This window comes from Altericroceibacterium spongiae, from assembly GCF_003610805.1.
Taxonomy (GTDB): Bacteria; Pseudomonadota; Alphaproteobacteria; order Sphingomonadales; family Sphingomonadaceae; genus Altericroceibacterium; species Altericroceibacterium spongiae.
On the sequence record NZ_RAPF01000002.1, the window covers coordinates 458,687 to 514,766 of the forward strand.

Here is a 56,080-nt window from a genome sequence, read left to right on the forward strand (position 1 = left end):
GGCACGTTATCGCCGCGGGGGGACGTGTCGGGCGCGACGAAGATAATCCCGTGCTTGGCGCAATAGCGGCGATATTCGCCCTTTTCCATCACATTGGCATGGGTGCAGGTAAGGCCCGAGAGATACCACAGGACCGGCATGGTAAAGCCTTCCGGATGATCGGGCACATAGACCGCGAAGGTCATTTCGGTGCCCGTTTCCGAGGATGTGTGCTTATAGACACCCTGCGTGCCGTTATAGCTCTTATTTTCGCTGAGCGTTTCCATGGTCATGCTTCTCTCGCTCCCGTTATCATTGTGTGGCGGGATCAGTCTCTGGGGCCGGTATTGGGCGCATAGGCGCAGATCTTGTGCCCGGTCGGATCGTAAAGATAGGCGCCATACATATTCCCCGGTGAACTGGCGCGGAAGCCCGGTGCGCCGGCATCCGTTCCGCCATTGTCGAGGCCGGCCTTGTGGAACGCCTCGACCGTATCGTAATCCGCAGCCTTCAGGCCCAGAGTGAAACCATTATAGGCCGGGGCCGGTTCCCCGTTTGCCGGGGGCGCTACGATGAATGTGCCGCCTTCGCTGGCATAGACGATACCGCCATTAGGCAGGTCGATCGGGGCATCCTGACCGAGAACGCCCATGATCGCGTCGTAGAATTTGCGGGCGGCTGCCATATCGTTGGCACCGATATACAGATGGTTGAACAAGAGGCCTCTCCAGTGTCGGATGGGAAACAGGGATAAGGATGCGCGCTCAGTACTCCGACGCATCGTAGACGGCGCAAATCTTGTGGCCCGTCGGGTCGCGCAGATAAGCGAGATAGAGTTCCTTGCCGGTCGAAGGCGAAATGCGCAGGCCAGGCGGGTCTTCGCAGGCTGTGCCGCCCTGTTCGAGCCCGATCCGGTGCCAGCTATCGACAGCGTCGGCAGAAGGTGCACGAAAGCCAAGCGTGCCGCCATTGGCATAGGTGGAAGCCTGACCGTCGATCGGCCGGCCAATCACGAAATTCGTGCCGCTCTGGCTGTAGAAGAGCCGCCCCTTGCTGTCGGTCACCGCTTCGGCAATGCCCAGCGGCGCCAGAATTGCATCGTAGAAGCGGCGTGCTTCTTCGATATCATCCGCACCGATTACAATATGTCTGAACATAGTGGCTTCTCTCCCAGAGGCACGTCTCTCAACGGACAGATCCGCCCGGTGCAGAGGGCAACCGGGCGGATATTGTCAGACCGGTCAATAAACGACGACCGACCGGATGCTCTTGCCTTCATGCATGAGATCGAAACCCTTATTGATCTCATCGAGGCTCAGCACATGGGTAATCATCGGATCGATCTGGATTTTGTCGTTCATATACCAGTCGACGATCTTGGGGACATCGGTCCGGCCCTTGGCGCCGCCAAAGGCACTGCCGCGCCAGTTGCGACCGGTGACGAGCTGGAACGGACGGGTCGAGATTTCTGCCCCGGCTTCGGCCACGCCGATCACGATCGAGGTGCCCCAGCCCTTGTGGCAGCATTCCAGTGCCTGCCGCATCACGGTGGTGTTGCCGGTGCAGTCGAAGGAATAATCCGCCCCGCCGTCGAGCATATTGACCAGATATTCGACAACATTGCCGACATCCCTGGGGTTCACGAAATCGGTCATGCCGAATTTGCGGCCCCATTCTTCCTTGTCGGGATTGAGGTCGACGCCCACGATCCGGTCGGCACCGGCCATTTTGGCGCCCTGAATCACATTGAGACCGATCCCGCCGAGGCCGAAGACGACCACATTATCGCCGGGTTTGACCTTGGCGGTGTTCACCACTGCGCCCACCCCGGTGGTTACGCCGCAGCCGACATAGCAGCTCGTTTTGAACGGAGCGTCTTCGCGAATCTTAGCGACCGCGATTTCGGGCAGCACGGTGAAATTGGAGAAGGTCGAGCAGCCCATATAGTGGTAAATGGTCTCGCCCTTATAGGAAAAGCGGCTGGTGCCGTCGGGCATCAGGCCTTTGCCCTGCGTTTCGCGAATCGCCGAACACAGATTGGTCTTGCCCGAGAGGCACATTTTGCACTGGCGGCATTCGGGCGTGTAAAGCGGGATCACGTGATCGTCCGGCTTTACCGAGGTCACACCGGGGCCGATTTCACGGATGATGCCGGCGCCTTCATGGCCGAGAACGGACGGAAACAGGCCTTCCGAATCGAGCCCGTCCAGCGTGTAGGCGTCAGTATGGCAGATGCCGGTCGCCATGATTTCGACCAGCACTTCGCCCTGTTTCGGACCTTCGAGATCCAGTTCGACGATTTCCAGCGGCTTCTTCGCTTCAAAAGCTACGGCTGCGCGGGTTTTCATGGGGTGCGTCTCTCTTCTTGTATCGTTCCACTATTGCTCAGTCTCATGGACTTTCTTGCTCTCCGGCGCCACCCCGGAATTGGTTCCGATGCGGCGCCGGGAGGGCGGTTCCGGTCCAGACGAGGTCCTCGCGCTGGCTCAGACGGGTACGTTGGGATCGGTCGGTTTATCTCCCACATCGGCATCAGCATCGCGCAAGGGCAGCAGCAGGAACAGAATAAGCGCAGCGACCGAACCCATCGCCATGATCGCCGAGACGGGCAGCAACTGATCGTTGCCCAGTGCATCGAACAGCAGGCCCGCAATGATTGGCGAACTGGCTGCGCCAAGCCGTCCGATACCCAGCACGAAACCGGTGCCGGTGGCCCGGGCATAGGCGGGGAAGCCGAGTGCGAAAGCCGAATAGAAACCGACAATCGCCGCATTGGTTGTGAACATGGCGAAGAAAGCAGTCATCCGCCAGCCCCACAAACTATCCTGCCCGAAACCGAAAGCGGTCACGGCGACAGCGCCCAGAGCCAGCATGGCAACGGTCGGTGCCCGAATATGCCAGCGTTTCATCAGGAAGCCGAACAGCAGACCGCCGATTGCCCCGCCAATATTGGCATAAGTCAGCGTGCTGGCGGCATCGGGTTGCGAAAAGCCCGAATCGGCCACGATCTTCACCGCCCATTTGAGAATGAAATAGAAGGTGATCGTGTGGAACATATAGCCGAAAGCCAGCATCAGAGTGACCGGGCGCAGGCGCGGATTGGTCAGAATATCCGATACTTTGGGTTTAGCGGCCGTCGGAGAAATCTCAGGCAATTGCGCAATCAGCTGCTTGCCGAAAATGCGCAGGGCATGATTGATCTTTTCGACTGCATTGGCCGGACGCCGGGCTGCATAATAGGCCGGGGTTTCCGGCATCAAAAGCGCGACCAGCGGAATCATGACCGCAGTAACGACCGCACCGAACAGGAATACGGCGCGCCAGTCATACACTTCGAGCAGCCACATCTGTGCAGCAAAGCCGCCGATTACACCGCCCAGCGGATAGCCGATCACATATAAGGCCATGGCAATGGAACGGCTGGATTTGCTGGTGGTCTCGGCCACCACGGCATTGGTCGCCGCCAACATACCGCCGATACCGATGCCGGTGAGCAGGCGCCAGACGGTGAGCGTGGCCACACCGCCGGCCGAATGGGCGAAATACATGCCCACTGCCATCACCAGAAGGCAGCCGAGCATGCTCAGCTTGCGGCCGAACCGGTCGGCCATGCCGCCCAGCAATACGGAGCCGACTCCCATACCGACCAGTTCGGCAGACAGAACGACACCCAGCTCACTGCGCGGAATACCCCATTCGGCAGAGATGCCGGGGGCGGCAAAGGCGCTCGACAAGACGTCGAACCCGTCCAGTGCATTGAGCATAATCATCAGGATAACGACAATCCATTGCCTGACATTCATCGGATTGTCGTCGATTATGCTGCGCGGATCCTGAAGCGCAGCGTCACTTGTAGCCATGAGTCATCCTCTTTCTCTGGCGCCTTCATTCGTGGATTCGGCTGAGCATTTCCACTAGTTTTTCGACTTCGCCCGATTTCAAACGGCGTTTAAGCCATGATTCATGCTGAGCGATACATAATTTGGCGGCATCCAGCGCCGCTTTGCCATCATCGGTGAGAAACAGCGCCTGCTTGCGTCCGTCTGTGGTGCTGCGCTCACGCCGTAAATAGCCGCGTTCCTGCATCCGGTTGACGATGGTCATGGTGGTAGCCCGGTCCATTTGCAATTCGCGCCCCATATCGATTTGCGAAATGCCGGGATTGTCGTCCGTCAGCCACAGGACGGAAACCTGCTTCTGAGTCAGGTCGAGATCGGCAAAAGTTTCGGTAAAATGCCGGTTAACCGCACCATGGGCGAGCCGAATATGGAAACCGAGAATATCGTTCAGCCCGCTGATCGTGCCGGTTTCCTTCAAGACCTCACTATCCTGCACCAATGAACCTCGCCCCTTTTCTTTAAACTTGCCAATTTGTTAGTGAAGCATACAATCTGGCGCAAGGAGAGGATAAAAAATGAGCCATTTTCCAGACACACCGAATTTCACCGGTTTTAACACGCCATCGCGTATCGAGGCGGATATTCGCGATCTTGCGCATGAGGGCGAAATTCCGCGCGAAATCGACGGGGCGTTCTATCGCGTCCAGCCCGATCCGCAATTTCCGCCGCGTCTGGGGGACGATATTGCCTTCAATGGTGACGGGATGGTCACCCGGTTTCATATTCATGACGGGCAATGCGATTTCAAGCAGCGCTGGGCCCATACGGATAAGTGGAAGGCCGAGCGCAAGGCGGGCAAGGGCCTGTTCGGCGCCTATCGCAATCCGCTGACCGACGATCCTTCCACTAAGGGTATGTATCGTTCCACCGCCAATACCAATGCCTGGATCTATGCAGGCAAATTATGGGCGATGAAGGAAGACAGCCCGGCGCTGATTATGGACCCGGTCACCATGGAGACCGAGGGTTTCGAGAAATTCGGTGGCAAGATGACGGGCGAAACTTTTACCGCTCATCCCAAGATCGACCCCGACACCGGCAATATGGTAGCCATCGGCTATGCTGCGAGCGGGCTGTGCACCGATGATGTGACCTATTACGAGGTCAACCCGCAGGGCGAGCTGATCCGCGAAGTATGGTTCAAGGTGCCTTATTATTGCATGATGCACGATTTTGCGATCACGCCGGATTATCTGGTGCTGCATATCGTGCCGTCGATCGGTAGCTGGGAGCGGCTGGAAAAAGGTCTGCCGCATTTCGGTTTCGACACCACCATGCCGGTCTATCTTGGCATCATTCCGCGTCGCGACGATGTGAAGCAGGAGGATATTCGCTGGTTCAAACGCGATAATTGCTTTGCCAGCCATGTGCTCAATGCCTGGCAGGAAGGAACCAAGGTTCATTTCGTTACGCCCGAAGCGAAGAACAATATGTTCCCCTTCTTTCCCGATGTGCATGGCGAACCCTTTAACGGGCTTGAAGCGATGAGCAGGCTAACCCGCTGGACGGTGGATATGGCTTCCAACGGGGAGGATTTCGATTCGATCACCACACTGACCGAAACCGCATCCGAATTTCCGCGGATCGATGACCGTTTTACCGGCAAGAAGAATCGCTATGGCTGGGGCCTGGAAATGGATATGCAACGCCCGGTCGAACTGAAAGGCGGCAGTGCCGGCGGCTTGCTGATGAACTGTCTGTTCCTCAAGGATCTCGAAACCGGGGATGAGCAGCACTGGTGGTGCGGCCCCGTCAGCTCCTTGCAGGAACCCTGCTTCATTCCGCGCAATGCCGATGCGCCCGAAGGCGATGGCTGGATCGTGATGATCTGCAACCGGCTGGAAGAGCATCGCTCCGACCTGCTGATTTTCGATGCGCTCGATATCGAGAAGGGGCCGGTGGCGACCATCAATGTGCCGATCCGTCTGCGCTTCGGCCTGCATGGCAATTTCGTGCGCTCCGAAGAGATCGGGCTGAAGGAAGACGCCCTCGTCTGATCCGGGCGGGCCAGTTCAAAACATAAGGTCCAAACAAAAAGAGCCGCTCCGGCATCCCGGAGCGGCTCTTTTTGTATAGTGTTCAGACCGGGCGATCAGGCCATGGCGGTTTCGCGGGCATCCTGCAAAATCATGTCGGCGCCTTTTTCACCGATCATGATGGTCGGGGCATTGGTGTTGCCCGAAATGATTTTCGGCATCACCGAAGCGTCGATCACGCGCAGACCCTCGACCCCGCGCAATTTGAGATCGGGGGAAAGCGGCGCGCGCTCATCTGGGCCCATGGCGACGGTGCCGACCGGGTGATAGAGCGTGCCGCCCGCGATCTTGGCATATTCCAGCATCTGATCGTCCGTATCGCCGAAGGGATCGCCGGGTGCCTTGAGATAGGGTTGCAGCGAAGGCTGCTGCCAGATCTTACGGATCAGCTTGAGCTGCGCCACAGCCGATTCCTTATCCAGAGGGTCCGACAGATAATTCGGCACGATCCTGGGATGAAGGGTGCCGTCGGGTGATTTCGCATGGATCGAGCCGCGCGATTCGGGGCGGAGCTGGCAGGGATTGGACGCCAGGCCCGGTTCCTTTTCGAGCTGCAGTGCCTGTGTGGCATTGAGCGCTTCGATATCCATACTCGCGGCCATCACGTGGATCTGGACGTCCGGCGTTTCGAGTTCGGGGCGGGTCTTGGCGAAGGCGGTGCCATGGGCCACGGCATAAGAGAGCAGACCCTTGCGGACGATCCCGTATTTGGCGACTTCCTTGGCGAGATTGAGCCCGGTGGACAGGTAATTGACCGAGTGCCAGTCTTCGCGCAGGCGCGCCTGACAGCCGATCATGAAATGGTCCTGCATATTCTCGCCAACCATGGGCGATTCATGCACCACGGGTATGCCGAGCTGCTGCAACAGAGCGCCTTGCCCGACGCCCGAAATTTCGAGCAGCTTGGGGCTTTCCACCGAACCGGCGGCGAGAATGACCTCGCGCCCGACCATCACCTTGCGCGTTTCACCGCGCTGGCTGAATTCGACGCCGACCGCTTTCTTGCCTTCGAACAGAATCCGCGTGGTCATGGCGCGGGTTTCGACCTGCAGATTGGGGCGCTGCATTGCGGGGTGGAGATAGGCGACTGCGGCCGAATGGCGGCGGCCCTTCTTCCAGGTCAGCTGGAACCAGCTTACGCCTTCCTGATCGCCGGTATTGATATCGTCGCGATAGGGGATGCCCGCTTCCACACAGGCTTCGATCAGCGCCCCGCTGACCGGATGCTGATGCGGGAAATCGGCGACATTGAGCGGTCCGCCCACGCCATGCACATCGCTTTCGCCGCGCTCCTGATTCTGCGCCTTGCGGAAATAGGGGAGCACATCGTCATAGCTCCAGCCGCGCGCGCCCATTTGCGACCAGCCGTCATAATCGGCGGACTGGCCACGAATATAGAGCATGCCGTTGATCGAGCTGGAGCCGCCCAGCACCTTGCCCTTGGGCCATTTATGCGTGCGATTGCCCGAGCCTTCGTCCGCTTCGGTTTCGTAGAGCCAGTTGACCTTCGGATCGTTCAGCGTCTTGCCAAAACCGATCGGCGTGTGGATCATCATATTCGACATGAACTGGCTGGGTTCCTTGAGCGGACGATCATCTCCCCCCGCTTCGAGCAGAACCACTTTATATTTGCCGTTTTCAGTCAGACGATTGGCCAGTACGCAGCCGGCACTACCGGCTCCGACAATGACATAGTCCGCATAAAGGTCCGCAGCCATCCAAAACTCCTCTCATCGTTTTTTCGGCGCAACTGCACGATTCACCTGCCTGACACGCCGGGGTTATTCGTTGTCTTGTTCTCTAACACTCTTCGGGAGAAATGCCAGATGATCAAGCCTGAACTTGAGTTTGTCTATGAAGCCGGCGGCGGACTGGGTGCGCCGCGCCAGATCGGCAAAACGATGGACGGCACACGCCGGATCATTCCGATCGACGATGGCGGTTATGTCAAAGGTCCGAAAATCAGTGGCCGGCTGATGGGTAATTCGGCGGACTGGCAACTGACCCGCCATGACGGGGTGACCGTGGCCGACGCGCTCTATGCGATCGAGACCGATGACGGCACGCTGATCCAGATCCGCAATCGCGGCCTGCGCCACGGCCCGCCCGATGTCATGGCGCGGCTGGCGGCGGGCGAGGAAGTGGATCCGGCGGACTATTATTTCCGCACCGTGCCCGAATTCATCGCCCCCGAAGGCCCCTATGACTGGCTGAACAAATCGATCTTCGTGTGCTCGGGTGCGCGTTATGAATTCGGCATCCGGCTGTGGGTCTGGCGGGTTACGTAATCCGCAAATCGAGGAGGGACGGGCCGTCCTGCGCAAAGCTCCATTCGAGTGCCGCATCGAGATCGCCCGTTTCCTCCACCTTGCGTGCCGCCACGCCCTGCGCCTGAGCGAGCTGCACGAAATCGATCCCGGTGAGATCGGTGCCGGGCACCGAATTCATGCCGAAATGGCTCGCGAAACCCTGCAAGGCGGCATAGGCCGAATTGTTGAGAATCAGGAAGCTGATATCGGTCTGATGCAGCCGGGCCGAATACAGACCCTGGATCGTGTACATCGCCCCGCCATCGCCCAGCACGGCGAGCACTTTATCGTTCTGCCCCAGGGCGGCCCCTATCGCTGCAGGCAGGCCATAGCCGAGCCCGCCGCTGGCGCAGGTAAAAAAGCCGCCTTCGCGCAGGATCGGCAGATTGTCATGCATCGGCCCGCGCGCGGTCGGGGCTTCTTCCACCACCACCGCATTGGCCGGCCGCAAAGCGGCGATGCGCGAGAGGACATAGCTGTCGGTCATCCGCGCTTCGGGCGCGGCAAGCGCATGTGCGCTGCCCGCAAAAGCGCGCGGCTGCACTTTTTCGGCCAGTGCCGCGAGCGCCGGTGCGACACTGCCGAGCACGCCCAGAGCATCGCCGGGCAGGGCAGCGAGATGGCTTTCCGTATCGCTGAGCGCGGCGAGCGTGGCATGGGGCGGCCAGTGCGGCCCTTCGCCTTCGACATGATAGGTGAAGACCGGCGCCCCGGCCACGAGGATCATGTCATGCCCGTCCAGCAGGCGGACGATATCTTCGCGCATGGCCGGCAGGAAACCGGCGAATTGCGGATGATCTTCGGGGAACACATCGCGCGCGGCGAAAGGGGCCACCCAGACCGAGGCGCCGCTGCGTTCGGCAAGGGCTATCGCGCTGTCCCATGAATGGCTGTCCGCGCTGCCCGTGCCCAGCACCAGCGCCGGATGCGAAGCGCGGTTGAAGCGCCGGGCCAGCAGATCGATATTATGCGGCGCGGCGAGTGTCTCCATATGCAGTTCGGGCAGGCCGGGCCGGTCGCATTCGCGGTCCCAGTCATCGACCGGAATCGAGACGAAAACCGGCCCCATGGGCGGGGTCAGCGCAATATGGAAGGCACGCAGAAGCGCTTGCGGCACATCTTCGGGCCGCGCGGGTTCGCAGGCCCATTTGACATAAGGCTGGGGAAATTCCGTCGGCCTTTCGGCAAACAGGAAGGGATCGTAAGGCAGGATCGAACGCGCCTGCTGCCCTGCCGTCACCACGATCGGCGCATGATTGCGGAAAGCGGTGAACAGATTGCCCAGCGCATGGCCCGTCCCGGCGGAAGAATGGAGATTGACCAGTGCCGGTTTCCCGCTGGAGCGGGCATAGCCATCGGCCATACCCACCACCACCGCTTCATTGAGGCCCAGCACATAGTCGAAACCTTCGGGCATCGCTTTGAGCATTGGCAATTCGGTCGAACCGGGATTGCCGAAAAGGCGGTCCACACCGAAATGCTGAAAGATTTCGAAGGACACTTCACGAACAGTGGGGCGGGAGTTTGGCATCAGACAGGTTCTCCGGCAGCGCGTGCCCGGTCGAGAATGCTCGCTTCATCGCGGTTCACGCGGATCATGACAATTACAAGCATGACAACGATGAGCGGGGCCACAAGGTTCACCGACAGGATTGCCGAAGCCAGATCGCCGCCATTGGCATCGCTTATCATGCCCACCGCATAAGGGCCGATGCCGAGGCCGAAAAGGGTGGAGACCATAATATAGATCGAAGATGTGATCCCGCGCATACGCGGCAGTACCAAATCGTACATCATCGAATAAAGCGGCGGCATCCACATGGTGAGAATAAGGCTGTACAGCGTGAAGCGCAGATAGAAGCTGCCCGCTGTCGGCGCGTGATAGACCCAGATGGCGATCAGCGGCGAGACACCGAGCGAAAAGAGGGCAAGGCCCACCCGGCCGGGGCCGGCCAGCCGCTTATTGACGATATCGGTCAGCGGCCCGGCAATCACCGGCCCCATAATGCCCAATACTGCCGAAAGCAGGCCGAATTGCAGGCCGGTTTCCCCGGCGGACAGGCCGTAAGAACGCATCAGGAAGCTGGGCGTAAAACCCATGACGCCGTAATTGATCGCATATTGCAGGCTGCCCGCGCCCACCAGCAGCATCAGCGAGGGAGACAGGATAACGGCCGCGGTTGGCGGATCGGACAATTTGAAGGACTGGAACAGGTTGAGCACCACGAACAGGCCGAAACCGACCACCACCCATTGCAGCACATGCGGATTGAGCGGGAAGCCGCCAATATCGAGTGCGGGACGCGGCGAGAAACCCTGCGCCCAGCTTATCATGCCCAAGGTGAACAGGATGATGACTGCCAGACCGGCCAGATTGGTGATCCATTGTTTGCGCCCGGCATTGCGTTTCCAGAGCGAAATCCAGTTGAGCCCCGGTGTAACCGAACCCAGAAGCGCCGCGCTCGATTTGAAAGGATGGGCATCTTTGGCAGTTTCGATCCCTTCGATGGCGCCGCGACGCGGTTCTTTCATCCGGTAGAGCATGATCGCGAGCAGAAAGCCGGGCAGGGAAGCGACGATAAAGGCGAATTGCCAGCCGGCAAAGCCGAGCGGGGCATTGCCATTGGCATAGGTCGTATCCCACCAGTCCGCAGCTACGCCGCCCAGCATCATGGACAGGCCAAGGCCCAGCGCCACGGCAATCGCCATGGCAGCGGTGGCGATCCCGCGTTTCGCCTTGGGAAATTCATCGAAAATCAGGCTGTATCCGGCGGGCTGCGCCGCCGCTTCGCCAATCCCCACACCGAGGCGTGAAAGAGCGAGGAGCGTAAATCCGCTGGCAAAAGCCGCAAGTCCGGCCGAAAAAGACCAGATGGTGATACAGATGGCGAGCAATTTGCCGCGCAGCCAGCCATCGGCGAGCCGCCCGAGCGGCAATGAAAACAACGCGTAGAACAACGCGAAGACCGTGCCGTAAAGCAGGCCCAGTTCAGCATCGCCGATATGCAGATCTTCGCGAATATTGGTCGCCAGAATCGACAGGATCTGCCGGTCGAGCAGGCTCATCGCCTGGGTAAGCGAAACCAGCGTCAGGGCATACCAGCCCGCTTTGCTGACCTTGGTCGAAGCGGGCATACTCTGACCCGCATTGTCATGTGTCGCCATGGGCATCCTCTGCAATATTCGGCCCATACCTGACAGAGCGGGCCGTATGGCCCCGCCGCCTTATATTCTGTGCGATGGCGGCAGGGTGTGGAATGAAAGACGGGCGCCGGCTTTATGTCCCGAGCGCTTCGGCAATGGTTTTGCTGATCGGCGTGGTCGGGCGGCCGATCAGTTTGCTCAGCGTATGACTGTCATTGAACAGCGCATCCTTGCTGGTGCTGTAATTCGAATTGGCGACCACGCGGGCCACAAAATCGGGCAGGCCTGCCTGAATGAGCGACTGGGTGAAGTCCTCCTCGCTCATATCGACATATTTCACGTCCTTGCCCGACTGGCGGGAGACTTCGGCGGCGAAATCGTCCATCGTCCAGGCTTCGTCACCGGCCAGTTCGTAGATATCGCCGCCTTTGCCTTCGACCAGCACGGCGGCCGCACCCGCGGCATAATCGGCGCGCGAAGCCGAAGAGATCCGGCCCTTGCCGGCCGCACCGGCAATTTCACCGGCTTCGACCTGTGGCGCCAGCGTGCCGACATAATTTTCATTATACCAGCCATTGCGTAGCAGATCGTATGTCAGCCCGCTCTCGCTCAGCAGTTCTTCGGTCGCGCGGTGTTCTTCGCCCAGTTTAATCGGTGTGTTCGGGGCATCGAGAATCGAGGTATAGGCCATATAGCCGACCCCGGCATCCCGGGCCGCCTCGATCACCGCCCGATGCTGGCGCGGGCGTTCGCCCAGCGCATTGCCCGAAATCAGCAAGAGACGATCCACACCGGTAAAAGCCGGTTTCAGAGTCTCGGGCTTGTCGTAATCGGCAGCGCGCACATCCACCCCTTTGGCAGCGTAATCGGCCAGTTTGGCCGGATCGCGGGCAAAGGCGACGATATCGCTCGCCGCCACTTTCTCCAGCAGGGAATCGAGCACGAAATGGCCGAGATGGCCGGTGGCACCGGTAACGCCATAAGTCGTCATAAGTCTCTCCTCATTTCCTCCCTCATGGGGCGCGCTCCGGCTGTGTGCAAGAGCGCGCGGCGCTTACAGTTTGAACCAGCGCTCGGCATTGGTCTGCATCAGCTTCTTCTTCTGGCTGTCAGGGATGTCGAGATTATCCATGATGCGCACTTCATCGGCGACATATTCATAAGGATAATCCATCGCATACATCACCCGGTCCTCACCCATGACCTCGATCATCAGCTTGATCGCCGGTTCGAAAGGCAGGCCGCTGGTGGTACCGAGCATGTTGTTGCGCATATAGTGAAACAGGTCATGCTTCAGCGGCTTCATTCGTTCATAGCGGTTGGAGCGCACACCGGCCTGATGCATGTAATTGGTGCGATAGAGCCAGTAGGGCAGTGCTTCGCAGCCGTGACCGGCCATGATCTGCAGGCTCGGATATTTGTCGAAAATGCCGACCGTCAGCAGGCGCAGCAGATGATAGCTCGTTTCTACACCGAAGCCGAATACCGCGCCGTCCAGTCCGGTCTCGACCATATCGCCGATCAGCTTGTCGGGCGGCCCTTGCGGGTGGATATAAAGCGGCAGGTCGTTTTCGACGCAGGCCTTCACGATCGGATCGAACTGCGCCTCATCCAGATAATGCCCCTGCGTATGGCTGTTCACCATCACCGCATGGAAGCCCAGTTCCTCCTTGCCGCGGCGGATTTCTTCGGCTGACCATTCCGGGTCCTGCGGAACCACGGCCACCGTTCCGTAAAAGCGATCGGGATGGGCTTCGCAGCGTTCCTTCAGATAGTCATTGGCGCGCCGCACCATGCCTTTGGCCTGCTCGACATCGAAAAGCGGCTGCACACCGGGCGAAGTGAGCGAGAGAACCGCTTTGTCGATTCCCGTCCGGTCCATATCGGCCAGCCGCTTGGTATCGAGATCGTACAGGCTCTCCATGATCCATTGCGCGCGTTCGGACGGGCTGACCGCATAGAAGCCCCACAGGCTTTCGGTTCCCTTATCGGCCTTGCCGTCTTTCACGAGCTGCATGATCGCCTCGATCTGCTCGCGTGTGGCGAAAGCTTCTTCGGTGGCGATGCGCAGATAGCCGCGTCCGCCTCCGGTTTGCAGTTCGCCCCCGGTTTTCGTTTGGTTTGTCATTGCCGGCATCCTCTCCTGTCTGTGTGTTGTCTGTTAAACGCCCGGCCGCGCCGCTTATGGCCCCGCCAGGCGTCTTTCTGGCCCCGTTCGGTGCCTGTCTGGCCCTCTTATCCTTCGTGCACTGCCTTGGTGACGAGGCAGGCGCGCACACCTTCGGGGCCATCCTCGCTGCCATGGCCGGACCATTTCACCCCGCCGAAAGGCGAGTCCGATCCACCGATCATGTGGCTGTTAATCCCCACCATGCCGGCCTCGATCTGGTCAGCAAGTCTTTGTTGACGCTTGTAATTTTCGGTCCAGGCATAAGCGGCCAGCCCGAAGGGCAAGCGATTGGCTTCGGCGATCATATCCTCTTCCGATGCAAAAGGATTGATGAGCGCCACCGGCCCGAAGGGTTCTTCATTCATAATATCTGCGTCCAGAGGGATTTCCGACAGAACGGTGGGCGAATAGAAAAATCCTTGATTTCCAATACGTTCACCACCCGTATGCAGCGTCGCACCCTTCTCTTTGGCATTGCCGATAAGTGCATCCATTGCTTCTGGCCGACGGGGATTTGCCATCGGACCCATCTGCGTTTCAGCTTCCAGACCATTGCCGATTTTCAGCGCCTTCGCTCGCTCGACAAAGCCGTCGCGGAATTTTTCAAAGACATTTTCCTGCACGATAAAACGGGTCGGAGAAACGCAGACTTGCCCGCAATTCCGGTACTTTCCGGCTACTGCCGTATCCAGCACCCGGTCCACATCCACGTCATCGAACACCAGCACCGGGCCATGCCCGCCCAGTTCCATGGTGGTACGCTGCATATTCTCCGTGGCGAGCCGCGCGAGATGCTTGCCCACCACTGTCGATCCGGTGAAGGACAATTTGCGAATGATGGGCGAACCCAGCAGGTGCCGGCTCACCTCGTCGGGAACACCGAAAACCGCCTGAGCCACTTCTTTGGGCAATCCTGCATCGAGCAGGCATTGCAGCACACCCAGTGCGGAAGCCGGGGTTTCTTCAGCGGATTTGAGGATAACCGAACAGCCCGCTGCAATAGGTGCGCCCAGCTTTCGCCCCGGATTGCCGAGCGGGAAGTTCCACGGAGCGAAAGCGGCAACAGGGCCTACAGGCTCATGACGGACCGTGGAGCGCATCCCCTCAGGGCGCACCAGTTCCCGGCCGTAGAGGCGGAAAACTTCGCCGGCATAGAAATTGAACAGGCCGACATTCATCATCACTTCGATGCGCGCTTCAGCGAGCGGTTTACCCTGTTCCATGGTCGCGACGCGGGCAAGATCTTCCTTGCGTTCCAGCATCAGCCGGGCAGCGCCCTGCAAGACATGAGCCCTTTCCTGAGGTGTGGATTTGCGCCAGATTCTGAAGCCCTTTTCCGCGACTTCCAGAGCCCGGTCGAGATCAGCGGCATCGGCCATTGGGAGCGCGCCTATCGTCTCTCCGGTAGCCGGATTGACGACGTCAAAATTGCGCCGGTCACCACCTGACACTTTTTCGCCATCGATCATCATGTAGAGGGCGGGATAGTTGCTCATTTGCATTTTCTCCTTCGCACCGGTGCCTGGCCGATGCTGTTTATTGTTGTCACGCCGTATCCCGCCTGACCGGGCCACGGCGCATTACGGGTTAAAGGCCTTGCGCTTCAAGATATTCGACTTCCCTGCGATACGGCTTGATGCCGCGATACATGAAGAAAGTCGCTGCCGGCATGAAGATCGCAGCGGTAATCAGAATGGCTTCCCACAAAGCGCCGGTGGCACCGGGAAGATGGTTTATGATGTCGGAAACGAAGCCGATCACGAAGCTGCCCATGGCCCCGAAAAAGGTGAACATGAACAGGTAAACCGCCGTAACCTGACCGCGCATCTCATTGGGCGCGATCCGCTGGATTGCGGCATTCTGCGGGACGGCACCGGCCAGACCGAACATGGCCGCCACGGCCATGCAGCCGAGCGCGAGTTCCGCTGTCGGCATGAGAGGGGCGGCAATCGAGACGATCGTCGTGCCGGTGAAAAGAATGGCGGCAGCCCGAATATTCGCATCCTTGTGGCGTTTGCTCAGCCAGGTGACGAAAGTACCGCCAAAGGCTATACCGAGGAGCATGGCAGCCAGCAGCATCGGTGCGAGAATATTGCCGATTTCGGCTTCGCTCCAGCCATAAGTGCGCAGGATGAATGGCACCCGCCATGCGCTGATTCCCTGACTTTCCACTGCGGACAAGGCCAGTGCAATGAACAGCGGGTAATAGGCTTTGCCACGCATATTGATCGCGCGGATCGCGTCAATACCGGTGAAAGAGAGAATCTTACGCCCAAGAGAGGCATCTTCCGGCACGATCTGTTCGGCATTGGGCTTCGTACGGCGGGGCGGTTCCGGGACCAGCATGAACAATATTGCGATGACAAGCCCCGGCGCGCCGATCATGAGGAGGATATATTGCCAGTTGAAGATGGTAAGACCGAGAAAGACGCTCGTTTCGGGCCATGTTGCCGTCCAGCCGATGAGCTGACCTCCACCCCATGTGCCGACTGTCTGACCAAGGATGAAACCAAGCTGCATCAGCGCGAAGACCAATGGAATGCGTAAGGGACGGAAATAGTCGGCCAGCATGGAATAGGAGCCCGGCCCATGGGCGGATCCACTGGCACCGACAAACAGGCGTGTGCCGATAAATTGCACGAAATTCTGCGCAAGACCACCAAGAGCGGTAATCGTTCCAATTACAGCGATGCCTCCACCGAGCACATATTTACGCGGGAAAATGTCTACCAGACGGGCAAGGGGGATGCCGACAAAGACATAGGCCAGAACCGTCGCCGGGCCCAGCAGGAAGCCAAGCGCAGTATCGCTGAGGCCGAAGCTCACCTTGATTCGTTCTGCCAGCATCGCAAAAACGGTCTGATCGAAGAATGACAGGAAGGTCGCAAATACGATTACAAAGAGGGCGAAGAAGCCGGCCTTTTCCGAAGGCCACGGCATAGCATCCTTAGCTCCTTGTTTTTCTTCCGTTTCGGAACTCACCTGTGGTGTGCTTGGCGCTATCGCCATGTCCGCAATCCTCTCCAAATTCGGCTTCTCTTTTCGGAAGCCTTTGTGATTCCTCTTGGCCAAATTGTATGTGGTGAATACAAAAAGGCGAAGCAAAAATTGATTAGGTCCGCAACCGGGCCTATGCACACCGGCATAAGGGAGAGTGAGAAACATGCAAGAACTGAAGGGCAAAACAGCCTTCATTACTGGCGGTGCCAGCGGAATTGGCCTTGGAATTGCCAAAGCTCTGCTTGGTGAAGGAATGAAAGTCGCAATTGCCGATATCCGGGATGACCATTTGGAAGAGGCCGTGGCCGAACTGAATGGTGGAGACGATGTCCTGCCACTGAAACTCGATGTTACCGATCGGGACGCCTATGCGAAGGCAGCGGATGAGGCCGAAGCCAAATTCGGCAAGATTCACATTCTCGTCAATAATGCCGGAGTTGCTGCTCTGGGGCCCGTTGAGCTGGCTTCCTACGGTGACTGGGACTGGACGCTGGGAGTTAATCTGGGCGGGACGATCAATGGAATTGTGACTATTTTGCCGCGTATTCTTGCTCACGGGGAAGGCGGCCATATCGTTTCGACCGCTTCCATGTCGGGTATGATGCCTCATGGCGGCGCAGCGACCTATACGACAGGCAAAGCGGCCATTGTCGCTCTTATGGAAACTATGCGCAGTGAACTGGAAGGGCGCGGAGTTGTCTGTTCCGCTTTTTGTCCCGGTGCAGTTCAGTCTAATATTGCCGAAGCGGGTAAGACGCGACCGGAAAAATTTGCCGATACCGGCTATGCACAGACTGATAAGGGTCGCCAGAGTGCCGGCGATTTCATGCATTTGTTCCAGACAAAAGAAGAAGTCGGTCAGCGTGTATTGCAGGGCATTTTGAATGATGAATTGTTCATTCTTACGCATGCTGAATTTTATGAGGGCGTGAAGGATCGCGCTGAAGCGATGATTGCCTCTGTACCCAGGCATCTTCCGGAAAATCCGGAATATAAGGAGACTTTTTCCGTTCTGTTCCGCAATCCGGTCCATGCTGAAGAAAAGGCGCGGCAGGAAAAGCTGCACCCATGAGAGCGCTTTTTCATTTCGCTCTTACCACTCTGTTTCTTTCGGGAGTTTTTATCATGCCCGCTCATGCGGAAAAGCAGTCCTACACTGCTGCTTATGCACAGGATCGTGCTGAAATTGAAGATCTTATGGCGCGTTATCTGTTCGCGCTGGACTGGAACGATCTCGATACATTTATCGATATGTTCACTGAGGATGCCGAATTCGAATATGCGCGCGGCACGGCTGTTGGGAAAGCGGATATTCTTGCAACGGTAACGGCTTTTAAGAAGGCAATTGGCGAACGCTACAAGGATGACGATGGCAACCCGGCGATTTTGCGGCATGTTTTGGGACAGACCGCGATCAGGATCGAGGGAGATAAAGCCTGGACCCGTGCGTTCTGGTACGAAATGGCGAATAACGGGCCTGGAAAAACGCTCAAGATGGGCACGTTCGGCTTGTATGAAGATGAATTGGTGAAAGTTGATGGAGAATGGAAATTCTCCAAACGCCGCATCCTCAACGAATTTCTGCCGGGTCGGGAATCTTCGACTGAAAATCCGGTTCTCGCAATGGATCGGGTAGCTGTAGAAGCGAGCAAATAAGGATAGGATGATGAAGGATTTTTCGGGCCGCACGGCCTTTGTGACCGGCGGTGCCAACGGCGTTGGCTTGGGAATCGTCCGCAACCTTCTCAATGAAGGTGTGAAAGTGGCTATCGCCGATATCCGACAGGACGCCATTGATGAAGCGCTTGCCACACTCGACAATCGTGAAGTGATGGGCGTTCAGCTCGACGTATCCGATCGTGCCAGCTTCAAGGAAGCGGCCGACAGGGTGGAGGCAGAATTTGGGCCAGTCTCACTGGTCTTCAACAATGCTGGCATCAATCTATTTCAGACAATTGAAGACAGTTCCTATGATGATTGGGACTGGGTGCTTGGTGTCAATCTTGATGGTGTTATCAATGGTGTGATGACTTTTGCGCCGCGTATGAAAGAGCGGGCGCTGTCTGGTGAAGTGCATGGCGGTCAGATCGTCAACACGGCTTCTATGGCGGCTTTTATCGCCGGGCCGATTCCGGGTATCTACAATACAGCTAAATTCGCAGTGCGTGGATTATCCTATTCGCTGCGCTATTCGATGGCGGAATATGGCATTGGCGTATCGATGGTCTGTCCTGGCCTGGTCAAAAGCCACATCTATGCCAGTGATGAAATACGCCCCGATGCGCTCAAAGGAGAAATGCAGCCTGTCAATGAAAATGCGGTGCAGCAGCTTGCAGGGGTCCATGAATTCGGCATGGAACCGGATGTGATTGGGGAACGTATTCTGGAAGGTATTCGCAACAACCAAATGCACATTTTCCCGCATCCTGAACATAAGGATGAGGTCCGGGAGCTGGGAGAAGAAGTGCTGGAGGATTTCCGCGATTATCCGCAGGATCCCGGCTACGAACAGCGCATCGGTTTCGAAAATATGCGTCGTGAACGTTTTGCTGAAACACGCCGCAAGGCACGTGAACTGAAATAGAGCTGGATGGTTTCGTAAAGGTCGGTGCTTCGTGCACCGGCCTTTACGAATGCCCTGCGTAAGGAAATGTCTGGAAGTCAGTAATGAGCCAGTGATTGTTCACGACGCGCTCACCTGTTGGTGCTAGAGCTGCGGCATGATGAGACACTTTATCGCTCTTGGGATTTCGGCCTTTGCATTTGTCGCTTTGCCAGCAGCCGCACAGGGAAGTGATCCGGCGAGCAAACTCACGGCAGAGCATGAAACCATACTGCGTTGCTCTGCGGCTTTCGCGATGGTGGCCGGGCAGCAGGACGAAGGCAATGCCGAGGCTAACAAATATCCGCCTATGGACGAACGCGGACGGGAATATTTTGTGCAGGGCATGGCCCAGATCATGGATGATACCGGGATGGATCGAACGGCCATTATCGAACAATTGCGGACCCAGTTGATCGATCTTGCGCAGCCGGGCAAGCTTGATGAAGCAATGCCGCCCTGCCTCCTGTCGCTGGAAAGCTCAGATCTATAAATTGCTATGTAAGGCAGGAGTGGACGCCGCTCCTGCCTTGCGGCAATACATTGAACCATGTGGCAACTTTATCACTTCCCTCTATGTCCGTTCAGTCGCAAGGTCCGGTTGGCGCTGGGTGAGAAGGGCGTTCCTTATGATCTTATTAGGGAAAACCCTTGGGAAGGTCGTGATGAGTTTTTTGCGTTGAATCCCGCCGGGCGAACACCGGTTTTGCGTTATGTCGAAAAAAAGCTAGTATTGATCGACAGTCAGGCAATTTGCGAATATTTCGAGGAAACGGTCGACAAGTCGCCGCTGATCCTCGGTACTGCCGCTAATCGTGCAGAAATCCGGCGGCTGACGGCTTTGTTCGATGAAAGTTTCTTCACCGATGTCACATATCCGATTCTTCAGGAAAAGATGAAGAAACGGATTCTTTATCGAGCGCCGCCGGATTCGCGTCTGCTGCGCGAGACTATGCGATTGTTGCATGAACATCTCGATTATATCGACTGGTTGATAGATAATCGTCGATGGCTGGCGGGTGCCCAGCTCAGCCTGGCCGACTTCGCGGCGGCGGCGCAGCTTTCGGTGATCGATTATCTTGGCGGCGTGGACTGGAGCGGACATGACGGGGCACATGGCTGGTACCGGGTCATGAAAAGCCGCCCCAGCTTCCGTCCGCTTCTGGCAGACAAGATGGAAAGTTTGCCGCCCCCGCGTCATTATTCGGACGTCAATGCTTGAGGCTTTATGTGTTTTTCTTCCTCTGGCTCAGATGCAATTTCTTCCCATATGGCAGGTTGAAGGAGATCATGAATGGCAGATAAGCTTTCACTCAGTCAGGAAGAATGGCGCGAGCGCCTTGACCCGCAGCAATTTCATGTGTTGCGCGAAGGAGGAACGGAACGCGCTTTTACAGGAAAATACGAATCCAATAAGGCGGCAGGCGAATATGTCTGCGCCGGTTGCGGCCAACCGCTTTTCGAGTCCGATGACAAATATGATAGTGGATCGGGATGGCCGAGTTTCGTGCGTCCGGCGCAGAATGGCGCAGTGGAAGAGAAACGCGACTTCAGTCACGGAATGATGCGGACCGAAGTGCGTTGTGCCCGATGCGCCGGCCATCTCGGCCATGTTTTCCCTGATGGTCCCGCGCCAACTGGCTTGCGTTATTGCATCAACAGTGCATCTCTGGATTTTCAGCCCGAGGACGAGTGAAGTCGACCTTTTTCCCGTTAACGCTGGGTTACATTTCCCCTATGCACATAGGATAGACAGATGGGGCCACGTTATGCGCCCGGGTTACAAGGTTGAATAGGCCATATGGCAGGAAGTCGGCGGGGTTCTCGCTCTTCGAAAAAGACAGCGGATCGCAAGGATAAGAACAGTCTTCTTGGCAGATGGCTGCGGCGGTTGATTGTTGCGGGTGTTGTGGTGGGTTTGCTGGGAGCACTGGCTCTCGGCACGGCGGTCTATTTCGCCGAGCGTAGCCTGCCTAGCTATTCTGCTTTGATGAATAGCGAGAACGGGCAGACAATTGTCATGCGCGCACGCGATGGAACGGAAATTGTCTCTCTAGGCCCCAGTTATGGCGAGTGGCTTTATTCCGACGAAATCCCCCAAGTAATGAAAGATGCAATGGTTTCTGTGGAAGACCGTCGCTTCTATTCACACATCGGGGTCGACCCGCTTGGGTTGCTGCGCGCGGTTTGGGTAGCGGTCCGCGACGACCAGCGAGCAGAAGCCACGTCTACCATTACACAGCAGCTTGCCCGTAATATCTTTCTCAACTCAAACCGCACCATGGATCGAAAACTGCGTGAAGCAGTGCTTGCGATGGCGCTGGAATGGAAGTTTTCAAAGGATCAGATCCTCGAACTTTATCTGAACAAAGTGTATTTCGGTGGTGGTGCTTATGGCATCGATAGCGCAAGCCGCAAATTCTTCAGCCATTCCGCGCGCCAGCTCTCAACCGGAGAAGCAGCTATCATAGCTGGGCTGGTCAAAGCACCATCGCGCTATGCACCGTCTGCCGATGTTAATGCCGCGGTGGCCCGTGCCAATGTTGTGCTGTCGCAAATGCGGAAATATGGCGCCCTGAGAGCGGATGAAGCTGCTTCGGTCGATGTGTCGGCCGTCAAGCTCAAGAAGGAAAGTGGCGGCAACTCGATTCGGTATTTTACCGATTGGGCGCTTCCGCAACTCGATACGCTTCTGGCCGACAGCGATTCACGAGAACCGATTCAAGTCTGGACAACGATTGATATCGCCAAGCAAAAATCTGCAACCGCGGCAATCAAGGCGAATGCTCCCAAAGGTGCGCAGGGAGCACTGGTAAGTTTGGATCGCGATGGCGCTGTGCTCGCTATGGTAGGCGGCACGGACTATGTGGAAAGCAATTATAACCGAGCGGTAAGCGCTGTTCGTCAACCGGGGTCTGCCTGGAAATTATTTGTTTATCTTGCCGCGCTGGAAGCTGGCTATACGCCTGATGATCGTGTCGTCGATGAACCGACGACGATTGGTAACTGGAGCCCGCATAATTCCGGTGGATCTTATGCCGGTGAGATCGATGTTCGTTCGGCCTTCGCCTATTCGAAAAACACGGTGGCGGCCCAGCTTGGTAATGATGTCGGTTTTGGAACAGTAGCATCTATGGCGCGGCGCATGGGGATCACCACCCCGATCTCCACTTATCCCTCGATGGTGCTGGGAACATCGGAAGTCCGCGTGATCGATATGGCCCGGGCATTTGGAGAAATTTCGGCAGGCGGTGAATCTGTCGAGCCTTACGGCATCACCAAGGTTGAGACCGCTAAGGGGCGCGTCCTGTATCGCCGGGAACCGCAGCGTGGTCATCAGCTTGTACCGGATTATGTCGCTGCCGGGATCACCGACCTGTTGCAGACCGCGGTTGCAACCGGAACCGGGCGTGCGGCACAAATCGGCCGTCCAGTGGCAGGTAAAACGGGAACGACCAATTCGAGTAAGGATGGCTGGTTTGTCGGCTTTTCCAGTGGGATAACCACTGCTGTGTGGATGGGGCGCGACGATGCCAAGCCGGTGGCTGGCCTCTATGGCGGTACAGCCCCAGCCCGCGCTTTTGCCTCCTACATGCGTTATGCTGTAAAGGACCGCCCGGTCGAGCAGTTCGATACCGATCTGCAATTGCCGCAGTGGCAGCTCGAACCTGATGATGAATATTTCTACGGTGACCCGAACGATTATTATTTCATCGATGAACAGGGAAATCTCGTTGAACCGAGCGGTGGCGCGGATAATGGGACTAAATCGCCGTTTCCGCCAGAACGACAAGAACAATCTCCTGCAGATCAGCCTCGCAGGCCATCACGTGACAATGAAACGGATGATTCAGCGCCGAGTGCAGCCAGTGACGATTTTCTTGAACGGGCGATCGGTGGGAGTCTTGAGAATGGATCCACTCGCTCAAACCGTCCGCAACAGCGATCGCCTTCATCAGAATCCGAGATGGATACGGGGCGGAGCTGGCGAAGCAATCCGCCTGAAGGAATTATTGAGCGTCCGGATTGAGAGAAGAGGTTTATTGGTCCTCCGGGTTTTATTTGGATTGATGGAGGCAATTGAGCCTCGGTTTTTCAGAGAAGCACTAACCAATAACCATTCAGTGGTTATCCATAAAAAAGCCGGCAGAAACTCAGTTCCTGCCGGCTTTTTTATAAGTTTGTCTGACGTCAGTCAGACTCTTTAAGCCGGATCGGTACGAACTGAGCAGGGCGACCGCGACGCTGTACTCGCAACAGGACAGCTTCACGATCCTGATCTTGTGCCGTTTTCACGACATTCTCGAGGTCCTCAACACTGGTGAGGCGCTGATAATTAGCGGTCAGGAGAATATCGCCCCGCTGTAAACCTTTCTGACCTGCATCTGAGCTGGGATCGACTGCTGTAATGACGACGCCTTGCGTGTCACTGCTGACTCCAAGCTGGCGGGTGATCTGAGGGTTGAGAGGAATGACATGCAGCCCCAGCGCATCTTCCAGCACCCCCTGACCTGAAGATGGTGCCTGGGGCGGCCCGAGATCGTCTGAGTCGGGATCAAATGTCTGCTGTGCCAATTCTTCTTCGCTGGGGCGCTCACCCACAGAGATATTGAGCGTCTGACGCTTGCCGTCGCGAATAACTTGGACCGGAACACGTGTACCGGGCTCGATATTGGCCACTAGAAAAGACAGAGTCTGGTCCGGTGTTACATCCTTACCGTCCACTTTCATCACCACGTCACCGGGCTGGATACCAGCTTTGTCAGCCGGGCCATTGGCAGTGACCGACTGAATGAATTCACCGTGATTTTCCGGAATATCCAGTGCCTCGGCCATATCTTCAGAAACAGGGCCGATGAGCACGCCGAGATAGCCACGCTTGATTTCTTCACCAGCCATCAGTTTCTTGACAATCGGCGAAGCGGTTTCTGCCGGAATGGCGAAACCAATGCCGACACTGCCCCCGGAAGGTGAGAAAATAGCGTTGTTAATGCCGATCACATTGCCCTGCATGTCGAAGAGCGGCCCGCCAGAGTTGCCTCGATTAATGCTAGCATCGGTCTGGATGTAACGGTCATAGGCCCCGGCAGAACCGGTATTGCGATAAACGGCGGAGATGATCCCGGCAGTCACAGTTCCACCCAGGCCAAAGGGGTTGCCAATGGCAATAACCCAATCGCCTACCCGGGCTTGCGAGGAATCGCCGAACTTCACGAATGGGAATGGCTTGTCGCGTGAAATTTTAAGTACGGCAAGGTCGGATGCCGCATCGCGACCGACGAGTTCGGCCGGATATTCGGTGCCGTCCGGTGTACTGACAGTGATTTCCTCGACTTCAGCATGGCCTTCCGCAGCGATCACATGGTTGTTGGTTACAACATAGCCATCTGCCGAAACGATAAAGCCTGACCCCAGGGACTGAGCTTCACGAGTGGTTGGACGACCGCGATTGCCGAACAACTCGGCAAAGGGGGTCCCGGAGAAAGGATTGTTGTTGACGGTGACACGCTGTCGAGTGGCGATGTTTACAACGGCAGGCTGCAGCTGTTCCGTCAGATCGGCAAAACTGGAAGGTGCTCCCGCTCGAGGAGTAATCTGCTGCATATGCTGCGCATCGTTTTGCGCAACCTGCGCACCAGCTGGATAGCCGGTGATGAGTGAGATGGCGGCTCCGCCTGCAAGCAGAGCCGATGTGATGCCATAAGAATAACGCACGGGCTTCACGTCCTTTATCTTCCTTCTCGGCTGAGGCGTTGTAAGCGCCTATTCAGGTACGAATCTATTGCAGCCGATATGGGCTGAATACGATTTGAATGGTCAGCGTTTTTCGCCGCGAAACTGGCGTAAATATTCATTATCGGGTGAGAGAATGATCTGGCTATCCCCGCTGCCAGAGCCGAATGTGGTCGTATAGCTTTGCATAGCGCGATAGAAATCATAGAAATCGGGGTCCTGCCCAAAGCTCTTTGCATAGGTGGCCGCTGCATTGGCTTCGGCTTCGGCACGTATGATCTGAGCATTTTTTCGGCCTTGCGCTCGAATCGTCGCGGCTTCCTCTTCACGGTCCGTTTCCATACGCGTGAAAGCGGATTCGAGAGGTGTGCCTTCAGGCAGGTCGGCGCGTTTGATTCGTACATCTATCACTTGCGCGCCATATTGGCGGGCCTGCCGGTCAAGGCCATCGCGAATATTTTTCATTGCATCACCGCGTTCGGCGGTAAGCAAAGAGGCAAATTCACGACGTCCCAGTTCTTGCCGCAGAACTGATGTCAAAATAGGTTTCAATTGCTCCGCAACGGCTTGTTCGGTGCCTGCGGTTTCTACCATCCGTACAGGATCGATGATACGGAAACGGGCATAGGCATCTACATCAAGACGTTGCTGATCGTTGGATAATACTTGTTGCCGCTCCATGTCGAGATCGAGCACACGCTTGTCGATTCGTTCCACTCTTTCGAGAAAGGGAATACGAAAGATAATACCGGCGCCTGTCTTGCCGAATTCAGTGTCCGGACGGAAGCGATTGGCGACGCGAACCGGATCACCTGTGCGAATGATAACCGCCTGCTGGGTTTCAGGCACCACGATCACGCTCGACATCACTGCCACAATGACGATCACTGCGCTGATGATGAGGAGCTTATATGTTTGCCAGAGCTGTTCCATGATTATTGGCTTCCCGTCGAAGTAACCGTCTGGGTATTGTTATCGCCATCATTGCTATTCCGTCGCCGTGTTTCGGGCAGCGGCAGATAGGGAACAACGCCGTCGGTTTCGATCACGGTTTTGTCGGTATCGCGCAGCACACGCTCCATCGTTTCATAATACATACGCCGACGTGTCACTTCGGGGGCAAGACGGTATTCTTGATAGACCTTGTCGAAAGCGGTCGCGTCGCCTTCGGCCTGAGCGAGAATTTGCTGCGCCCAGGCACGGGCGCGATTGATATCCGTTTCTGCGGCCTGTTGCGCTGCGGACACTGCTTTAAAAGCATCGACCACGCGGGCGGGTGGATCAGTTTTCTCGATTTCAATGCCCTGCACGGCTACGCCCGAACGATAGGCGTCGAGAATTTCCTGCATTCTTTCACGCACGCGCTGTTCGATTTCGGCACGGCCGGCGCCTGACAGGACACGATCGAGATCATGTTCGGCTACCGAAGCGCGCATGGCCGCTTCTCCGACCTCGCGAACCGTTTCATCAGGATCTGCCAGTTGGAAATGGTACTGTTTGAGATCCTTGATATTCCAGCGAATGAGATAAGACAGGTCGACCAGATTCTGGTCGGCTGTCAGCATTAGTTTTTCCTTACCGCTTTCGGGAATGCTCTCCCGGCGGATAGATGTCACATCCGTGACCTGGACCTGCTGGACCGGCCATGGAAGAGTCATGGAAATACCCGATCCGATCGTGTGGGAATAGCGGCCGAAGGTCGATACCACTCCCTGTTCTCGCGGGCCGATCTGGTGGAAGCTTGTTATTACGAGCCAAAGGGCCACGATCCCCACCACAATCAAAGGCAGCCAGCTTTTGCCGCCAGGGCGTGAAGGGAAATGAAAATTAGGGCCGCCAGGGCCTCCGCCACCGCCACGGCGCGGGCCCTCGGGTCCGCGATTTTTGAAAATATTGTCTATACTGGCCGAACGGCGCGGACGGTCCGAAGAAGCGTTCCCTCCAGGGAGCCAGGGATTACGAGGTCCACGTGGAGGAGGTGTGTCTCCATCCTGCGATCCGCTGTCTGAGTCGCCACCGGTCTGCCCGCCACTATCGTCGTCACTATTCTCGCCCTGAGGAGGTTTTCCCCAGGGGCTGTTTTTGCCGGCCATTGCCAATCCGATCCGTCCGCTGAACCCGCCCAAAATATTCATGCCATCTTTTATAGGCACATAATGGCGGAAAAACAGGGGCAGAAAGCCAAGTTTTCGCTGCATGGCCTTCGTGAAAGCGCTAGCAGGGCTGTTATGACAATTGAAAACGCAATCAAGAACGAACTTCCAGACAATATTGGTGCGCGCGTGCAGTCGGTCCGTCTCAATGATGGTATTGCAACATTAGTGGTGGATGCCAGTGGTCTCGCCCGCAGCGACGCAGCAGCACTTGAAGAACGGATACGCCAAACTCTTACGACTATAGAAGGTGTACGGGATGTGCGTGTTGCCATGATGGCGGATAAGGTGAAACGCAGACTTGTCGCTGTGGGTTCGGGCAAGGGCGGGGTCGGAAAATCCACCCTTACAGCCAATCTTGCTGTTGCGCTTGCGAGGGCTGGGCATAAAGTCGGTGTGGTTGATGCAGATATTTATGGGCCTTCTCAGCCTACATTGCTCGATCCGGCGAATCAGAAGCCACAGGCCCGGGATAAGCAACTGATTCCCGTTGAAAGTGAATTTGGGGTAAAACTATTGTCTACCGGGCAGTTGATCGAGCCAGGCAAAGCAATTGCCTGGCGTGGCCCTATGACTGGCGGTGCATTAACGCAGATGATGGAAGCTGACTGGGGCGATACCGAAATTATTCTGATCGATTTGCCACCGGGAACGGGTGATATCCAGCTTACCATGATCCAGAAATTCAAACCCGATGGCGCTATGGTTGTATCTACTCCGCAAGACCTGTCATTAATCGACGCGGCACGTGCACTGGATTTGTTCCGTCAGGCACATGTCCCCGTGATCGGGATTGTCGAGAATATGGCGGGTTATATGTGCCCTCATTGCGGTGAAATCAGTGATCCTTTCGGCAGCGGCGGAGCGGAAGCCGCAGCCCTGCAGCTCGGCGAGAACTTCCTTGGGCGCATCCCTCTCGCCATGGAAATTCGTGTGGCAAGCGATACCGGGCAGCCACCGGCAGCCAATAATACGCCACAAGGACAAGCGTTTGCTGGGATCGCACACAAATTAAGCGACTGGCTGACATCAAAGGGCCAGCCCGGATGACGATTAGCCGGCGTGGTCTTCTTGCAGGAGCTGCTGTGGGAGGTGGACTGCTTGTTGCGTGGAGTTTTGTACCGCGCCATTATGACGCTCCGCTTCCTGCCGGGCGCGATGAATATAGTTTTGATGCCTGGTTAAAAATTGCCGCTGACGGGGTGGTTACAGTGGCTATCCCGCAAATAGAAATGGGGCAGGGCGTCACAACTTTGCTGGCCCAGATTGTTGCGATGGAACTGGGCGCTGATTGGCGGCAGGTTGCAGTTGAACCCGCACCGATTAGCGGGGCTTATCCCAATCTGGCACTGGCGGCTCGCTGGGCTCCCCTTTGGCGTCCAGCGCTTCCAGCGCTGGCTGACGATCCTGATGACTGGTTGTTGCGACGTTGGGCAGAAACAAATCGGTTTGCTGTCACAGCGGATGGTATGTCGCTTGCCGCTTATGAGGAGCCCTGCCGGGCAGCTGCGGCTTCCGTGCGTGCCATGTTGGCGAAAGTTGCGGCGAAGCGCTGGGATGTGGATTGGCTGCAATGCGATGCACAGAACGGTTTCATCGTGCATGGGGATAAGCGCCTGCGTTTTGCAGAGCTGGCAGAAGAAGCAGTTGCAATAACACCACCCGACCCAGCGCCATTGCGCCCGGAGCTTCCTCGTGATCCAAGCGATCCGCTCGAGCTGGAGGAGCGCACAGCCTTTCCGCGGCTCGATCTGCCATCCAAAGTTGATGGAAGCTTTCTTTTCTCTGGCGATGTACGGTTGCCCGACCTGGTTTTTGCGGCAATTCGTCATGGCCCTGTGACCGAAGCGGTTTTGTCTTCTTTCGACCGCGACGCTGCAAGCGAACGGTCGGATCTGGTTGGCGTTGTGCAAGGCAAACGCTGGCTGGCCGCTGTGGCCACGAACTGGTGGGCTGCAGAAAAGGCGTTGGATGCAATGGCGCCGCGTTTTACCCTCCCCAATCCGGTTGACAGCGGACGGATTGAACGCACGCTTGATCAGGCCGTCAAGCAAGGAGACGCACAACGAATTTATGAGCGGGGTGATGGTGACGGTGGAATGGGGGAGCCGTCATTATCCTTCCGGTACAATGTTGCTCCAGCCGTACATGGAACAATAGAAACAGCCAGTGCTACGGCTCGACTACTGGATGGAAAACTTGAGCTCTGGATAGCTACGCAGGCCCCAGACCATGCACGGCGTGCGGCTGCAAGAGCACTGGATATGTCGCCCGCTGATGTGGTGCTTTATCCGATGCCGGCAGGGGGGAGTTTCGACAGGCGGCTCGATCACGATCATGCGATTGAGGTGGCACTAATTGCGCGGGAAACCGGTCGACCGGTGCAACTCACATGGTCTCGCTGGCAAGAGCAACTGGCATTACGTCCGCGTACACCTGTTGCGGCAGAAATGAGTGTCAAGCTTACACCCGAAGGCGATATTGCGATGCTTCACGGTCGCGTAGCACTGCCGGCAACGGTGCGGGAATTCGGAGCGCGGCTGTTCGAGAATATGACCGACTGGGCGGCTATGGCAGAGATGACTGGCGTGGCTGATCCGATGGCACTGGAAGGGTTGGCGCCTGCTTATAGTATAGCCCATGTGGCACTCGATCATGTGCCTGCGACTATTGGCTTGCCTACAGGCCGACTGCGCGGGAATGCGCATGGTTATACAGCGTTTTTCACGGAAAGCCTGATTGATGAAGTGGCGACGCTTTCCAGGCGGGAGCCGCTTGCATATCGTATGAAAATGCTGGGGGACGATCCCCGTTTGGCTGAATGTTTGCAACGCGTTGCCCGTCTTGGGGCATGGGGTGGCGGTGCAGACAATAGCGGGCAAGGACTTGCCTGCCATCATATGGGGCCGCTCCAAAGTGGGGGGCGCATAGCGCTGATTGCTAAGGTGGTGGTTGGTGAGCATGGCATCGAGGTGCAGCAATTTGCGGCGGCGGTTGATATAGGGCGGATTGTGAATCGCGATATCGCCTTGCAACAAATCGAAGGCGGGCTGATCTATGGATTGGGTCTGGCGCTGGGATCTGCCACAGGTTATCAGCGTGGATTGCCCACGCATGGGCAGCTTGCGGATCTTTCTCTCCCGAGGCTGGCGAGCACGCCGGAAATCATGATTGACCTCATTGAAAGCGATGCAGAAGCCTTCGATCCTGGGGAACTTTCGGTGGCACCGGTCGCTCCTGCCATTGCCAACGCACTCTATTCGGCAACTGGCCTGCGCTTGCGGCATCTGCCACTGCACAGGGGAGAAGGATGACTTATCAATCGCAAAGCCTGCCTGCCGATCATCCGCTAGTAACATGCGGCAGAGTAGGGCTGTTGCTAGTCAATCTCGGTACGCCGGATGCACCCACGCCGGAAGCGGTAAAGCGTTATTTGCAAGAATTCCTTTCTGATCCGCGAGTTGTGGAAATTCCGTCGATTGCCTGGCAACCTATCCTGCGCGGTATTGTTTTACGAACCCGTCCGAAAAAATCGGCCCATGCCTATAAGCAGGTCTGGACCGAGCGGGGATCGCCTTTGGCGGTAATAACAGAGGATCAGGCCGCCGATCTTCAGGAACGGTTGGGAAATGCGGTAAAAGTCAGTTTTGCCATGCGTTATGGTAACCCTTCCATTCCCTCGCGCCTGTCTGAACTAAAAGAAATGGGATGTGACCGGATTGTGGTAGCCCCGCTCTATCCGCAATATTCAGCAGCCACAAATGCAACGGTGGTGGATAAGGTGGGTGAAGCTTTGCAAGCCATGCGATGGCAGCCTGCACTCCGCACAGCGCCACCCTATTATGACGATCCGGCATATATTGGAGCGCTAGAAAGAGATTTGGCGAAGCAGTTGGATGGCCTGTCTTTTACACCCGAATTATTGCTTTTAAGCTTTCATGGCATGCCTGAAAGAACGTTGAAGCTTGGCGATCCATATTATTGCCATTGTCGCAAGACAGCACGACTTTTGGAAGAAGCGCTGAATCGTCCTGATTTGCGTATAGTTACAAGCTTCCAGTCGCGCTTCGGCCGAGCCAGATGGCTCGAACCGGCCACCGACATTAAATTGGAAGAAGAGGCGCGCAAAGGGATCAGAAGAGTTGCTATTGCTGCACCGGGGTTTTCTGCCGATTGTCTCGAAACATTGGAAGAGCTGGCGATCCGCGGGAAAGAACAGTTTATGAGTGCGGGAGGAGAATACTTTGCAGCTTTATCCTGCCTTAATGCTGGTCTGGAGGGTATGGACATGCTCGAAACGCTGATGCGTCGTGAATTGGCTGGCTGGATATGACCGGACTGCCAGTTCACGTCAACTCAAGGAGAGTTGCCAATCTGCAGCCTTTAAAACTTGGGGTGTGGCCTGACAGGTAACGCTTTCGATGACGGCACGGTTGATCTTGTCTCAGATGATCCGGAGATGGCGATAGCCTGCTGGTAGAGCCTAATCGTAAAGCTCTGCTCCGTCCCGGAGGTCGTCAAAAGTCGATAGCAATGCCATCTTTCACCCAGTCGCCGTAACGCGTCGGGCTGAGACCGTCATGATTGCCATCCGCATCTTCATGTTGCTGTGGAGGAGCGTCGGGCTGCGGTGCCGGATCGTTGGTCCAGTAGTCGGGCTTGCGAAAATTGGCCGGGCGTTGAGGTTTGGGTGACGTGTCGCTGCTCATGAGCATTAAATGGGAGCGAAAAGCTTGCGATGCAATCCTCAGATCGGCGAACAGTGGCAGATGTAAAAAAGCATTCCTTCTTTTCGGTGCCATGCCCTATGGCAAGGCCATGTCCGAAACACCTGGATTTCCCGCCCGCCGCGCTGCCATGCGTTTACTCGATGCCGTTCTTCGCCGGGGCGATACGCTCGATCAGGCCATGGGCTCTGCCACTAAAGAGCTTGATAACTTCGCAGATCGTGCGCTGGCGCGGGCCATCGCTGCGGAAGTTTTGCGCTATCTGGTCGACATTGATGCGCTGATCGATTCTGCAACGCGCAAACCTTTGCCGGAGGATGCCAAAGCTCGCACAGTGTTAAGAATCATGCTTGCACAATGGTTGCGTCTGGCGACCCCTCCGCATGCGATCGTGGCAACAGGACTACCCTTATTACAAGGCGGGCCGCGGCGGCTGGCGCATGGCGTATTTTCTGCTCTGGTCCGTCGGGCAGTGGTCTTGCCCCGGTCTCCGACACTACCTGAAAAGGTTGAGGCGCGTTGGGGCGCTGAGGCGACAAACATTGCCAGTGGCCTTGCAGTTCCGCCACAGGTCGATCTCACGCTCCGGAATCCGGATGAAACACAGAAATGGGCGGAAAGGCTTGATGCTATTAGCCTTGCGCCCGGTCATTTACGACTGCGTCGCGGAGTAGCGATTGCTGAGTTGCCCGGTTATGCGGAAGGGGCCTGGTGGGTGCAGGACCTTGCGGCCAGCCTGCCGGCGCGCTTACTGGGGCAGGGTATGGGGCGCAAGGCGCTGGATCTTTGCGCTGCGCCGGGAGGCAAGGCCTTGCAACTGGCTGCAGCGGGCTGGGATGTGACAGCGCTCGATATCAGTGCAAAACGGCTTGAGCGATTAAGTGACAATGCCAAAAGAACCGGTCTCACTTGCACAACAGTTGTGGCCAATGCGTTAGAGTGGAAGCCTGAGATATCTTTTGACGCCATATTACTTGATGCGCCCTGTACAGCGACCGGTACTTGTCGTCGTCACCCCGATGTTCTTCACCGGATTGGTGAGCGTCAGATCGCAGAGATGGCCGAATTGCAAGCAAAGCTCATTAAACGCGCTGCATCCTGGCTTAAGCCGCAGGGCCTGTTTGTCTATGCGGTTTGTTCGCTGGAAGAGGAAGAGGGGAAAGCGCAGATATTCCCAACTTCGCTTTCGCCAGACCCTATTGGGCCGGAAGAATGCCCGGCAGTGCTGATATCGGCATGTTCAGACAATCGGATTACCACTCATCCGGGAATGCGCACGGAGGAAGGGGGGGTGGATGGTTTCTTCATCTCCCGCTACCACCGTGCCGCATGATATATTCCGGTAAACGGGCCGGATCAGGTTGATTTCACTTTAGCCTGAAAACTTTTGCGCAATTTCTGAAGTTTCGGCGGAATGATTGCTTTGCAATAGGGATTACTTTGGCCCTCGCCTTGCCAATATTCCTGATGATAGTTCTCTGCAGGATACCAGACACCAGGATCTTCAATCGAAGTCACTACCTGATCACCATATTCGATATTCGCCCGTTCAATGCCTGCGACGGTTTCTTCGTGTTGTTCCGGGCTGATAGGAAAAATGGCTGAGCGATATTGCGTGCCGACATCGTTGCCCTGGCGGTTGAGCTGCGTTGGATCGTGTGTGGCGAAGAAGATATCGAGCAATTCGGAATAGGAAATTACCGAGGGGTCGAAGGTAATTTTGATGGCTTCGGCATGGCCTGTCGTTCCTTCGCAGACTTGCTTGTAAGTCGGATTTTCAACAGTTCCGCCAATATAGCCACTTTCAACTTTATCCACACCGATAACATCGTTGAACACGGCTTCTGTGCACCAGAAGCAACCGCCTGCGAAAATAGCCGTTTGCGTCTCGCTCATTGCCTTCCTCCTTTCGAGGTTGTCTGTTCGGGCCGTCCATGGAGGACCGAAACGCGCTTGTCATCCTTGCCTTAAAGGATAGTCTTCATAATTGACATTCCAAGGAGGAGAGGTGCCATGCGTCGAATTTTTGCCTCAACAATAGTTGCGGCTGGCCTATGCTGGGCAGGGCCCGCTCTGGCTGACCAGACAGATATGTCGAACAGTGTGAGTTTTGAAGATGTCCTGACCCAGGATTTTCGAGCTAAGGACTCCATTCGGGATCAGTATCGCCATCCCGCCGAAACGCTGAGCTTTTTCCAGGTAAAGCCTGGAATGACGGTAGTCGACTTTATGCCTTCGGGCGGATGGTACACGCGGGTTCTTGTTCCTTATCTTGGAGAAGACGGAATCTATATTGGGCTTGATCCGGAAGTACCCTCTGATGCGACAGGGTTTCTTGCGACTATGCGTGATACTGCAAGCCGTGTGCCACAGCAGGCAGCCGAATGGCTTGGCGATGAGGGAGCCGAAGTACGCGGTGCCAATGTTGGTTCGATACCGGAAGAGTGGAATGGAACGGTTGATCGTGTGATGATCTTTCGGGAGATACATAATATGCATCGGCGCGACTGGCTGCGCCCGGCTTTAGTGGCTGCTCGCAAGCTGCTGAAGGAGGATGGAATGGTCGGTGTGGTTCAGCACAGAGCTAAAGCTGATGCTTCTGCGGAGTATACGGACGGTAACAAAGGCTATCTGCGCGAACAGGATGTGATTGCACTGTTCCAGGCCAATGGATTCGATCTCGTCGCATCCAGTGAGGTCAACGCCAATCTCAAAGATACAGCGAACTATCCTGGAGGTGTCTGGACGTTGCCTCCTACCTATGCCGGTGCTGAAGAGGCGGATAAGGCGCGCTTGCAAACCATCGGGGAAAGCGACCGTATGACATTGCTTTTCCGCAAGCGCCCGTAACACTCACCCGGCGGATGTTCACCCGGGATTGATCGGGCTCAAGGATTCAAGGTTCCTTCTGCGTCAGATAGGGGCGGAGGAGATTTGGAACTATGGAATGCGATATTGTCATTATCGGGGCAGGCCCTGCCGGGCTGGCTTTCGCCAGTTCACTGGCAAAAACAGGGCTTTCAATCACTCTGATAGATCGGCAGCCCTTAGATGCCATCGCTGAACCGGTATATGACGGGCGGGAAATCGCGCTGACCCATCATTCGCAGAATATTCTGCACGATCTTGGAGCATGGGCTTATCTTCCGCATGATGACATTGCGCCCTTGCAAGAAGCCCGTGTTCTGAATGGCAATTCGCCTTTTGCGCTCAGTTTCGATACGGGGCAGACCGGTGCGGAAGCGTTAGGTTGTCTTGTTTCGAATTGCCATATTCGCAAGGCGCTCTTCCGCTGTATTGAAGGGCGAGAAAAAATTACCTTGCTCGCAGGGCAGGCAATCCGATCAATTTCACATTCGCAAAAGCATGTAGCTGCGGAACTTGCCGATGGTTCCTATGTGACCGGCAAGTTGCTGGTGGGGGCAGATTCCCGCTTTTCCTGGGTGCGAGATCAGCTCGGAATCGCGGCGGAGATCAATCGGTTGGGGCGGGGCATGTTGGTGGCGCGTATGCAGCATGAAAAACCGCACGGCAAAATCGCAACAGAATGGTTCGATCACTACCAGACTGTTGCTATGCTGCCCTTACGAAACAATTATTCCTCCGCTGTGGTCACATTGCCTATAGGCGAGGCAGAAGCTCTGATGCGGCTGAGCGAAAAGCAATTTAGTACCGAGATTACGCAACGGTATCGCCACCATCTGGGCAATATGGAACTTGACGGGACACGTCATCTCTATCCTCTGGCGACCACCTGGTCGCACCATTTTGTGTCTGACAGGGCTGCGCTGATAGGTGACGCGGCTGTGGGTATGCATCCTGTTACAGCGCATGGCTTCAATCTCGGTCTTAGCGGGCAGCGTCTGCTCGCTGAGGAAGTTTCAAGTGCTTTGCGCAAGGGACAGGATATAGGAGGGGCTAGAGTGCTAAGGGCTTATGAACAGGCGCATCGCAGGGCTGCAGCGTCGCTTTATCGCGGCACGAATATGCTCGTTCGTCTGTTTACCGATGAGGCCCCTCCATCGCGCGTCATGCGTCACGTGGCGTTGCGTGTGGCGCAGAAAATGCCTCTGGTGCGAAGCTCGATCCGATCTATGCTGATGGCGCGATAACATTTGCTCATCGCCTGGCTGGATGAGGAATAGACAGCGCATACTCTCATACATAGAAGACAATTATGTCTGAAATTACCGTTGCTGCCCTGCAGCTTCCGCTTGGAAACGATGATGAGCAGGAAAACATCGCTGCCGTTGCTACCCTGATCGAAGAGGCTGCCGCACAGGGAGCGCAAATTGTCCTTCCGCCTGAGCTCTTTTCCGGCCCCTATTTCTGTCGCGTTGAAGAAGAAGAACTTTTCGCGCTGGCAAGGCCTGTGAAAGACCATCCTTCTGTCATTGCCATGCAGGTTTTGGCTCGCAAGCTGGGTATTGTCATCCCTACCAGCTTTTTCGAACGAGACGGCCACCATTATTATAACACGCTTGCCATGATCGGTGTGGACGGCGATATCCTTGGCACATATCGCAAAAGCCATATTCCAGACGGCCCTGGTTATGAGGAAAAATTCTATTTCCGCCCGGGAAACGACGGTTTCAAGACATGGGATGTCTGCGGCACACGAATCGGTGTGGGTATATGCTGGGACCAATGGTACCCCGAATGCGCCCGTGTGATGGCTCTGCAGGGCGCTGAATTGTTATTCTACCCGACGGCGATCGGTTCTGAGCCTTATGACGCGGATCTTGATACCAGTCGTATGTGGCGCCGTGCGATGCTTGGCCATGCCGTGTCCAATTGCATGCCGGTCATCGCAGCCAATCGTATTGGACAGGAGGAAGGTGGTCAGACTTTTTACGGCCATAGTTTTATTACCGATGAATGGGGCGATTACCTTGCCGAATATGGTGCGCGGGAAACTGGCGTGCTTGTAGCGACAATCGATCTGGCGCGCGCCGCCAGACATCGTGCAGGCATGGGTTTCTTTCGTGATCGCCGTCCTCAACTTTATGGCCGGATCTGCGAGGACATTTGAGAGAGTTCTATCTTGTCGCGCTTGGTTCGAATCAGCGCCATCATCGCTTTGGATCTCCGCGCGTAATTCTGGGGAGTGTTGCCGGGATATTGGAAAGTGCTGAATGTAATGTACTGGCCGTGGCGCCTGTCATAACCAGCGATCCGGTTGGGCCCTCCATGCGTCGCTATGCCAATGGCGCATTGCTTTTGGCTACCGAGAGGAAACCGGAAGAGCTTTTGAGATTACTCAAGCAGATTGAAGCGGCTTATGATCGGGACAATCGCGGTCAACGCTGGCGTTCACGCACGCTCGACCTGGATATTATTCTGTGGAGCGGCGGTGCCTACGAGTCTAAAATACTCACAATTCCACACCGTCTGTTCCGTGAGCGCCGGTTTGTGACGGGCCCTGCGAGTGCAATTTGTGGGGACTGGCGAGACCCTTCGACAAATTTTACTGTGAAACAGTTGCATGCACGCTTGACCAAGCCGCATACCCCCCCTAGGGAGCGGCGCGTGGTCGGGCCCTTAGCTCAGTCGGTAGAGCAACTGACTTTTAATCAGTAGGTCGCTGGTTCGAACCCAGCAGGGCTCACCATATTTTTCAATAGCTTATATGTCTTCCGCCTCTTCAGTTTGGAGAGGTTTTTTGTATGGGGTAACGTTTGGGGTAACAGCGTGCAAATCTCTAGCATGTTGACAGCAAAGGTGAAAAACTCCCCGCACTATCGATCATCTGGAGGGGGCGAGATGAAACGGATTTTTACAGCGGCGCTGGTTTTGGCATTGGCCGGATGCGCATCTACGCAAGACGTTCTGCATAAAGAGCCCGACAGCGTGTTCCATTCCGCCAAGCCGGTTGATGATGTCGTCAACTGTATTGCGGAAAAGAACGGCGCAAAGGTTCGTGAGGCGGCGGACGGTTCGAAATTCGTGCAAATCAAGAATGGCTGGCAGGGAATAACGCTGCTTTTTCGAGTTACGCCAGAAGGTGGCGGGAGCCTGATTGAATTGAAGAAATTTTATCCAATGGGGATCGCCGCGCATAAGCAATGCTATTGAGACTGTCTAATTACAATGAACCGGAGGCGGCATTTCCCGACACCGCCCCCGGCCAGTTTCCACCGCGCTGGACAAGGCAAGTCGCGCAGCGGTCTATGGTGCGGAGAGGAGGCCGCACCAATTCCATTCAATCCGCCCAATCGATGAACGACAGGGCATCTTCCACGGCCTGAGGATCAAGCCCGGCTTCTTTGGCTTGCGTTAGTGCCGTCACCATCGCACCAAACGCCCGCGCTCGACCGCCAGCATCGAAAGCCTGCGCCGGGCGAACAACATCGATAGTCACGGGCGTTGCTAGCTTCGCCGTGCATTCCTCGGCCATGACCTGCGCCATCGGTTGCAGCACCCATTGGGCAAGATGGCGTTGCGCTTCCCGCACAAGCGGTCCCTGCGCGTTCGCGGCGAACATGGCAGGCAGGACGCCGAACGCGGCGAAGATCGCCCCTCGGGCATCGGCCAGCGATTCGACGGCCATTGAACCTTGGAGCGATGGCGTCACATCCTGCGGTCGCCAATCATGCGAAGGAACCGGCCCACCGGCTGCCGTGACGTTCACGGATTCGCGCAACATCACGCGCCCACGCCGACCACGAAAGCCCAGCCCAAGTGTTTCAAGGTCCACGTCCGGGCTTTCCGGGAACGGCACAACCTGACTGCCCAGCGGCGCATTTTCGTAAACCTCGGCTAGCGCGGCTTCCAGCGTGTGAAGCAATCCTGCCGTCAACTGCGAGCGCCGCAACGGGGCCTGCCCCGTCCAAGGCGAACCGGGATCGGGAGCAAGGCGAAAATGCAGCACCTCGGCTGCCAATGCCGTTTCTGATCGTCCGCCGCCAATCTCGGGAACAGATACGCGATAGGCGCGCGGGATGCCGTCACGGGTGGACAAGTCCCAATCGATGATCGGAATTAGCCGGTCGCGGATCAGGAATACCGCTTCCCCTCGCAAGGCAAGGGACCGGGCTGCAATGCACATATCGAACCGCGACAACAGATCGGTGCCCCGAACATCGGCAATCGACAACCCGCTTTCCCAAAGGCTCACACAGGTTTGCACGGTTGCCGTCAGTTCGCCCAGGCCGGTGCGCCCGGCAACATATGCTTCCCGCGCAGCCATGATTTGCGAGGTGTAGCCCGTGCCCGATGTCGAGCGGGTTTCCCGCTTACCGAATATACGATCAAACAGGTTCATGGCTGGCCTTTCGATATGCCCGCAGCAGATCAGCCGCACCGGAATATTGCAGTGCTCGCGCCATTGCTGCGGGATCGATCGACACCGCTTCGGATAGCTGGCCCACGTTGGCACTGTAGGAGCGCGCACCGGCTGGCACCGGGCTTTGCGCCGTCAGATAGGCCGCAAGGCGCTTGATCGCTTCCTTGACCGCCGCCGGGATGCTCGCGCCAGAGTTTGAACCGACCGATGCTTCAATCTGCACATTGCCGCAGGGAAGCATGAGGCCGAATGGTCCACGCCTGAGCGTGACCGGCTGCCAGTCGCCATCCTTCCAGCCGAACGCTTCAGATATAAGGATAGGGCCAAGTGGGGGCTTCCATTCACCGCCGCCGCTGCGCAAGGTCCATACCACGCGCCTAGGTGCCCAGCGCTGCCCGCAGTAATGTTCAACGCGCGTCCAGCACGTCTCCAGCAGGTCGCCCGTGACACCTTCAATCGCGGGATAGCTTTCCGGCGTGCCTTCAAATTGCGTAATTTCGGTTACGTAAGCGCTCACCGCCATCTCCCCGATGCGTGAATGATACGGCGGCGCGGAAGGATGATGCCGCCTGCGCTGCGCTCCTCTTCCTCATCATCGTCTTCATCCTCAAGTTCAGCTTCTGTTTCATCGTATGCAGGCCGCGTCACCAATGAGAGTTCGAACAAGATCGCATGAAAGATCGTGCGGATCAGGGCATGACCTTCGCGGGGATTCTCCTCGGTCGTTTGTTCGGGCAGTTCCACAACCTCGGGAGGAGCAACGCGAAAACCGGGAGATATGCCGCCGACAAGTCCGGCTTCGGATTGGGCCATGAAGTCCTGCGCCCATGTCGTGCGCTGGATTTGCGGTGTCAGAACAGCCTCAAATGTCAGGGCCTCGGACGTGTCAGAAAACGCAAGCGTCTTCGCCTTTTTGCTGGCCAACGGCTTGTCGAAAGAGTGCCCGACCAACAAATGCACTTCGCGCTCTGGCGCTTGCACTGCGTACTCAAAGGCCTTCGGGGCAAATTCTTCCTTCTTGGGACGCCGCCCCTTACCGCCAGCATCGAGAATCGCCCGCTTTTTGTAAGGAAACCGCCCCCGGATACGACGGGAGCCGTCTTTTTTCCGGGCGCGGATTTCCAACTCAAGGGGGTAGATACCCGGCATTTTAGGCCACCGACAGAATGCGGGTCTGCACACCGCGCGTTGCGGTGAAGTCCGCCGTGACAATGCCGGTCAGGACAAGCTGCCCCGATGCCGCGCGCGTATACGGATCGCGGATCAGATCGACGGCACCATAGATGCCCAGGAATGCAGGCGCGATGCCGTTGACGGTCGCGGTCAGGATCGCATGATCGGCAGGAAGCTGATTTGCCAGCACCGGCGCGATGCCATGCTTTGCCATGCGGTCCAGTTCCGAAACGGCAGTGCCGGTCACAAGCGCGTCGTCGAGCGCGCCCCAAACCGCAGGCGGGAAGGCAAGGCGAACCTGCGAGGGATCAGTGATGGCGTTCGCCTCAAGGAAAGCGATCACCTCGGCACGAAACGCGGCCCAGCTATCGAGCGCGGCCACGGCTTCAACGTTGATGCCATAGGTTGCAGCACCGGGAATGAGGCCGAGAGGCTGGCCGGTTGCGCCGGTCCCGTTCACTACCGCATCATCGAGGGCAACCGCGATTGCCGCTGACATATCCGCACGAATGGCGTTTTCGATGCCTGCGGTCTGTTTCAGCGACTTGCGCGAAAGCACCATCTGCGCCCCGAGATTGTGATCGGGTTTCAGCATCACTTCGCCGGTCTGCGCCGCATTGGCCGTGCCCACGTCCGCAAGTTCGCCATTGGCCCAGCCTGCAACCGCACCGGCAGTCAGGATCGGCCATTCAACCGCGCCAGAGGGGATATTGACCGATGCAACGCCCATCTTCGCTGCCAGCGACTGCGGAAAGATGCGCCCGATCAGATCGCGGGTCTGTTTCGGCTCGACAAGGCCGCTGCCAATCGTCTCGCCTGCGCGCTGCTCAAGAGCGGCGAAGGGCACCGGAACGCCGCGATAGCCGCCTTGCGTGCGCAGTTCGGTGACGACTTCGCTAGTCGCGCCCGAGAGGGATGCGCCCTCGTCAAGATGCAAGGCAACCTGCCGGAGTTCGAAACGGTCCACCAGATCGGCAAACTCACGATCACTGCGGTTTTCCATTTCGGCTCCGGCTTCCCGGCGTTCACCGTCCTCGGCAATGAGCGCGGCACGATAGCGCGTCTCGTTCGAGCGATATTCGGCATCGAGCGTTTCCATGCTGCGGATTTCATCGGGGCTGGCATCAGCCTTTCCGGCCAGCACCGACAGTTCGGAGCGAATTTCTGACTGGCGACGCTGAATGCGAACGGAATCAAGCATTCTAGGCTTCCTTTTCAATGTCATTGATTTTGAGATGGTTTCGGGTCAGTTCGCGTGTGAAGACGCGCCACGCGAGGCGCTCGGGGCCGTTTTCGGTCCTGCGATCCATTTCCCGCTTCGTCTTTGCGGAATGGCAGGAGATGCAGAGGGTCTGGAGGTTGCCCAGATCAAACGCCAATTCGGGATGCGTTCGGATCGGCTTGATATGATCCACGTCCAGACGCGCACCGCGCGCGCCGCAGGCGACACAGGCGAAGCCGTCACGGCGCTTGGCGGCATGGCGAATGGCCTTCCACCGCACGGAACGATAGACGGCAGCGCCTGCGCGTTCGGTGTCCCGCTTCATGCCCATACCGGTTGCCTCGCTTTGGATACGGGCCTAGCGGTCCTGCGCACGCCCTCGGCAATCGCGAGGATGGAAGCGGCAGCGGCATCGATGCGGCCAAGTGAACGGGCTTTCGCCAGCTTGTGATTGCCTGCCGGATCAACCAGCGTGATTGCATCGGCAAAGGCAGATCGCAGCAGCAGCGAGGGAACGGTTTTGACTTCGCCGTCAAACAGGGCGCGCCGGAACCGCTCAATATCCTCGGCACCGTCTTTCCAGCCAAACCCGCGCCAGATGAAGGGCACGCGGCCAAGTCCGGCCTTTGCCATGGCTTCCGTAAACTCGGCATGGCGGAAACGGTCGCCGCAAATGCAGGCAGGTGTTATACCTTCAAGACGGCGCACGACTTCGGCAAGCCAAGGCCCGGTAGGCACCGTGTTCTCGCCCAGCGTCGAGAGTTCACCGCGCTCATTCATCTCGACATAGCGGTTGCCCACACCATCGGACGCGCCGCGATCAGCAAGCCCAGGGCGCGCAGGAAAGCTGCCAACGGCTTCCAACCTGCCGGTTTCGGGCCAGTAATAGGCCGCTGCCGACATGGAACGCGAACCCCCAAGGTCTATGCCAAGGATGCAAGGCCCGGCCCTCTCGGGCAGGTCTTCCGGGTCCACTTCGCCGCTCATCCATTCGTCTACCGTGACGACAACAGATCGGTCTTCGGTTGAGACGCGTTCATTGCGATTGAGGTTGCGAAAGCTGGACAGGGCCGAACCGCCACGAGCGATGGCACGGCGGGCCTGCGCGACCAGCCATTCCGCCGATGCACCGATGCCTTCCGCTGCGCCCGGATTGGCGATCAGCAGGCTTTCCAGATCGTCCGCAGGCAGGCCGAACGGGGGGCGATGTTCCTGCACATAGGTTCCGGGTGGAGGCTCATCGAGCCAGCGGGAAAAGGTGTTTGCATCGTCCGGGGCCGAGGTGGAGATAATCAGCGCCCGGCCATCACGCTTGCCGAGGCCCGACAGGATAGCATTTTCCAGCGTATCGCCCTTGGCCTGCTCCCATGCGGCCCGTTCATCAAGGATGGCTAGGGTAGGCGCGCCGCCGAGAATGGATTTGCCATCGGCTGGGATAACCCGCAGCAAGCCGCCGCCATTGGCCGGATATTCGACCTCCAGCTTCGCCCCGCGCCGGATGATGAAAAGTTCCTGCTCGGCTTCCGACAGGCCCTCAATGAACCCGATGACGAATTGGAACGCCGTGCGCGCTTGATCGCGGTTGCGCGCCGCAAGGATGATTTCTCGCTTGGGCTGATTATCCCAAACGCCCATAAGCGAGCCAAGGCCGATACCCGCCGACAGAGCGGTCTTCGCATTGCCGCGACCAATCGACAAACAGCCGACCATGACGCCGGGCACCATGGCACCGCGCACGAACCGGCGCTGATATTCTGCCAGCACCAGAGGCTCGCCAGCCTTCGGACCTTCGGGAACCCGCAGCGTTTCAAGGAACGCGATGACCGTTTCAGCGATATTTCCCGAATTTTTTTGCGGGAGAGAGAAAGGATCAGCCCGCCCTCCGTGCGCTGTCACCTCCCCCCGTAGGGCCTCCATTGGGACCACTTGGCACGCTTCCTGCTTACGCGGACGGCCTCTTTTGCGCTTCAGGGCGGCCTCGGTCATGCCGTCCTCGCGTGAATTGCATAGTGGATCGCATCGCCTGCCACACTGTGAACCGGCTTGGCTGACAGCAGGGTGTAAGCCTTACCGTCCGCAGTCACCGTGTCGCCAATCTTCGGCTCGACCAGCGCTGCGCCGGGCAGGGCCATTACGCCTAGCAGGTCATCTGCAAGCACAACTCCAGATGCGACAAGTTCGGTCGCGGCATCCGTTGCAATGAACCGCAACGCCTCTGACACGATAACGGACGTCGAGGGCGGGTCCCATGGGTTTTGAGGTGGAGGGCCTTCGGTGAGCCGCGATAGCGTGACATCACCGCCATAGCGGGTCAGTAATCGCGCGTTGACCGATGTAAAATCCATGAACGGATATTACAACATTGCGCAACTTATGGTAAGTATCTCATTCCGTAACGATGCGTAACGATCAGCATCCGCACCGCAGTCGTTTCCCTAATATATATAACTGCGGTGCGGAATGCGGGCTTAAGCCCCGCTTATCCGCCCCCACATCAGTTATCCGCACTTCCGCACTCATTCCGCAGTTGAGTGCGGTGACTGCGGTTCATGGGCAGGCTTGCCGACCTTAAAGGCTGGATACTCTCGACCATCACGCGATGAATGACTAGTTATGCGCTCAAGCGCCTTGTTAGCCGTCCATGTCCTAATCAGCGACGTAACCCGCCCTCGGGCCATGTTTTGCTGAGCATCGCGATCCGCTTTTGTGGAGCCGGGAGCGCCAATATCCAAGCCAAGCGCTTCTGCCACGAGATAGCCCAGCCAGTCCTTGTTTGCGGGGTTCGCTGCAGGGAGCGTTGCGCGCTTTGCGATGGCCGCTTGTACCATTGCAAGATCGTCGAGTTTCACGCCCTCGAATGCATCTGGCGGCGACCACTTTTCGACTACGCCGATTTCGTCACCCCAAGGATATTCAGGCGTCCCATTGTCCAGATTGACAGACGCCATCCGATACCAAGTGCCCAGCCCACCGCGCGGAGACATATTCGCCTTCGCGCCGTCCAGTGATTGAAAGATTCGGACAACTTCTTTCGGCTCAAGTCCCCATTCTTCCTGCCCTCGCTGCGGGTTAAGAGGTGCCAGGACACGGCCAGCGCGGATGCCGTCACGGAATGCAGAAGCGCCACGCCCATCGTTGATGTTCGGATCGTTTGCGTTCGCGGCCTTGTTTGTATGGTGAACCAGTTCGATTGCAGCGTTGGCCTTGTCCGCTACGTCGCGCCAGGCATCGATAACCGCATTGATTGCGCCGTTGTCGTTCTCGTTCACTGCATGACAGGTTACGAAGGGATCAACGATCAGCACGTCAATACGGCGCTCCCGCATCTGCGCAACCAGTTCATCGACAACCGGCTTTGCGACCGTAACGGTCGTACCCTCGGCAGTCGCGATCTTGATCGGCTGATTGCGGCCACTGTCCACGAACAAGCGCCCCCCAATCTGCTCATCAAAAATCAGGTGGTGGATGCAGGCCGCTTCAAGTCGCCGGTCCAATTCCTCGGTCGTGTCCTCACCGCACCAGTACCAGACGCGCAAACCACCCCGGATGTGAACCCGATTGTGCAGCAATTGGCGGCCTGTCGCCATCGCCAGAGCGTCCACCATGACAAGCGACGATTTTCCAATGCCGCCGGGGCTGATTGTGCCGGTCAATACCTTGCGCGACAAATGATAGCCGTAGAGCCATTGACGTGGTGGAGGCAGACTGCGTTGCCAAGGCGTCGGGGCGATTTTGACATGGCCAGCTTCGCCTTCCGTGCCAACAGGATCAACTGCAGGCCACTGAACCTCGTAAGCTGCGGCGTCCGCCTCAATCTTTGCGTCAATATTCATGGTGCGCCGATCTCCTCGGCTTGGTCGGCCACGATCAGCAAGCGGCGCAGATAACGCGTAATCTCGGCCAGCACGTCCGCTTCGGCAGGGGCATAAATCCATGCCGCAGCGCACTCAGTCACCAACCAGCACAGGCTTCGCGCCGTTGCGCTTTCGGTTTGCGTGGCCTTGTAACTGGCTGCATTGCGACAGGTGCGAATGCGGCGGCGCTGCTCGTATTCCTCGGGCGGAAGTTGCCCGAGAAACACTGTCAGATCATCGACCGCATTCATGCCCCGCCCTCCAAAATCGAAAGGCGGCAACCCAGTCTCGTTGAGATAAGGCGCGCTTCGGCTTGGGCATCGGCATAACTCTCGAACCAGATCCGGGCGCTTTCGCGACCGTCAATGTCGGACATGTAAAGATAGCCGCCAATAGGGCCGCCGGGCTGATCGCTTGGCGATTTGCCGATATAAACAACTGACCAGCGCGCGCTCATGCCACAGCACCCCGCGCTTCGATCCAAGTGATGATTTCAGCTTCGCGCCAGTAACGGCGGCGAGAAATGTAAATTGGCTTGGGAAAATTGAGTGTTTCGTCGTTGAGCCATCTCCAGATCGACATGTCACTAATACCGCCGCACAGCTCCCGGACTGCGGCTGATCCGATCAGTTTGCTTTTCATGGTAACGGGTCCTTTATCGTTAGAACCCGTCCTATTAAGTGCATTTGGAATGTGATCGCAAAAGATGTCTTTGGGAATTAAGTCCTCGACTTAATTTCTGCTTCGAAATTTTCGACCAAGGTTAGCCATTCCTCATCGGAATATGAGTCGCCTTCCTCTGCGGACATGGATTCAGTGAGCACTGCGCTCCGTGCTGCAATGCCAAGGGCAAACATCTCACCCCGCTCAAAGGGCCTTATCCGCGCCCTCACAATCTTTTGGTCCTTCATTACCACCGGGTCAGAAGCGGTGGCTTCAATTGCAGCCTGCCTAAGCCGGCCCGTGGGATAATCCCTCATTAATCCGCGCAAGTGCCTCAGGTAAGTGAGATACGTTCGAAAACCTTCTTGCAGGAGCTGCTTATCCGTCTTTTTTGGTCGGCTCTTGGGCCTTTTGAACTCACCTAATAGATGCCCGGCTAGCCAGTCGCGTTCGTATTCATCGAGCGATACGGATGGGTCCCGCAAACGGCTCGCGAGCTTCGAGAAGTCTCCTTCCCGGCCAGCCTTAACCGCCTCCCCGGCAGCCATCGCGTTTGGATCAAGCAGGCGCGAAATATCCATCACCCTGCCTCCGCCAGCCGAACGACATTATCCGGCTTGCCCTCGACAAGCTCCGTCACGAACCGTGCCCACGCCTCAAGCGCCTGCCGCTTTTCGTCAGCATAATCGTGGCGCTGATAGACCGACACGATACCCGCAGCCGTTCCGCTGACATGGTTCAAGCAAGCCTCGGTGACGCGCACCGGAATGCCCATCCGCGCAAGCCCGGTTGCGCAGGTGCGGCGCAGATCGTGCCATGTCCAATGCTCGATCTCGACTGGTTCGCCCGCTTCCTCGGTCGCAATTTCAGCCATCTTGTCGCGGATGTGCTTGTTGCCTTTGGAGAAACCTTGCAGCGGTGAAGTGCCGTTCGTCGAGAATACATAGCTGGCGCTGGTTTTGGGCAGGGCGGCAACCACTTCCAGAGCGGAAGTAGATAGCGGAACGTCATGCGCGCGCCCGTTCTTGGTCCTGTCCGGTGGGAGGCTCCACAGGTCGCCGTCAATTTCAGCGCGCGGCATCTGCGCAACTTCATTGAGCCGCTGGCCTGTCAGCAGTAGGGTCTTTGCGAACGGTCCCCACGGGAAGCCAAGGTTGTCGCCAGCCAGCCAGAGCAAGCGGATTTCATCATCCGACAAAACCCGGTCCCGGCTCACTTCCTTGGCAACAGCCTTTACGCCCATTGCCGGGTTCATGGAGATAATGTCGCGCTCCACGGCCCAATTCAGAAACTTGCCCAAATAGGCACGGACACGGTTTGCCGTGACCTTGCGCCCGCTGTCTGCAATGCCGTCCAGCAGGTCGATAACGTCACGCTTGGTAATGTCGCCAATATCGCGCTCGCCCCATGCCGCGACCACATGCACGTCTAGCGCCCGCCGGACTTCACGCCCGCGTTTCAGGCCTGACAGGTGTCGCTTGTCGAATTGCGCCACAAGCGTTTTCACCTTGTCGCGCTCGGTCGCTATGGCTTCGCGCTGGTCCGCTTTCGCCGCCTTTTTCGCGACCGCTGGATTGCGCCCATGCTCGACAGCTTCAAGCGCCTCGGTCGCTGCGGTGCGAGCATCGGCAACGCCCATCATAGGCCATTTGCCAAGCGTCAGCTTTGCAGGCTTGCCGCCGAACCGATAGCGCAAGGCCCAGGACTTCGCCCCGCTTGGTTGCACAACCAGATACAGCCCGGACAGGGCAGGATTGGGAATCTCGATCCGCTTGGCAGGGTCAGGCTTGATCGCCTCGACGCCCTTTGTTGTCATCGCCCGTGCCATAGTCAGTAGCTCGCCCCCGTCAGTCAGTAGGTCCATCGGGGTAACACTGGGGTAACAGATTCCAGTGATAAGGCCCGTTACCCCACGTTAGTAACGCAACCTCACATTGGGAGCAATACCCCGCAAATCAGATGGTTTTGGGTGATGTGGAAGTTTTGACTGGTTAGGGTATGAAATGCGCTGAATGTTGACTTTTAATCAGTAGGTCGCTGGTTCGAACCCAGCAGGGCTCACCACATTTCCCTCGGAGGTCTTCGTTGCTTTTCGGTCTCTGCCTTATGAGAAGGCAGATGACGAGCTACTGGCTTGCGATTGCGGTCTCTGATCCGGCGCTTTTGGTATTCGATAGTTTGTCAGAAGTATGACGGACAATCTCGCGAAGCCGGCGGTCGATAAAACGCGCGCCTGTTGACACAAAAACTGTAACTTGGACGTGCCAGCACGGACAAGGCTGAAGACACTTATTCCTTCGCAGAACCCACTCTTTTTACCTAATTAAAGAGAGCTTTGCCTAAGCCGAATGGCCTGCAGGGATGTATATGTACAGGTGTATGCCAGCGATCGGCAGAGCAATTTGTGAACCGCGATTTTGTAGCTATCGAAAAGTGGCAGTGTACTACGCCTCAGTACGCTTCCAGCGAAAATACCAGACTTCGTGCCCCTGCTGACGGGCTTTGGCTTCGTAACGCGTTTCACACCATCCGCCGGGACGTTGCTGGAAGTCTCGAGGATTGTTTGCCAGCCAGTCGAACTGCCTTGTATGACGGCGCATTATCATCAGGGCATGGCGCAGATAGACAGGGTGATCCGTGCCGAAACGGAATTCACCGCCAGGCTTGAGCTTATCGGCAATCATATCGACCGGGCCGTCATTCATCATGCGTCGCTTAGCGTGGCGAGCCTTGGGCCAGGGATCGGGATGTAGCAGATAGACGAAAGACAAAGCGCCATCCGGCACCCGGGAGAGCACTTCAAGCGCATCGCCCATATGGAGCCGCACATTGAAGAGATGTTTGTCACGGACATGTTGTAGCCCGCTTACAACTCCATTCACGAACGGTTCGCAACCAATGAAGCCATGGTCGGGCAGCATATCGGCCCTGTCGGCAAGATGCTCGCCGCCGCCAAAGCCGATTTCAAAATGAAGCGGAGCGTCTTGCCCGAACAAGGCTTCTGCTGTCACCGGGCCCTTTTCGGGTATGCTGATTTGTGGCAGTAAAGTATCTACTAGTTCCTGCTGGCTTTTGCGCAAGGGGCGGCCTTGCGAACGGCCATAGAGACGGTTGAGAGTCGTTGGATCGCCGGGCTTATGAGCAGTCATGGGGCCGGGCCGATATAGCAGGAAGCGAAAGGTGGGAACCGCTTTTATCAAAAATCAGGCAAGAGAGAGAAAAATCAAGCCTGGATGCCTGAATAGCTTGTGAGGCTATCTGCCCTGTCTCCCCGGATTTTCGCATAGATAAAAGCCGGGGAGGTGCGCCGGAAATCTCAAGCAGCTTCCTGTGCGTCGTCAGAATCGCGCAGCACATAACCACGACCCCAAACGGTCTCGATATAATTATCGCCGCCGCAAGCCGTTGAAAGTTTCTTACGCAGCTTGCAAATGAAGACATCGATGATTTTCAATTCAGGCTCATCCATGCCGCCATAAAGGTGATTGAGAAACATTTCCTTCGTCAGTGTAGTGCCCTTGCGCAAACTGAGCAGCTCGAGCATGGCATATTCCTTGCCAGTCAGGTGGACGCGCGCACCATCTACTTCCACCGTCTTTGCGTCGAGATTGACACATAGCTTACCGGTACGGATGACGCTTTGCGAATGACCCTTACTGCGACGGATCACCGCATGAATGCGAGCGATCAGCTCATCACGATGGAACGGCTTGGTCACATAATCGTCTGCGCCGAAGCCGAAGCTGCGGATTTTTGAATCGATTTCGGCAATGCCGGAAAGAATCAGCACTGGTGTTTGCACTTTCGCTACGCGCAGCTTCTTGAGTACATCATAGCCATGCATATCGGGCAGGTTCAAATCGAGCAGGATGATATCGTAGTCATAGAGCTTGCCGAGATCCAAGCCTTCCTCGCCGAGGTCGGTCGAGTAAACATTGAAACCTTCGCCATTAAGCATCAGTTCGATAGCTTTGGCCGTATTCGGCTCATCTTCAATAAGCAGCACGCGCATTGGGAGACCCCTTTTTGCTTCGTGATAACGCCTCGTCCAGCGAGGTGTTGACCCTTGTTAACCACGTAATGTGTCAACAAAAAAGGTTAATTATAGGTAAAGTCAGGATTTGTGCCGATTCGCGTGGCTTTTCAGTGACAGAATCGAGTGCGCCAATTAACTTTGATGCTCGTCTCAGGAGTTCATGGCCAGCTTCTTCTGCCGGCGACGTTGTACCGATGATCCGATACCGATGGCTTCGCGATATTTTGCCACCGTGCGGCGCGCCAGGTCGAATCCTTTATCACGTAGCAATTCGACCAGCTTGTCATCTGAAAGAACCTTTTTGGGATCTTCTGCATCCACTAATGCACGGATCTGCGCTTTTACTGCTTCGGCGGATACCGAACTTTCGCCATCGGCGGAGGCCACACCGCTGGTAAAGAAATATTTGAGTTCGAATGTTCCGCGGTCGCAATGAAGATATTTATTCGATGTTACTCGGCTCACGGTCGATTCATGCATGTCGATTTGTTCGGCGACTCCGCGCAAAGTGAGCGGTTTCAACTCGGAAACGCCTCGCCGGAAAAAACCGTCCTGCTGTTTAACTATTTCTGCAGCGACTTTGAGAATGGTTTTTTGCCGCTGGTCCAGAGCCTTTATCAGCCAGTTTGCATCGGCGAGCTTTTCATTGAGCCAGCTTTTGGCCTCGCGGTTTTGACTGCCGCTGCGCAACTCGACATAATAGGGGCGGTTGACGATCAGGCGCGGTAACGTCTCCTGATTGAGCGCAATGTCCCAGCCGTGATCGCGCGAAGCGGTGATCAATATATCCGGGACGACCGGGGCACTGCTGACACCGCCAAATTGCAGACCCGGTTTAGGATCGTACTGACGCAGTTCAGCTAGCATATCAGCCAGATCCTCATCATCAACGGCACATAGCCGTTTCAGTTGAGCGAAGTTGCTTTTCGCCACCAGGTCGAGATTGGCCAGCAAGCGTGCCATGCACGGATCGTAGCGATCGGCTTCACGAGCCTGAAGTGCGATACACTCACCTAGCGAACGGGCGCCGATCCCGGTTGGATCGAGCGATTGGACCAGTTTCAGTGCCGTTTCAGCTTCCTCGTCGGAAATGCCGAGTTCTCCGGCTGTTTCATGCAGGGGTGTGTGGAGGTATCCTGACTCATCGAGCTGACCTATCAATGTAGCAGCGATGAAAGCGATTTGCGGATCGCTCGTTATGAGTGGCAATTGCGCTTCGAGATGATCGATTAGCGTTTCTTCAGGACTGCCACGTTCCTCAATATCGAACGTTTCGGCTGAAGATGCGCTGCCAGCCTGTGCGGACCAGTCTCCTGTGTCATGATCGCGGTCGAGCGCTGCCGGATCGATGTCGAGCGGTGCATCGGCTTCGCCTTGACCCTGCATCATCAATTCATCCGAAGTCGGGCTATCGCCAGCTTCGTTATCGAGTGGCGGGTTTTCGCCGCTCTCGGCGTGGATATCTCCGCTTTCCAGCAGCGGATTATTTTCCAGTGCATCTCCGATAAAGGCTTCGATTTCCAGATTGGAAAGCGCCAGCAGCTTTATTGCCTGCTGGAGCTGCGGAGTCATGACCAGCGATTGGCTTTGCCGGAGATCGAGGCGCGGAGCGAGGCTCAAGGCGCACGCTTCCTTACAGAAAGATAGTTATTCATGGCATACTGCCCAGGCACGACAGGCAAAATATGCATGTCACGCCTTCCGGGAATCATAGAGCAAAGCTCTCACCAAGATAGAGACGGCGCACATTTTCGTCGGCGACCAGTTCTTGCGGGCTGCCGGCAAAAAGCACCTGACCGCCATAGATAATGCAGGCCCGGTCCACGATATCGAGTGTTTCGCGAACATTGTGATCGGTGATGAGCACCCCGATTCCGCGTTCCTTCAGATCGATCACGAGATCGCGAATATCGCTGATGGAGAGTGGATCAATGCCGGCGAAAGGCTCGTCGAGCAGCATGATAGAGGGTTTGGCGGCCAGCGCCCGGGCGATTTCGCACCGTCGCCGTTCGCCTCCAGAAAGCGCCATGGCCGGGCTTTCCCGCAATCGGGTGAGACCGAACTCATCAAGAAGTCTTTCCAGCTCCGAGGCGCGGACATCCTTGTCCGGTTCGACCATTTCGAGCACGCAGGCGATATTTTGTTCAACAGTCATGCCGCGAAAGATCGAAGTTTCCTGCGGCAGATAGCCGAGACCCAGAATGGCGCGCCGATACATGGGCAATTTGGTGACATCGACGCCATCCATCAGGATGCGGCCGCTATCCGGGCGGACGAGGCCCATGATGGAATAGAAGCAGGTGGTTTTGCCAGCTCCGTTCGGACCGAGCAGCCCCAGCACTTCTCCCTTGCCGACAGAAAGAGAAATGTCCGTTAGTACCGGCCGCTTGTCATAGCTTTTGGCGATCGACACCACTTCCAGCCCGCCTTGCGGAATGGGGGGAGAGGCATTGGCGGGCGCTTCTGCCATTGCTTCGGACAAGGCTTCCGCATCCGGTGCGGTATGTGCTGTAGTGGTCATAGTTCCGATATTAGCAGGTGTGCGGCACTATTGAAGCCCGCTCTGGCAGGAATCCTGCATGATGGCTTCAAAGCAACTCTTCGTATTTCCGCTTCCACTGGCCGCATCGCATGGAACAGCTTGTGGCCGGTCTTGTCTATTTGCCATTCTGGTGGAATAAATTGGTGAGATGCAAACAGGAGCAGGCGTATGCATGATGTAGCTCAGCGTTCTGAAAAGCAGCCGGAAAGCGCCAAAAGCAAGCGTGACTGGCGCCGGCGGATGAGCGATAATGTCGCCTATGCTCTCTTGGCCTATACCGGCCTGCAGATTTTTGTGACCATGCATGCTGTGAAAAACGGGCATGGATCGATTCTTCCCTATTTTGCTCTTATCGTTCTGATTGCTGCCATCATTCCGGCCTGCCGGGCTTTTGAGAGGCGCTGGGACAATCTCACCGATGCCGAGGCACGCGACCCTTCTTTTGAACCTCTTTTCCGGCGCGATCGTCTGGCCTTGTGGTTGTGTGCCATTGGCCTGCCTTTTGCACTTACCCTTTTGTTCAAGGGCATATCCGCGCTTTTCTCGCTATCCTGACCAATCGCATTGCACATGGTTTACCTGACGCGCGGAATCGTTAGGAACGGTGCGATCATACCCGCGACAGGATAATCTGCATGCTTGACCCCGTTACTGCGCAGGAACGCTGCGCAGCGCTGATCGATCTCGCGCTTCGCCATGGAGCGGATGCCGCCGATTCCATCGCAATTGGCAGTGCCAGCCAGAGCGTCGATGTGCGGCTGGGCAAGCTCGAAGGGGTGGACCGTTCGGAAACCGCCGATATCGGTTTGCGGGTCTTTATCGGTTCTCAATCCGCATCGATCAGTGCAAGCGATCTTAGTGATGACGCGCTGTCCGAACTGGCCGAACGGGCAGTGACGATGGCACGGGCCGCACCGGAAGATGCTTATGCCGGGCTGGCTCCCGAAGAGAAGCTGGCGCATGGGCCATTTCCCGATTTCGATCTTGTCGACTCCTTTGAAACCTCGCCGGAATGGCTGCGTGACAGGGCGATGGAAGTGGAGGATGCGGCGCGGGGTGTAACAGGTGTCACCAATAGCGAAGGCGGTTCGGCCAGTGTCGGGCAGAGCTGCGCAGCATTGGCTACAAGCCACGGTTTTTCGGGCTTTTCTGCCGGAACGAGCCATTCGATCAGCGCCAGTGTCATTGCCGGAGAAGGCTCTGCCATGCAGCGCGATTATGATTATGCCACAAGGCGCCATGTCGCGGATTTGCCATCCTGCGCAGCGATCGGCCGCAGCGCCGGAGAGCGGGCGGTGGCGCGGCTCGATCCGGGGCGTTTGCCGAGCGGACCGATGCCAGTCGTGCTCGATCCCAGAGTGGGCGGATCGCTGATCGGACATCTGCTCGGGGCCATGTCGGGCCCTGCCATTGCCCGTCGGTCTAGCTTTCTGCTGGGCCGTGAGAATGACGTGTTATTCCCCGAAAATCTGCGGATTCTGGACGATCCGCACCGGCAACGCGGGTTGCGTTCGCGCGCCTTTGACGGAGAGGGGCTGGCCACTGCGCCGCGCCCTCTGGTCGAGGGTGGACGGATCACCGGCTGGCTTGCCAATTGCGCGGCGGCCCGGCAGCTGGGCATCGCACCGACCGGACATGCTGCGCGCGGAGCGGGTGGCTCTCCGGGTGTCTCGGCCAGCAATGTTCACCTTGAGGCGGGACCCTGTTCGCGCGAGGAGCTGATTGCCGATATCGCCGATGGCATATTGGTGACCGAGCTGTTCGGGCAGGGGGTCAATATGGTGACGGGCGATTATAGTCGGGGTGCCAGTGGGTTTCGCATAATCGGGGGTGAAATTGCGGGTCCTGTGGCAGAATTTACCATTGCAGGGCATTTGATCGACATGTTCAATGCGCTGAAACCGGCAAATGACCTCGAAATGATCCGCGGGGTCAATGTGCCGAGCCTCAGAATTGACGGAATGACCATTGCGGGGACGTGACAAGGGGGCCTGACAGGCTCCGAACAGGGCCATAAACGCGCGAACGGGGCCAGACCCGCATCGGACAGGGCCAGACGCTTATCTGACCGGGCCAGTGAGCGATATGCCTGCGCCCTTATGCCAGCGCGCAGGCCGCCCGGTTCTCGCTGCCTCTATCGCGCCGAGGCTTCTGTCTCCGCCGGCTCTTCCTCCCCGGCAGGCCGGACGAGATTTTTCCGCCAGGGCCCTTTCGCCAGCCAGATCAGGCATAGCAGCGCCGCGCCGCTATTGGCGATCGGATAGCTCCACCACACGCCCAGCACACCCAGCGCTGTCGCCAGGGAAAGCAGCGCGGCGGAGGGAAGCTGCAACAGCCATTGCATCGCGATGGAAATCGTCATCGCCTGCCGCGTGCTGCCCGCGCCGCGAAACACGCCATTCAGCACCTGCACCAGCGCCATCGTGCCGAGAAAGGGGAAGCATATCCGGTTGAGGCGGACCGCTTCGGCAATCAGTTCGGGATTGTCCGGCCCGATCAGCGCGAGCGGAGAGGGGGGCTGTCCGCAAGCTGCGGTTCAGAGCTGAATGATCTCATGATGACGATAAAGTTGCGTCAGATTTGCATGAGCTACGCGAAACTGGCTTCGCCGCTTGATTTTCGGCGTTGGGGATGATGCCTGTTCAACTTTTACCGCCGGGTCGTAATATACCTTGCCGGATGCGAAAGCTTTAAGGAACAACAGAAAATCCGTCTGTTCGCACAGAAGAATCCGCGCACCATAGCTATATTCCGGAGGGGGTGTGCGAAATACAGAAGGTATATAGGCGGCTTGCGCATGTTTGCGGTTCCAGTGGGCCATCATTCCTTTGAACGACCAGAATGCGGCGACTTCCTGCGTTGCATTGATGAGTGCCATCCCGCCATCGAAGTCGGTAATTTTTTCTGTAGTGGCATTATAGCCTGTCAGCGTCATATGCAGGCCGGTCAGGGAATGAGGTGCACGCTGGCAATCGTAGCGTCCGCCAAAATTGAACCGGTCGGGCCTGCCAGCCTGATCCGGGTAACCGAACCGTTTCATGAATGCAGCGACACCTTCCTTGCGATAAATGCCACCGGTCGGTTCAGGTGTCATGAGTGTAACAGGCGATCTGGGCCTGAAAGATACAAAGTCACCTACGCCATATTGCTTGATTTCCCATCCCAGGAAATCGGGTTCGGCGTATTATTAATAAGAAACAGAAATAGCATGAAATTTCTACAAATATCCCAACTGATCAACTTTATGCCATCGCAAAGGAGAGCCTAACAACTTATAGACACGCAAGCAATAATTATCACTTATGCAGAAGTATCTGTTCCATATATCAGAAGCGAGGGTTTCTATGCTCAAGTCATCATGTTTTGATCCGCGCATTTCATAAACGACCGTGGAAGTTCGATTTGACGTCACCTTAATTGAGAAATTAGGCTTCGTGGACAAAGGGTATCCAGAGCTTGATTGAAGCGAGAGCGACGAAGCCGAGATAGGATTCCTTGGTTTTGTCGTAGCGGGTGGCGACCCTGCGCCAGTTCTTCAGTTTGTTGAACAGGC

Annotated in this window: 57 protein-coding genes, 1 tRNA gene and 1 pseudogene (1 of these 59 only partly in view); 21 read left to right on the plus strand and 38 right to left on the minus strand. The window is 56.9% G+C overall.

The window, feature by feature from the left end:
• From fghA to D6851_RS05690, 6 genes are all read right to left on the minus strand, one after another.
• Positions 1 to 272 carry the beginning of an S-formylglutathione hydrolase gene (fghA, locus tag D6851_RS05665; RefSeq protein WP_120323888.1) on the minus strand. The gene continues 568 nt to the left of window position 1, outside the view, so only the first 272 of its 840 coding nucleotides appear in the window; the start codon lies at positions 270 to 272; the stop codon falls past the left edge of the window.
• A 35-nt stretch (positions 273 to 307) separates the two neighbouring features.
• Complete coding sequence (locus D6851_RS05670; RefSeq protein ID WP_120323889.1) at positions 308 to 697, minus strand: VOC family protein; 390 nt, start codon at positions 695 to 697, stop codon at positions 308 to 310.
• Between the two features lie 46 nt (positions 698 to 743).
• Positions 744 to 1,136 (minus strand): VOC family protein, encoded by a 393-nt coding sequence (locus D6851_RS05675; RefSeq protein WP_120323890.1) that lies wholly within the window; start codon positions 1,134 to 1,136, stop codon positions 744 to 746.
• Positions 1,137 to 1,220: 84 nt separating this feature from the next.
• Positions 1,221 to 2,327: an S-(hydroxymethyl)glutathione dehydrogenase/class III alcohol dehydrogenase gene (locus D6851_RS05680; protein WP_120323891.1), complete on the minus strand. Its 1,107-nt coding sequence runs from the start codon at positions 2,325 to 2,327 to the stop codon at positions 1,221 to 1,223.
• Positions 2,328 to 2,465: 138 nt separating this feature from the next.
• On the minus strand, positions 2,466 to 3,839 hold the full coding sequence (locus tag D6851_RS05685) for an MFS transporter (protein WP_183029998.1): 1,374 nt from the start codon (positions 3,837 to 3,839) through the stop codon (positions 2,466 to 2,468).
• Between the two features lie 25 nt (positions 3,840 to 3,864).
• Positions 3,865 to 4,314, minus strand: coding sequence for a Saro_0803 family transcriptional regulator (locus D6851_RS05690; RefSeq protein ID WP_238473954.1), 450 nt, complete (start codon positions 4,312 to 4,314; stop codon positions 3,865 to 3,867).
• A gap of 79 nt (positions 4,315 to 4,393) precedes the next feature.
• Here D6851_RS05690 and D6851_RS05695 point away from each other — a divergent pair, with 79 nt between their 5' ends.
• Positions 4,394 to 5,875 carry a lignostilbene-alpha,beta-dioxygenase gene (locus D6851_RS05695; protein WP_120323893.1) on the plus strand — a complete coding sequence of 494 codons (1,482 nt, stop codon included), beginning with the start codon at positions 4,394 to 4,396 and terminating at the stop codon, positions 5,873 to 5,875.
• A 95-nt stretch (positions 5,876 to 5,970) separates the two neighbouring features.
• Here D6851_RS05695 and D6851_RS05700 read toward each other — a convergent pair whose 3' ends face one another.
• Positions 5,971 to 7,632: a GMC family oxidoreductase gene (locus tag D6851_RS05700; RefSeq protein ID WP_120323894.1), complete on the minus strand. Its 1,662-nt coding sequence runs from the start codon at positions 7,630 to 7,632 to the stop codon at positions 5,971 to 5,973.
• A 108-nt stretch (positions 7,633 to 7,740) separates the two neighbouring features.
• On the opposite strand from D6851_RS05700, the gene D6851_RS05705 reads away from it, so the two are divergent.
• Entirely contained in the window at positions 7,741 to 8,202 is a 462-nt protein-coding gene (locus tag D6851_RS05705; RefSeq protein ID WP_120323895.1) for a DUF3237 domain-containing protein, read from the plus strand.
• On the opposite strand, the gene mdlC is transcribed toward D6851_RS05705, so the two are convergent.
• The 6 genes from mdlC to D6851_RS05735 all read right to left on the minus strand — a co-directional run bounded on the left by mdlC (position 8,195) and on the right by D6851_RS05735 (position 16,546).
• Positions 8,195 to 9,754, minus strand: a complete 1,560-nt coding sequence (gene mdlC, locus D6851_RS05710) for a benzoylformate decarboxylase (protein WP_120323896.1) — start codon at positions 9,752 to 9,754, stop codon at positions 8,195 to 8,197. The genes D6851_RS05705 and mdlC overlap by 8 nt on opposite strands.
• Complete coding sequence (locus tag D6851_RS05715) at positions 9,754 to 11,388, minus strand: MFS transporter (protein WP_238473955.1); 1,635 nt, start codon at positions 11,386 to 11,388, stop codon at positions 9,754 to 9,756. Before D6851_RS05715 ends, mdlC begins: the two co-directional genes overlap by 1 nt.
• 112 nt (positions 11,389 to 11,500) lie before the next feature.
• Positions 11,501 to 12,358 (minus strand): SDR family oxidoreductase, encoded by an 858-nt coding sequence (locus D6851_RS05720; RefSeq protein WP_120323897.1) that lies wholly within the window; start codon positions 12,356 to 12,358, stop codon positions 11,501 to 11,503.
• A 63-nt stretch (positions 12,359 to 12,421) separates the two neighbouring features.
• On the minus strand, positions 12,422 to 13,495 hold the full coding sequence (locus tag D6851_RS05725; RefSeq protein WP_120323986.1) for an amidohydrolase family protein: 1,074 nt from the start codon (positions 13,493 to 13,495) through the stop codon (positions 12,422 to 12,424).
• A 107-nt stretch (positions 13,496 to 13,602) separates the two neighbouring features.
• A complete protein-coding gene (locus tag D6851_RS05730; protein ID WP_120323898.1) occupies positions 13,603 to 15,033 on the minus strand; it encodes an NAD-dependent succinate-semialdehyde dehydrogenase in 1,431 nt (476 codons plus the stop codon).
• Positions 15,034 to 15,124: 91 nt separating this feature from the next.
• The gene (locus D6851_RS05735; protein ID WP_120323899.1) at positions 15,125 to 16,546 is read right to left on the minus strand and encodes an MFS transporter; all 1,422 of its coding nucleotides are present in this window, start codon (positions 16,544 to 16,546) and stop codon (positions 15,125 to 15,127) included.
• Between the two features lie 154 nt (positions 16,547 to 16,700).
• On the opposite strand from D6851_RS05735, the gene D6851_RS05740 reads away from it, so the two are divergent.
• The 7 genes from D6851_RS05740 (at position 16,701) to D6851_RS05770 (ending at position 23,169) form a co-directional block, all read left to right on the plus strand.
• On the plus strand, positions 16,701 to 17,609 hold the full coding sequence (locus D6851_RS05740) for an SDR family NAD(P)-dependent oxidoreductase (protein ID WP_120323900.1): 909 nt from the start codon (positions 16,701 to 16,703) through the stop codon (positions 17,607 to 17,609).
• A complete protein-coding gene (locus tag D6851_RS05745; RefSeq protein WP_120323901.1) occupies positions 17,606 to 18,193 on the plus strand; it encodes a nuclear transport factor 2 family protein in 588 nt (195 codons plus the stop codon). Before D6851_RS05740 ends, D6851_RS05745 begins: the two co-directional genes overlap by 4 nt.
• 7 nt (positions 18,194 to 18,200) lie before the next feature.
• Entirely contained in the window at positions 18,201 to 19,121 is a 921-nt protein-coding gene (locus tag D6851_RS05750) for an SDR family NAD(P)-dependent oxidoreductase (protein ID WP_238473956.1), read from the plus strand.
• A 136-nt stretch (positions 19,122 to 19,257) separates the two neighbouring features.
• A complete protein-coding gene (locus tag D6851_RS05755) occupies positions 19,258 to 19,632 on the plus strand; it encodes a hypothetical protein (RefSeq protein WP_147395438.1) in 375 nt (124 codons plus the stop codon).
• Between the two features lie 57 nt (positions 19,633 to 19,689).
• The gene (locus tag D6851_RS05760; RefSeq protein WP_120323904.1) at positions 19,690 to 20,361 is read left to right on the plus strand and encodes a glutathione S-transferase family protein; all 672 of its coding nucleotides are present in this window, start codon (positions 19,690 to 19,692) and stop codon (positions 20,359 to 20,361) included.
• A 72-nt stretch (positions 20,362 to 20,433) separates the two neighbouring features.
• Entirely contained in the window at positions 20,434 to 20,835 is a 402-nt protein-coding gene (gene msrB / locus D6851_RS05765; RefSeq protein ID WP_120323905.1) for a peptide-methionine (R)-S-oxide reductase MsrB, read from the plus strand.
• A gap of 105 nt (positions 20,836 to 20,940) precedes the next feature.
• On the plus strand, positions 20,941 to 23,169 hold the full coding sequence (locus tag D6851_RS05770) for a transglycosylase domain-containing protein (protein ID WP_120323906.1): 2,229 nt from the start codon (positions 20,941 to 20,943) through the stop codon (positions 23,167 to 23,169).
• 161 nt (positions 23,170 to 23,330) lie between these two features.
• Here D6851_RS05770 and D6851_RS05775 read toward each other — a convergent pair whose 3' ends face one another.
• The 3 genes from D6851_RS05775 to hflK all read right to left on the minus strand — a co-directional run bounded on the left by D6851_RS05775 (position 23,331) and on the right by hflK (position 27,070).
• Positions 23,331 to 24,854, minus strand: coding sequence for a Do family serine endopeptidase (locus D6851_RS05775; protein WP_238473957.1), 1,524 nt, complete (start codon positions 24,852 to 24,854; stop codon positions 23,331 to 23,333).
• Positions 24,855 to 24,956: 102 nt separating this feature from the next.
• Complete coding sequence (gene hflC / locus D6851_RS05780) at positions 24,957 to 25,805, minus strand: protease modulator HflC (protein WP_120323907.1); 849 nt, start codon at positions 25,803 to 25,805, stop codon at positions 24,957 to 24,959.
• Positions 25,806 to 25,807: 2 nt separating this feature from the next.
• A complete protein-coding gene (gene hflK / locus D6851_RS05785; RefSeq protein WP_420797091.1) occupies positions 25,808 to 27,070 on the minus strand; it encodes a protease modulator HflK in 1,263 nt (420 codons plus the stop codon).
• Between the two features lie 30 nt (positions 27,071 to 27,100).
• On the opposite strand from hflK, the gene D6851_RS05790 reads away from it, so the two are divergent.
• Genes D6851_RS05790 through hemH form a run of 3 tightly spaced genes read left to right on the plus strand, consistent with a single transcriptional unit; the run spans position 27,101 to position 31,358 of the window.
• A complete protein-coding gene (locus D6851_RS05790) occupies positions 27,101 to 28,075 on the plus strand; it encodes an Mrp/NBP35 family ATP-binding protein (protein WP_120323989.1) in 975 nt (324 codons plus the stop codon).
• Entirely contained in the window at positions 28,072 to 30,339 is a 2,268-nt protein-coding gene (locus tag D6851_RS05795; protein ID WP_120323908.1) for a molybdopterin cofactor-binding domain-containing protein, read from the plus strand. Before D6851_RS05790 ends, D6851_RS05795 begins: the two co-directional genes overlap by 4 nt.
• Positions 30,336 to 31,358 carry a ferrochelatase gene (gene hemH / locus D6851_RS05800; RefSeq protein WP_120323909.1) on the plus strand — a complete coding sequence of 341 codons (1,023 nt, stop codon included), beginning with the start codon at positions 30,336 to 30,338 and terminating at the stop codon, positions 31,356 to 31,358. Before D6851_RS05795 ends, hemH begins: the two co-directional genes overlap by 4 nt.
• A gap of 184 nt (positions 31,359 to 31,542) precedes the next feature.
• On the opposite strand, the gene D6851_RS05805 is transcribed toward hemH, so the two are convergent.
• The gene (locus D6851_RS05805) at positions 31,543 to 31,734 is read right to left on the minus strand and encodes a DUF1674 domain-containing protein (RefSeq protein WP_183029999.1); all 192 of its coding nucleotides are present in this window, start codon (positions 31,732 to 31,734) and stop codon (positions 31,543 to 31,545) included.
• 109 nt (positions 31,735 to 31,843) lie between these two features.
• Here D6851_RS05805 and D6851_RS05810 point away from each other — a divergent pair, with 109 nt between their 5' ends.
• Entirely contained in the window at positions 31,844 to 33,085 is a 1,242-nt protein-coding gene (locus tag D6851_RS05810) for an RsmB/NOP family class I SAM-dependent RNA methyltransferase (protein ID WP_120323991.1), read from the plus strand.
• Positions 33,086 to 33,108: 23 nt separating this feature from the next.
• Here D6851_RS05810 and msrA read toward each other — a convergent pair whose 3' ends face one another.
• Positions 33,109 to 33,648, minus strand: coding sequence for a peptide-methionine (S)-S-oxide reductase MsrA (gene msrA / locus D6851_RS05815; RefSeq protein ID WP_120323910.1), 540 nt, complete (start codon positions 33,646 to 33,648; stop codon positions 33,109 to 33,111).
• 117 nt (positions 33,649 to 33,765) lie between these two features.
• Between msrA and D6851_RS05820 the strand changes: the two genes are divergently transcribed.
• From D6851_RS05820 to D6851_RS18000, 6 genes are all read left to right on the plus strand, one after another.
• Positions 33,766 to 34,602, plus strand: a complete 837-nt coding sequence (locus D6851_RS05820) for a class I SAM-dependent methyltransferase (RefSeq protein ID WP_120323911.1) — start codon at positions 33,766 to 33,768, stop codon at positions 34,600 to 34,602.
• Between the two features lie 92 nt (positions 34,603 to 34,694).
• Positions 34,695 to 35,864, plus strand: coding sequence for a 5-demethoxyubiquinol-8 5-hydroxylase UbiM (gene ubiM, locus D6851_RS05825; RefSeq protein ID WP_120323912.1), 1,170 nt, complete (start codon positions 34,695 to 34,697; stop codon positions 35,862 to 35,864).
• Between the two features lie 65 nt (positions 35,865 to 35,929).
• The gene (aguB, locus tag D6851_RS05830; protein ID WP_120323913.1) at positions 35,930 to 36,784 is read left to right on the plus strand and encodes an N-carbamoylputrescine amidase; all 855 of its coding nucleotides are present in this window, start codon (positions 35,930 to 35,932) and stop codon (positions 36,782 to 36,784) included.
• Positions 36,781 to 37,332 carry a 2-amino-4-hydroxy-6-hydroxymethyldihydropteridine diphosphokinase gene (gene folK, locus D6851_RS05835; protein WP_120323992.1) on the plus strand — a complete coding sequence of 184 codons (552 nt, stop codon included), beginning with the start codon at positions 36,781 to 36,783 and terminating at the stop codon, positions 37,330 to 37,332. Before aguB ends, folK begins: the two co-directional genes overlap by 4 nt.
• A tRNA-Lys gene (locus D6851_RS05840) sits at positions 37,288 to 37,363 on the plus strand. Before folK ends, D6851_RS05840 begins: the two co-directional genes overlap by 45 nt.
• A 95-nt stretch (positions 37,364 to 37,458) precedes the next feature.
• Positions 37,459 to 37,827 carry a hypothetical protein gene (locus D6851_RS18000; protein WP_238473958.1) on the plus strand — a complete coding sequence of 123 codons (369 nt, stop codon included), beginning with the start codon at positions 37,459 to 37,461 and terminating at the stop codon, positions 37,825 to 37,827.
• A gap of 127 nt (positions 37,828 to 37,954) precedes the next feature.
• Here D6851_RS18000 and D6851_RS05850 read toward each other — a convergent pair whose 3' ends face one another.
• The 17 genes from D6851_RS05850 to lptB form a co-directional block, all read right to left on the minus strand.
• Positions 37,955 to 39,016 (minus strand): phage portal family protein, encoded by a 1,062-nt coding sequence (locus tag D6851_RS05850; RefSeq protein ID WP_120323914.1) that lies wholly within the window; start codon positions 39,014 to 39,016, stop codon positions 37,955 to 37,957.
• Entirely contained in the window at positions 39,003 to 39,554 is a 552-nt protein-coding gene (locus D6851_RS05855) for a hypothetical protein (protein WP_120323915.1), read from the minus strand. Before D6851_RS05855 ends, D6851_RS05850 begins: the two co-directional genes overlap by 14 nt.
• Positions 39,551 to 40,186: an HK97 family phage prohead protease gene (locus tag D6851_RS05860; RefSeq protein WP_120323916.1), complete on the minus strand. Its 636-nt coding sequence runs from the start codon at positions 40,184 to 40,186 to the stop codon at positions 39,551 to 39,553. The genes D6851_RS05855 and D6851_RS05860 overlap by 4 nt, the downstream gene beginning before the upstream one ends.
• 1 nt (position 40,187) lies before the next feature.
• Entirely contained in the window at positions 40,188 to 41,411 is a 1,224-nt protein-coding gene (locus D6851_RS05865) for a phage major capsid protein (RefSeq protein ID WP_120323917.1), read from the minus strand.
• Position 41,412: 1 nt separating this feature from the next.
• A complete protein-coding gene (locus D6851_RS05870) occupies positions 41,413 to 41,757 on the minus strand; it encodes an HNH endonuclease (RefSeq protein WP_238473959.1) in 345 nt (114 codons plus the stop codon).
• Complete coding sequence (locus tag D6851_RS05875; RefSeq protein WP_210210328.1) at positions 41,754 to 43,328, minus strand: terminase large subunit domain-containing protein; 1,575 nt, start codon at positions 43,326 to 43,328, stop codon at positions 41,754 to 41,756. The genes D6851_RS05870 and D6851_RS05875 overlap by 4 nt, the downstream gene beginning before the upstream one ends.
• An 86-nt stretch (positions 43,329 to 43,414) precedes the next feature.
• Positions 43,415 to 43,777: a hypothetical protein gene (locus tag D6851_RS05880; protein WP_120323920.1), complete on the minus strand. Its 363-nt coding sequence runs from the start codon at positions 43,775 to 43,777 to the stop codon at positions 43,415 to 43,417.
• Between the two features lie 171 nt (positions 43,778 to 43,948).
• Complete coding sequence (locus D6851_RS05885) at positions 43,949 to 45,265, minus strand: helicase RepA family protein (RefSeq protein ID WP_120323921.1); 1,317 nt, start codon at positions 45,263 to 45,265, stop codon at positions 43,949 to 43,951.
• On the minus strand, positions 45,262 to 45,537 hold the full coding sequence (locus D6851_RS05890; RefSeq protein ID WP_120323922.1) for a hypothetical protein: 276 nt from the start codon (positions 45,535 to 45,537) through the stop codon (positions 45,262 to 45,264). Before D6851_RS05890 ends, D6851_RS05885 begins: the two co-directional genes overlap by 4 nt.
• A complete protein-coding gene (locus tag D6851_RS05895; RefSeq protein ID WP_120323923.1) occupies positions 45,534 to 45,743 on the minus strand; it encodes a hypothetical protein in 210 nt (69 codons plus the stop codon). The genes D6851_RS05890 and D6851_RS05895 overlap by 4 nt, the downstream gene beginning before the upstream one ends.
• Positions 45,740 to 45,928 (minus strand): helix-turn-helix transcriptional regulator, encoded by a 189-nt coding sequence (locus D6851_RS05900; RefSeq protein ID WP_120323924.1) that lies wholly within the window; start codon positions 45,926 to 45,928, stop codon positions 45,740 to 45,742. The genes D6851_RS05895 and D6851_RS05900 overlap by 4 nt, the downstream gene beginning before the upstream one ends.
• Positions 45,929 to 46,005: 77 nt before the next feature.
• Positions 46,006 to 46,530 carry a hypothetical protein gene (locus D6851_RS05905; RefSeq protein ID WP_120323925.1) on the minus strand — a complete coding sequence of 175 codons (525 nt, stop codon included), beginning with the start codon at positions 46,528 to 46,530 and terminating at the stop codon, positions 46,006 to 46,008.
• Positions 46,530 to 47,765 (minus strand): tyrosine-type recombinase/integrase, encoded by a 1,236-nt coding sequence (locus tag D6851_RS05910; RefSeq protein ID WP_210210329.1) that lies wholly within the window; start codon positions 47,763 to 47,765, stop codon positions 46,530 to 46,532. Before D6851_RS05910 ends, D6851_RS05905 begins: the two co-directional genes overlap by 1 nt.
• Before the next feature lie 628 nt (positions 47,766 to 48,393).
• Positions 48,394 to 49,098: a tRNA (guanine(46)-N(7))-methyltransferase TrmB gene (gene trmB / locus D6851_RS05915; RefSeq protein ID WP_120323927.1), complete on the minus strand. Its 705-nt coding sequence runs from the start codon at positions 49,096 to 49,098 to the stop codon at positions 48,394 to 48,396.
• Positions 49,099 to 49,265: 167 nt separating this feature from the next.
• Positions 49,266 to 49,961, minus strand: a complete 696-nt coding sequence (ctrA, locus tag D6851_RS05920) for a response regulator transcription factor CtrA (RefSeq protein WP_120323928.1) — start codon at positions 49,959 to 49,961, stop codon at positions 49,266 to 49,268.
• 174 nt (positions 49,962 to 50,135) lie between these two features.
• Positions 50,136 to 51,605, minus strand: a complete 1,470-nt coding sequence (gene rpoN / locus D6851_RS05925) for an RNA polymerase factor sigma-54 (protein WP_120323929.1) — start codon at positions 51,603 to 51,605, stop codon at positions 50,136 to 50,138.
• A gap of 88 nt (positions 51,606 to 51,693) precedes the next feature.
• On the minus strand, positions 51,694 to 52,455 hold the full coding sequence (gene lptB / locus D6851_RS05930; RefSeq protein ID WP_120323994.1) for an LPS export ABC transporter ATP-binding protein: 762 nt from the start codon (positions 52,453 to 52,455) through the stop codon (positions 51,694 to 51,696).
• 240 nt (positions 52,456 to 52,695) lie between these two features.
• Here lptB and D6851_RS05935 point away from each other — a divergent pair, with 240 nt between their 5' ends.
• Positions 52,696 to 53,082, plus strand: a complete 387-nt coding sequence (locus tag D6851_RS05935) for a hypothetical protein (RefSeq protein ID WP_120323930.1) — start codon at positions 52,696 to 52,698, stop codon at positions 53,080 to 53,082.
• Between the two features lie 80 nt (positions 53,083 to 53,162).
• The gene (locus D6851_RS05940; protein WP_120323931.1) at positions 53,163 to 54,509 is read left to right on the plus strand and encodes a TldD/PmbA family protein; all 1,347 of its coding nucleotides are present in this window, start codon (positions 53,163 to 53,165) and stop codon (positions 54,507 to 54,509) included.
• 152 nt (positions 54,510 to 54,661) lie between these two features.
• Here the strand turns inward: D6851_RS05940 and D6851_RS05945 are convergent, their stop codons facing one another.
• The 3 genes and pseudogenes from D6851_RS05945 to D6851_RS05955 form a co-directional block, all read right to left on the minus strand.
• The gene (locus D6851_RS05945; RefSeq protein ID WP_120323932.1) at positions 54,662 to 55,027 is read right to left on the minus strand and encodes an MATE family efflux transporter; all 366 of its coding nucleotides are present in this window, start codon (positions 55,025 to 55,027) and stop codon (positions 54,662 to 54,664) included.
• 36 nt (positions 55,028 to 55,063) lie between these two features.
• Entirely contained in the window at positions 55,064 to 55,693 is a 630-nt protein-coding gene (locus tag D6851_RS05950) for an MvaI/BcnI family restriction endonuclease (RefSeq protein ID WP_120323933.1), read from the minus strand.
• Positions 55,694 to 55,952: 259 nt separating this feature from the next.
• Positions 55,953 to 56,080 (minus strand): annotated as a pseudogene (locus tag D6851_RS05955) (IS5 family transposase); the annotation flags it as partial.

Coding starts and splice junctions, on each gene's coding strand:
- D6851_RS05675 (WP_120323890.1), bottom strand. CDS start 1,136: ATGTTCAGACATATTGTAATCGGTGCGGATGATATCGAAGAAGCACGC.
- D6851_RS05680 (WP_120323891.1), bottom strand. CDS start 2,327: ATGAAAACCCGCGCAGCCGTAGCTTTTGAAGCGAAGAAGCCGCTGGAA.
- D6851_RS05685 (WP_183029998.1), bottom strand. CDS start 3,839: ATGGCTACAAGTGACGCTGCGCTTCAGGATCCGCGCAGCATAATCGAC.
- D6851_RS05695 (WP_120323893.1), top strand. CDS start 4,394: ATGAGCCATTTTCCAGACACACCGAATTTCACCGGTTTTAACACGCCA.
- D6851_RS05700 (WP_120323894.1), bottom strand. CDS start 7,632: ATGGCTGCGGACCTTTATGCGGACTATGTCATTGTCGGAGCCGGTAGT.
- D6851_RS05705 (WP_120323895.1), top strand. CDS start 7,741: ATGATCAAGCCTGAACTTGAGTTTGTCTATGAAGCCGGCGGCGGACTG.
- mdlC (WP_120323896.1), bottom strand. CDS start 9,754: ATGCCAAACTCCCGCCCCACTGTTCGTGAAGTGTCCTTCGAAATCTTT.
- D6851_RS05715 (WP_238473955.1), bottom strand. CDS start 11,388: ATGGCGACACATGACAATGCGGGTCAGAGTATGCCCGCTTCGACCAAG.
- D6851_RS05720 (WP_120323897.1), bottom strand. CDS start 12,358: ATGACGACTTATGGCGTTACCGGTGCCACCGGCCATCTCGGCCATTTC.
- D6851_RS05725 (WP_120323986.1), bottom strand. CDS start 13,495: ATGACAAACCAAACGAAAACCGGGGGCGAACTGCAAACCGGAGGCGGA.
- D6851_RS05730 (WP_120323898.1), bottom strand. CDS start 15,033: ATGAGCAACTATCCCGCCCTCTACATGATGATCGATGGCGAAAAAGTG.
- D6851_RS05735 (WP_120323899.1), bottom strand. CDS start 16,546: ATGGCGATAGCGCCAAGCACACCACAGGTGAGTTCCGAAACGGAAGAA.
- D6851_RS05740 (WP_120323900.1), top strand. CDS start 16,701: ATGCAAGAACTGAAGGGCAAAACAGCCTTCATTACTGGCGGTGCCAGC.
- D6851_RS05745 (WP_120323901.1), top strand. CDS start 17,606: ATGAGAGCGCTTTTTCATTTCGCTCTTACCACTCTGTTTCTTTCGGGA.
- D6851_RS05750 (WP_238473956.1), top strand. CDS start 18,201: ATGATGAAGGATTTTTCGGGCCGCACGGCCTTTGTGACCGGCGGTGCC.
- D6851_RS05755 (WP_147395438.1), top strand. CDS start 19,258: ATGATGAGACACTTTATCGCTCTTGGGATTTCGGCCTTTGCATTTGTC.
- D6851_RS05760 (WP_120323904.1), top strand. CDS start 19,690: ATGTGGCAACTTTATCACTTCCCTCTATGTCCGTTCAGTCGCAAGGTC.
- msrB (WP_120323905.1), top strand. CDS start 20,434: ATGGCAGATAAGCTTTCACTCAGTCAGGAAGAATGGCGCGAGCGCCTT.
- D6851_RS05770 (WP_120323906.1), top strand. CDS start 20,941: ATGGCAGGAAGTCGGCGGGGTTCTCGCTCTTCGAAAAAGACAGCGGAT.
- hflC (WP_120323907.1), bottom strand. CDS start 25,805: ATGGAACAGCTCTGGCAAACATATAAGCTCCTCATCATCAGCGCAGTG.
- hflK (WP_420797091.1), bottom strand. CDS start 27,070: ATGCAGCGAAAACTTGGCTTTCTGCCCCTGTTTTTCCGCCATTATGTG.
- D6851_RS05790 (WP_120323989.1), top strand. CDS start 27,101: ATGACAATTGAAAACGCAATCAAGAACGAACTTCCAGACAATATTGGT.
- D6851_RS05795 (WP_120323908.1), top strand. CDS start 28,072: ATGACGATTAGCCGGCGTGGTCTTCTTGCAGGAGCTGCTGTGGGAGGT.
- hemH (WP_120323909.1), top strand. CDS start 30,336: ATGACTTATCAATCGCAAAGCCTGCCTGCCGATCATCCGCTAGTAACA.
- D6851_RS05805 (WP_183029999.1), bottom strand. CDS start 31,734: ATGAGCAGCGACACGTCACCCAAACCTCAACGCCCGGCCAATTTTCGC.
- D6851_RS05810 (WP_120323991.1), top strand. CDS start 31,844: ATGTCCGAAACACCTGGATTTCCCGCCCGCCGCGCTGCCATGCGTTTA.
- msrA (WP_120323910.1), bottom strand. CDS start 33,648: ATGAGCGAGACGCAAACGGCTATTTTCGCAGGCGGTTGCTTCTGGTGC.
- D6851_RS05820 (WP_120323911.1), top strand. CDS start 33,766: ATGCGTCGAATTTTTGCCTCAACAATAGTTGCGGCTGGCCTATGCTGG.
- ubiM (WP_120323912.1), top strand. CDS start 34,695: ATGGAATGCGATATTGTCATTATCGGGGCAGGCCCTGCCGGGCTGGCT.
- aguB (WP_120323913.1), top strand. CDS start 35,930: ATGTCTGAAATTACCGTTGCTGCCCTGCAGCTTCCGCTTGGAAACGAT.
- D6851_RS18000 (WP_238473958.1), top strand. CDS start 37,459: ATGTTGACAGCAAAGGTGAAAAACTCCCCGCACTATCGATCATCTGGA.
- D6851_RS05850 (WP_120323914.1), bottom strand. CDS start 39,016: ATGAACCTGTTTGATCGTATATTCGGTAAGCGGGAAACCCGCTCGACA.
- D6851_RS05860 (WP_120323916.1), bottom strand. CDS start 40,186: ATGCCGGGTATCTACCCCCTTGAGTTGGAAATCCGCGCCCGGAAAAAA.
- D6851_RS05865 (WP_120323917.1), bottom strand. CDS start 41,411: ATGCTTGATTCCGTTCGCATTCAGCGTCGCCAGTCAGAAATTCGCTCC.
- D6851_RS05870 (WP_238473959.1), bottom strand. CDS start 41,757: ATGAAGCGGGACACCGAACGCGCAGGCGCTGCCGTCTATCGTTCCGTG.
- D6851_RS05880 (WP_120323920.1), bottom strand. CDS start 43,777: ATGGATTTTACATCGGTCAACGCGCGATTACTGACCCGCTATGGCGGT.
- D6851_RS05885 (WP_120323921.1), bottom strand. CDS start 45,265: ATGAATATTGACGCAAAGATTGAGGCGGACGCCGCAGCTTACGAGGTT.
- D6851_RS05890 (WP_120323922.1), bottom strand. CDS start 45,537: ATGAATGCGGTCGATGATCTGACAGTGTTTCTCGGGCAACTTCCGCCC.
- D6851_RS05895 (WP_120323923.1), bottom strand. CDS start 45,743: ATGAGCGCGCGCTGGTCAGTTGTTTATATCGGCAAATCGCCAAGCGAT.
- D6851_RS05900 (WP_120323924.1), bottom strand. CDS start 45,928: ATGAAAAGCAAACTGATCGGATCAGCCGCAGTCCGGGAGCTGTGCGGC.
- D6851_RS05905 (WP_120323925.1), bottom strand. CDS start 46,530: ATGGATATTTCGCGCCTGCTTGATCCAAACGCGATGGCTGCCGGGGAG.
- D6851_RS05910 (WP_210210329.1), bottom strand. CDS start 47,765: ATGACAACAAAGGGCGTCGAGGCGATCAAGCCTGACCCTGCCAAGCGG.
- trmB (WP_120323927.1), bottom strand. CDS start 49,098: ATGACTGCTCATAAGCCCGGCGATCCAACGACTCTCAACCGTCTCTAT.
- ctrA (WP_120323928.1), bottom strand. CDS start 49,961: ATGCGCGTGCTGCTTATTGAAGATGAGCCGAATACGGCCAAAGCTATC.
- lptB (WP_120323994.1), bottom strand. CDS start 52,455: ATGGCAGAAGCGCCCGCCAATGCCTCTCCCCCCATTCCGCAAGGCGGG.
- D6851_RS05935 (WP_120323930.1), top strand. CDS start 52,696: ATGCATGATGTAGCTCAGCGTTCTGAAAAGCAGCCGGAAAGCGCCAAA.
- D6851_RS05940 (WP_120323931.1), top strand. CDS start 53,163: ATGCTTGACCCCGTTACTGCGCAGGAACGCTGCGCAGCGCTGATCGAT.